The sequence below is a fragment of the Bradyrhizobium sp. SZCCHNR1093 genome (assembly GCF_032381175.1).
Lineage (GTDB): Bacteria > Pseudomonadota > Alphaproteobacteria > Rhizobiales > Xanthobacteraceae > Bradyrhizobium.
Genome location: NZ_JAUHJJ010000013.1, coordinates 1 through 57,064, shown reverse-complemented (window position 1 = coordinate 57,064; position 57,064 = coordinate 1). Strand labels below are relative to the sequence as shown.

Genomic DNA, 57,064 nt, shown 5'->3' with positions numbered 1-57,064 from the left:
CAACGGACCCCTGCGAAGCTCGCCCGATTAAAATCACCCGCCAAATTTCAGGGGCATATTCGCAGCAAAGTCAAGGTGAGCGCGGGACGCCCGCCGTCATCCAAGCTTCATCCAGAGCCGCAGCAGGAAGGCGACGGTGCCGACGGCCGCCACGCCGGCGAGCCACAGCACGACGAACCAGGCGAGGCGCTTCGCGAGCGGAGTAGGCTGCTCGGACGGCATCAATGATAGCCGCTGTCGTGCCCGACCTTGCCGCGAAACACCCAATAGGCCCAGCCGGTGTAGCCGAGAATCAGCGGCACCAGCACGAGCACGCCCGGCAGCATGATCAGTTGGCTGCGCTCCGGCGCCGCCGCCTGCCAGATCGTGATGCTCTGCGGCACGATGTAGGGGTACATGCTGATGCCGAGGCCGGCATAGGACAGCAGGAACAGCGCCAGCGCGAGGAAGAACGGCCAGCTATCGTGCTTCTGGGCGAGGTTCTTCATCATCAGCACGGTGACGCCGACGACGGCGAGCGGCACCGGCGCGGTGAGAATGATCGCCGGCCACCTGAACCAGCGGTCCGAATATTGAATGGTGAGCAGCGGCGTCCACAGGCTGACGGCGGCAATGGCGAGCAGCATCGCGAACAGCAGGACCCAGCTGATGCGATACGCCTTGTCGCGCAGGTCGCCCTCTGTCTTCAGGATCAGCCAGGTCGCGCCGAGCAGCGCGTAGCCGACCACGAGCGAGACGCCGGTGAGGATGCTGAACGGCGTCAGCCAGTCCCACCAGCCGCCGGCATAGTGCCGGCCCTCGACATGCACGCCCTGCAGAATGGCGCCGAGCGCGATGCCCTGCGCCAGCGCCGCGACCCAGGAGCCGCCGGCGAAGGCGAGGTCCCACAGATTGCGCTGCGCGCGGGTGCGCCAGCGGAATTCGAAGGCGACGCCGCGGAAGATCAGCCCAACCAGCATCGCGATCAGCGGCGCATACAGCGCGGGCATCAGGATCGCATAAGCGAGCGGGAAGGCGGCCATCAGGCCGCCGCCGCCGAGCACCAGCCAGGTCTCGTTGCCGTCCCACACCGGCGCCACCGTGTTGGTGATGACGTCGCGGTCCTGCTTGCCCGGGAACAGCGGAAACAGGATGCCGAGCCCGAGATCGAAGCCGTCCATCACGACGTAGATGAAGACGGCGAGCGCGATGATGAAGGCCCAGAGGGTCGCGAGATCGACGGCAACGCTCATGATCCGACGGCTCCCTGCACGACGCCCGCGGCCGGCGTGATGCCGGCCGTGCGGACCGGCTGCTCGCTGCTCGGGCCCGGCTCACCGGGATGCGGCGGCTCGGCCATCAGGCGCAGGATGTACAGCACGCCGGCGGCGAAGATGATGAAATACACGATGATGAAGGCGAGCAGCGAGGCACCCACGGCCGGGGCCGCGAGCGGGGAAACGGAATCGGTGGTGCGCAGCAGCCCGTACACGGTGAACGGCTGCCGGCCGGTCTCGGTGGTGATCCAGCCGGCCATGACGGCAATGAATCCCGCTGGTCCCATCGCAATCGCGAAGCGGTGCAGGCCGCGATTGATGTACAGCCGGTCGCGCCAGCGCTCCCACAGGCTGAACAGGCCGAGCGCCAGTATCAACAGCCCCAGGCCGACCATGATGCGGAACGACCAGAAGGTGATCGCCACCGGCGGCCAGTCCTGCCGCGGCACGGTGTCGAGGCCGGCCATCGGTGCGTCGATCTGGTGCTTGAGGATCAGCGAGCCGAACTTAGGGATCCCGAGCGCCCATGTCAGCTCGCCCTTGGCCTGGTCCGGCCAGCCGAACAGATACAGCGGCGCGCCGTCCTTGTGGCTCTCGAAATGGCCTTCCATGGCCATGATCTTCACCGGCTGGTGCTCGAGCGTGTTGAGGCCATGCTGGTCGCCGACCAGGATTTGCAGCGGCGCCACTAGCGCCGCCATCCACATCGCCATCGAGAACATCACGCGCGGGCCCGGCAGGTGCGGATTGCGCAGCAGATGCCAGGCGCCGACGGCGCCGACCACGAGCGAGGTCGTCAGATACGCCGCCAGCACCATGTGCACGAGGCGATAGGGGAAGGACGGATTGAAGATCACCTTGAGCCAGTCGACCGAGACGAACTGGCCGTCGGCGTTGACGGCGTAGCCGGCGGGCGTCTGCATCCAGGAATTGGCGGAGAGGATCCAGAACGCCGAAATCAGGGTGCCGACCGCGACCATCAGAGTGGCCAGGAAATGCAGCTTCGGGCCGACCCGCCTGAGGCCGAACAGCATGACGCCGAGAAAGCCGGCCTCGAGAAAGAACGCGGTCAGCACCTCATAGGCCATCAGCGGGCCGATCACCGGTCCGACCTTGTCGGAATACACCGACCAGTTGGTGCCGAACTGGTAGGACATCACGATGCCGGAGACGACGCCCATGGCGAAGGTAATGGCGAAGATCTTGAGCCAGTAATTGAAGACGTTGAGATAGACGTCGCGCCCGGTCCACAGCCACAGCGCCTCGAGCACGGCGAGGTAGGACGCGAGCCCGATCGAGAAGGCGGGGAAGATGATGTGGAAGGTGACCGTGAAGGCGAACTGCGCGCGCGCCAGCTCAACCGCATCCAAACCGAACATCAGCACCGTCCGTCATTGCCACGGGGCTTGTCGCATCGCCCCATGACGGAAGATTGCACCGGCAACGCGCGATATCAAATGGTCAAATCGACCAAGGCGGCGCTGCAGGTCCATAAACGACGAAGACCCGGCGGGGGCATCCGCCGGGTCTTCGGAGCAACCTTGGGAGGTGGAGGTTATCCTTGAATTTGCTCGCTCGAAACCGAGATCAGCTGGGGGACTGAGGCTCGGTCGATGGATAACGTTCTAGCGGCCGAAATTTTCCAGGTGATTTCGCCGATTGTTTCAATTGTTTCGTTCGGTGATTTTCGTGCGTCGTCTTTGGAACCCGTCGGGACATCAGCCCCGACGAGAATGAACCTTGGTCAGGCGGCGAGGCTGTGGACGCCGGCACAGCGCAGGAGTTCGGCGAGGTGCTTGCGGGCATAGAACATGCGCGTCTTCACCGTGCTCTGCGGAATGCCGATGATCTGCCCGACCTCCTCCACCGACTTCTCGTGGTAGTAGATCAGGGTGATGATCTCGCGATGGGCCGGCGACAGCTTGGCGACGCAGGCGCGCAGGATGGCGCTGGTGGTGGAGCGCTCGAGCGAGGTCTCCGGCGTGTCGGAGTCGTCGGCGATCTCGCGCACCTCGTCCTGGTCGATGTCCTCGAAGCGGCGCTGGCGCAGCGCGGTCAACGCCTTGAAGCGGGCGATCGACAGCAGCCAGGTCGAGACCTGCGAGCGGCCCTCGAACTGCCTGGCGGTGCGCCAGACGTCCAGGAACACCTGGCTGACGAGGTCCTCGGCGATCGTGGTGTCGCGGACGATGCGCAGGATGAAGCGATAGACCCGCACATTGTGGCGCGCATAAAGCGTGTGCATCGCGGTGCGATCGCCATCGGCAATGCTCTCCAGGAGCATGCCGTCCGTGGTCGCCTGGGCTGCGATGATGCCCTGGCTGGCTGCGGAATTGATGGCAACGACGTTCTGCATGGCACTCTCCCGTTCCGCCGCCCCCTTGCGGCGTTTCGACGGGAGGGATTGTTAAGGAGCGCCCGTTTCGGGACGTCTGCACGAAAACAGGAAAATGGTTTCGTGCGCCTGCGGAAATGTTTCGTCGCGGCGCACATCGCGAAACACTCGTGGCGGAATTGTGCCCTATTCCAAGATACGGAACTGGATGTGGAAGCAGAGGCCGCTTCCACCGCCGCCGACCGGCCGTCCTCAGGCCTTCTCGCCCGCCGGCGAGAACAGGTAGCCGCCGCCGCGGATGGTACGGATCACCGCCGGCTTGGTCGGATCCGGCTCGATCTTGCGGCGGATTCGCATGATTCTCAGGTCCACGGCGCGGTCGAATGCCTCGGCATCGCGGGCATTCGCCAGCTCGAGCAGCCGTTCGCGCGACAGCACCCGCTTCGGGTTGGCGGCGAACACTTTGAGCAGGCCGAATTCGGACGCCGTCAGCGGGTGCTCGTTGCCCTCATCATCCCGCAGCGCCTGGGCATCGAGATCGAGCCATTTGGTGCCGAACCGCACCAATTGCGGGTCCTTCGCCTGGGCGGGAGCGGAGTCCGTAGCGGCCGCCGCAGTCTTGGCCGGCCCGCTGCGGCGCAGCACGGAGCGGATCCGGGCCATCAATTCGCGCAATTCGCACGGTTTGGCGACGTAATCGTCGGCCCCGAGCTCGAGCCCCACCACCCGGTCGATCGGGCTGGCGGTGGCGGTCAGCATGATCACCGGGATATTGGTGCGGCCCTTGAGATCGCGGATGATCGAAAGGCCGTCCTCTTCGGGCATGTTGAGGTCGAGCACGACGAGATCTGCCGGGCCGGTCTCGATGGCGCTGCGCAGGCTCTTGCCGCCGTCGCACAGCGTCACCGCGAAGCCGTGCATCTTGAGGTAATCACCCACCATTTCGCGGGCAGGGGCCTCGTCGTCGACGATGATGATGTGCTGGCTCTGACTCATGACAATTCGGCCGCCGGCAGTGTGATCGTGAAGGTCGATCCGGATCCCGGCCCATCGCTCCTGGCCGTCACCTCGCCACCATGCATGTCGACGATGCGTTTGACAATCGACAGGCCGAGCCCGGTCGAGCTCTCGCCGGCGGTCGGCTTGGCCGACAGCCGCTGGAACCGGCCGAACAGGCGGCCGAGATCCTCCGGCGACAGCCCGGCGCCCTGGTCGGTGACGCCGATGATGGTGTTGTCGCCGTCATCGGCGGCATTCACGGTGATCCTGCCGCCGATCGGGCTGTACTTGATCGCGTTGCTCAGGAGGTTGTCGATCGCCTCGCGGATCCGGTCGATGTCGCACATGGTCGACAGATGCGGCGGCGCCGACACGGCAATGACCTGCTGCTTGTTGAGCGCGAGCGGCTGGTTGGCCTCGACCACCTCGTGGACCAGGGCTGCGATGTCGACCGGCTCACGGCGGATGGTGATGTCGAAGGCGTCGGCCATCGCATCCGAGATCAGATGGTCGACCATCGAGGTCAGCCGCTTGGCGGCATCGCGGATATGTCCGACCTGGCTGGTGATGCCGTCGGCGGAGGCGCCGGTCGCGATCAGCTCGGTCAGCATTTCCGTGCGGCCGAGGATGACGCCGAGCGGATTCTTCAGGTCGTGGGCGACGGTGCCCAAAATCTCGTTCTTGAAGCCGTTGGCGCGCTGCAGCCGCAGCCATTGCGCCGACAGCCGCCGGTTGGCCTGCATCAGCGCGCGGGTGCGCTGGGCGACGCGGTCCTCAAGCTGGGTGTTGGCCTCATGCAGCTGCTGATAGAGGATCACGTTGTCGAAGGCGATCGACAGCCGGCTGGAGAAGATCTCGACCAGCGAGCGATCGGTCTCGGACAGCGGCCGCTCCGCCTGCAGCAGCACCACGACCTCGCGCCCCGAGCCAGTGCGGACATAGAGCACGGTGCGATGGTCGGCAAATTCGTTGCTGCGCTGCCTGAAGGCGGCCTCCACCATGTCGCGCAGATCCGGATCGAGCGAGCGCGAGGTGACGGCGCCGGAGAAGCGGCTGTAGCAGCCGGAGCCGGCCAGCACCGAAAAATCGTCGGTCTGGCTGCCGTCGTCGCGCAGCACCAGGATGCCTGCGCAATCCACGTTCAGCAGCGAAGCGATCTGGGTCAGCACGCCCTCGGCCAGCCGCTGCATCGACTTGAAGTCGTACAGCGTCGAGGCGGCGTCGATGATGATCTCAAGGCCGCGGCGGGTCTGTACCATGCGCTCGAGCTGCTGGTAGCTGCGCAGCGCCGCCGTCAGCGAGGTGAACAGCTTGTCGGCGGTGAGCTCCGTCTTGGCCTTGTAGTCGTTGATGTCGTACTGGACGATGACGCGCCGCTCCGGCGCCTGACCCGGCTGTCCGGTGCGGAGGATGATGCGGACGGTCTCGTTCTTGATCTCGTTGCGGATGTATTCGACGAGCTCGAGCCCGGCGACGTCGGTCTCCATGATGACGTCGAGCAGCACGGCCGCGATGTCGGTGTGCTCCCGCATCAGCGCGCGGCCTTCGGCCGCCGAATAGGCGGACAGGATTTCGAGCCCCTGGCCGTTCAGGCTGTAATCCGACAGCGCAAAGCGGGTGCCCTCGTGCACGGCATGGTCGTCGTCGATGACGGCGATCTTCCATTTCCGAGCCGAACCGTCATCCTCGTCGAAACCGGCATCCTCGATCAGTTGGAGGACATCGTCCTGTTCGGCCATTGCGTCGTTCCGTCGCCCATTGCTGTCTCGGCGCCGCCCTTGGCGACCCGCGGCATGATAATCCGAAAGGTGGTGCCTTGTCCCTCGCGGGATTCCAGCATCATGCGGCCGCCGAGCTGCTGCGTCACCAGATTGTAGACGATATGCAGCCCGAGCCCCGTTCCCCCTTCGTTGCGGCGTGTCGTGAAGAACGGATCGAAGGCCTGACGCTGGACGTCGGGGGTCATGCCGGCCCCGTTATCGGCGAAAATGATCTCGATGTCATCCGCGCCGCGCGGCCGCGCCGTAATCGAGATGGTGCCCGCGCGTCCGTCGACAAAGGCATGATTGACGGCGTTGAGGAACAGGTTGGTGAGGATCTGACCGTAGAACCCGGGATAGCCATCGATGAAAAGTCCCTCGGGGACGTCGACCGCAAGCGTGATCGGCGCGCGCTTGAGCACCGGCTTGAGGCTGGTGATGATCTGATCGGTCGCCTCGCTCAGGACGAAGGTCCGTCGCTCCGCGTGGGAGCGGTCGACCGCGACCTGCTTGAACGATTGGATCAGCTCGCCGGCGCGCTGCAGATTGGCGACCAGCTGCTCGGATGCATCGCGCGAGGAGCGCACGAACTCCTCCAACTGCGACCGGCGCAGGCCGCCTTCGGGCGACCGCAGTGCGGCCTCGAACATCTCGACCCGGCGCGCGAAGCTGGAGGCCACCGTCAGGCTGATGCCGATCGGGTTGTTCACCTCATGTGCGACGCCGGCGACGAGCCCGCCCAGCGCCGCCAGCCGCTCGGCATCGATCAGGTTGCGCTGCGCGGCGTTGAGTTCGAGCAGCGCGCTCTCGGCCTTTTCCTTCGCGGCGCGGAGCTCGTCCTCGGTCTTGCGCTTGGCGATCGCGTTCTCGCGGAAGGTCTCGACGGCGCGGGCCATCGCGCCGACCTCGTCACGCGCCTCGGTGCCCTGGACCTCGCGGTCGTAGTCGCCCAGCATGATCGCGCGCATCGAGGCCATGATCTGCTGCAACGGCAGCCTGATCGACAAGGCGATCAGCACCCCGGCGGACAGGATGACTCCCAGGAAGATCACGGCGATCGAGAGGACGCGACGGGAGATGTCCTTCAACGTCCGATCGAAAGTCGCCTGCGCCTTCTGCTCGTGCTGGCGCATCTTCACCGACAGGCCGTCGATGGCGCCGATGGTTTCGGCCTGGCTCGCATCGATGGTGTTGCGCAGCAGTTCGGTGCGGTTGGTGAGCTGATCGGTGAGCTTGGAGAATCCTGCGCGCAGCGCCGCGGTCCGGGCTGACAGTCGCTGCAGCGCGAGCCGCTGCAGATCATTGTCCGCAAGACTCGACATCACCGGGATGGTCTTCTCGATCGTCTCCGTGTTGCGGCGCGCGTCGTCGGCGGAGGCGGGCGCGAGCGACAGATAGTAGGAATTGGCCGCGACCAGCATCGCGGTGAAGGCCTCGCGCGACTTGCCGAGCGAGGGCCAGATCTGCGCGTCGCGATGGCCGGTCGCGCCTTCGATCACCGAATAGAGCCCGGCGATGTCGCGGGCGGGGCCGAGAACCTCTTCCTCATAGGTCTTGGAGATCGTCGCCTGCAGACTGCGCAACTCGCCGAAGCCGTCCAGGAAACGCACGGTGACGCGCTCCAGCTCCTCGACCGACCCCGACAGCATCGGGTCGGTCGAGGCGCGCGTCGTGAGCGTCCCGAGCACGGCCTCGCGCAGCAGCAGGATCTCGGCGAACAGCTCCGGGCTCGGCTGATTGATGTAGCGATGAATGAGGTTCTGCAGCCGGCTCGTCTCGCTTTCGAGCAGGGCCAGCACCTTGTCGGATTCCCGGACCTGGCGAACGTCGTCCCAGGCTGTGCCCAGCACCGTCGCGCCGTTCCAGATCAGCGCCGCCAGCACGATCACGACAGCCGAGTTGAGCGCGGCGATCGAGAGGATCCGCCAGCGGATCGGAACCGCCCGCAGCGCGCGAACGATCCGTGCCCGCCCCAGGACCGCCAGACTGAGCGGCCGCGCGACGGATTTCCGCTGCTCGGATCGCGCCACGATCGCTACCTCGGGCCGGTCGTGCGGAGCCTGCCTGCGTCCGCTCTGCCGCGCTCTGCCGCGCTTGTATGCTGCGGCGCAGCCAGTCGCGCCGCCGAGCATGACGGGCGTGAAAGGGACGAGCGGTACCGCGCGCCCGCCTCAGCGCGCATCAGCACCGGCGTGACGTCCACTCTCGAGATCGACGAAAGATGGGCGCGGTACACAGGCAACACTCTTCCCCCTGATGATGAGGTCGGCCCGGACATGAAAAGGTTCAATGCACTCCCGAACAGGTGCTATAAGGCCATTCTGACGTCAAAGCGATACGCGTCAATGGTTTGTTGATAGGCTATTGCAGCCTTGGGTTGTTGGGCCCCATTTTCGGTCCGATTGCGATCTCAGCCCGGGCAGATTCATTCATCGAATTGGAGTTGGCTCCCGTTGACGGTCCCCTTACGCTCTGTTTCGTCTGCAATCCTGCTCTGGACGGTTGTTTGCGCAAGCACGGCCCAGGCCGCGACCGAGATCATGTGGTGGCATGCGATGTCGGGTGAGCTCGGCAGGCAGGTCGACAGACTGGCCGCCGACTTCAATGCGTCACAGTCCGACTATCGCATCGTGCCGAGCTACAAGGGCAGCTATACCGAGACCGTGACGGCGGCCATCTTCGCGTTCCGCTCGCGCAGCCAGCCGGCCATCGTGCAGGTCAACGAGATCGCGACCGCGACGATGACGGCGGCGAAGGGCGCGATCTACCCCGTCTACGAGTTGATGCGCGACGAGCAGGAGAGCTTTTCGCCGTCGGCCTATCTGCCCGCGATCGCCGGCACCTATGCCGACGCCGACGGCAACATGCTGTCGTTTCCGTTCAACGCCTCCACACCGATCCTCTACTACAACAAGGATCAGTTTCGCGCCGCCGGGCTGGATCCGGGCGCGGCGCCGAAGACCTGGCCCGAGCTCGGCAAGGCTGCCCGGCGGCTGCGCGACAACGGCGTCGCCTGCGGCTTCACGACGTCATGGCCGGCCTGGATCAACGTGGAGAATTTCTCGGCCTTCCACAATCTGCCGATCGCCACCCGCGCCAACGGCTTTGCCGGACTGGACGCCGTGCTGACGTTCAACAATCCGCAGGTCACGCGGCACATCGCCCAGCTTGCGGAATGGCAGAAGAGCAAGGTCTTCGACTATGGCGGCCGCGGCCAGGCAGCCGAGCCGCGTTTCCAGAAGGGCGAGTGCGGCATCTTCATCGGCTCCTCGGCGACGCGCGCCGACATCAAGGCGAATTCGAAGTTCGAGGTCGGCTACGGCATGATGCCGTACTGGCCTGACGTTGCGGGCGCGCCACAGAATTCGATCATAGGCGGCGCGACGCTGTGGGTGCTGCGTGACCGTCCCGCGGCCGAGTACAAGGGCGTCGCCAGGTTCTTCGCCTATCTGTCGCGGCCCGATGTTCAGGCCGCCTGGCACCAGAATACGGGCTATCTGCCGATTACGCAGGCGGCATTCGATCTGACGCGCGCGCAGGGCTTCTACGACCGTAATCCGGGAGCAGCGATCTCGATCGAGCAGGTGACGCTCAATCCTCCCACGGAGAATTCGCGCGGCCTGCGGCTGGGCTCGTTCGTGCTGATCCGTGATGCCATCGAGGACGAGATGGAGCAGGCCTTCAGCGGCCGCAAGCCGGCGCAGGCGGCGATCGATGCGGCCGTCGACCGCGGCAACCGTCTGCTGCGCCAGTTCGAGCGCGCGAGCCCGGATCGCTGAAAATGGCTTTGCCACCGGTCGCCGATAGCGCGCAGCTCCGGCGCCTCCGTGCCGACGCGACGCGCTGGCTGCCGGCTGCACGCGATATTGCGCGCGACCATGGCTACGACGACGCGCGGCTGGCGCCGTTCGCGGCGGGCACCAATCTGGTTCTCGCGCTGAACGACGGACTGATCCTGAAAGTCTTCCCGCCGTTTCATCGCGGCAAGTTTCAGTTCGAGCGGGCGGCCTTGCGCGTGCTCGCCGGTGGCGTCGGCGACGTCCGTACCCCCGACCTGCGCCATGAGGGGGAGCGCGACGGCTGGTGCTATCTGATCATGACCAGGCTCGGCGGCATGCCTGCTTCGGATGTCTGGCGGCAACTACAGGAGCAGGACAAGCAGCTCTTGCTCAGGCAGGTCGGTCGTCTGATCGCCGCCGTGCAGCGGGTCCCGCCTGGCGAGCTGCTCGCGCTCGGTCCGCGCTGGTCGGATTTTTTGAGGATGCAGATGGCCGGATGTCATGCACGCCATCAGAGGCTCGGCTTGCCGCCGACGCTGCTCGCCGGGCTGGACGATCTCCTGCGCGAGGCCGCAGCACTGCTGCCGAAGGATCCGCCGCCGGTCATCCTGACCGGTGAATACATTCCGGAGAATTTCCTCGTCACGCGCAGCGGTGATGGCTGGCAGCTGAGCGGGCTGTTCGACTTCGGAGACGTCATGACCGGTCTTGGCGAATATGATCTGCTCGGGCCGAGCGCCTTCATGGCAGCGGGTCAGCCCGGGCGCGTGCGTGCCTTGTTCGATGGTTACGGATTTGCCCTGGAGGACATCAACTGGCAGTTGAAGCGACGGCTGCTCGCCTTGATGCTACTGCACCAGGCGAGCGATCCCGTTCGCCACATCTGCATTCCGGATTGGCCGGCCAAGGTCCGCGACTTCGACGAGCTGCAGGCGCTGATCTGGCCGGAGTGATCCCCAACCGGGGCGGCGGTCCAACAGGCGTTGCGTAAATCTGTCGCAGGCTATTTGAGGTGGTTATAAATGCAGCAAATATGCAGCTTTGTATGCAATAGGGGGCATCGAGCTGTGCCACTCGGTGAAGGCGCGTCGATATTTCAATAGCTTAGCTTTCGGCCGGGCTTGGCACGAAGCTTGCGATCACTGTTCCCGACAGTCGTTATTCTCGGGAGCATTTGATGAAGCGTCGCGATTTTCTGAAATCCGTGTCCGGTCTGGCTGCGGGGGCCGCGCTGCCAATGGCGCCGGCCATCATGTCTTCCGCCAAGGCCGATGCGCGGTCCGAGACGCTGCTGATCGTGTCCGAAGGCGGTCCCAACAACCTCGACATCCACGGCGTCGGCACCAACGTACCGGGCTACGAGGTGTCCTGGAACTGCTATGATCGCCTGATCAGCCACGAGATGAAGAGCGGCCCCGGCGGGGTGCCGTACTATGACCGCGACAAGTTCAAGCCCGAGCTCGCCGAGGACATGACCATCGGCGACATGTCGGCGACCTTCAAGCTGCGCAAGAACGCCAAATTCCACGACGGCACGCCGGTCACGGCCAAGGACGTGAAGTGGTCGCTCGATCGCGCCGTCAGCGTCGGTGGCTTCCCGACCTTCCAGATGAGCGCGGGCTCGCTGACCAAGCCGGAGCAGTTCGTCATCGTCGATGACCACACCGTGCGCGTCGACTTCCTGAAGAAGGACCGGCTGACGATCCCCGATCTCGCCGTCATCGTACCCTGCGTGGTCAACTCGGAGCTCGTGAAGAAGAACGCGACCGACAAAGACCCATGGGGGCTCGAATATACCAAGCAGCAGACCGCGGGCTCCGGCGCCTACAAGGTGACGAAGTGGACCGCCGGTACCGAAGTGATCATGGAGCGCAACGATGACTGGGTGTGCGGTCCGCTGCCGAAGATCAAGCGCGTGATCTGGCGCATGGTGCCGCAGGCCGGCAACCGCCGCGCGCTGCTTGAGCGTGGCGACGCCGACATCTCCTATGAGCTGCCGAACAAGGACTTCCAGGAGATGAAGTCGAACGGCAAGCACACCGTGATCTCGCTGCCGATCTCCAACGGCATCCAGTATGTCGGCATGAACGTGACCAAGCCGCCGTTCGACAATCCCAAGGTTCGGCAGGCGCTCGCCTATGCGATGCCCTATCAGAAGATCATCGACGCCGTGATGTTCGGCCTTGCCAATCCGATGTTCGGTGCGCCGTCCGACAAGGCGACCGAGGTGGCGTGGCCGCAGCCGACGAAGTATGTCACCGACATGGAGAAGGCCAAGGCGCTGCTGGCAGAAGCCGGCTACCCCAACGGCTTCGAGACCACGATCTCGTTCGACCTCAATTTCGCGCAGGTCAACGAGCCGCTATGCGTGCTCGTGCAGGAGAGCCTCGCCCGGCTCGGCATCAAGACCACCATCAACAAGGTACCCGGCGCCAACTGGCGCACCGAGCTGAACAAGAAGGAGATGCCGCTCTTCACCAACATCTTCTCCGGTTGGCTCGATTACCCCGAGTACTTTTTCTACTGGTGCTATCACGGCAACAATTCCGTGTTCAACACGATGAGCTACAAGTCGCCCGAGATGGACAAGCTCATCAACGGTGCGCGCGACGCCGCCGCGACCGGGGACAAGGCCACGTACGACGCCGACGTGAAAGGCTTCGTCGATCTCGCCTTCGCCGAGGTGCCGCGCATTCCGCTATATCAGCCGTTCGTCAACGTCGCGATGCAGAAGAACATCTCCGGCTATCAGTACTGGTTCCACCGCCGGCTCGACTATCGGGCTCTGGTGAAGGGGTGAGGACGTGGGTGACCTTGGTGGTGTGAGCCCAGCTCTCTCATTCCCTCCCCCCTTGTGGAGGAGGGGCAGGGAGGGGGGTAGCCGCACCCACTGCCGCCGCGGCTTACCCCCCTCCCCAACCCTCCTCCACAAGGGGGGAGGGAGCAGACTGCGCCGTGCTGTGGGATCTGGGCCAATTCGGGCGGGGGGCTGCCCATGCTGAGCCTTATCGCCAAGCGCCTCGCCTTCGCGATTCCCTCCCTGATCGGCGTCGTGATCGTCACCTTCCTGCTCACGCGTGCGCTGCCCGGCGATCCCGCGGCGTATTTCGCCGGCCCTGCGGCGACCAAAGAGGCCGTCGAGCAGATCCGTAAGAAGCTCGGCTTCGACAAGCCGCTGGTCGAGCAGTTCTTCCGCTACACCGTCGATCTCGCCCATGGCGATCTAGGGAGTTCGCTGACCACAGGGCAGCCGGTCGCCAGCGAGATCCGCAACCGCCTGCCGGCCTCGGCCGAGCTGACCTTGCTCGGTCTGTTGGTTTCGGTCGCGATCGCGCTGCCGCTCGGCGTGCTCGCGGCGACGCGGCCGGGGTCGTGGATCGACCATACCTGCCGCGTCGTCACGACAGCGGGCGTTTCGCTGCCGGTGTTCTTCACCGGGCTGGTGCTGGTGTACGTGTTCTATTTCCGGCTCGGCTGGTCACCGGCGCCGCTCGGCCGGCTCGACGTGTTTTATAGCGCGCCGGACCCCGTGACCGGCTTCTACCTCATCGATACGCTGATCGCGCGTGACGGTGAGGCGTTTCGCTCGGCGCTGAGTCAGCTGATCCTGCCCGCCGCCACGCTCGCGATCTTCTCGCTGGCGCCGATCGCGCGCATGACGCGCGCCTCGATGCTGTCGGTGCTGTCGTCGGAATTCGTGCGCACGGCGCGCGCCTCGGGCCTGTCGCCCGCGACGGTCACCGTGACCTATGCGTTCCGCAACGCCATGCTGCCGGTCATCACGACGCTGTCGATGGTGTTCTCCTTCCTGCTCGGCGCCAATGTGCTGGTGGAGAAGGTGTTTGCCTGGCCCGGCATCGGCTCCTACGCGGTCGAGGCGCTGATTGCCTCCGACTTCGCGCCGGTGCAGGGCTTCGTGCTGACGATGGCTGTGATGTACGTCGTCCTGAACCTCGTCATCGACATTCTCTATGGCGTCATCGATCCCCGTGTGAGGCTGGAAGGATGAGCACCGTCGCGCCGACCATTGAGCCTGCCACCGTTCCCTCGCGAATGTCGGGACTGTCAGCCCTGATCGGGCACACGCGCTATGTGCTGGCCGAGAACAAGGTCACGGGCTTCGCCTTCGGCCTCCTGGTCGTGATCCTGTTCGCCGCGGTCTTCGGTCCGTGGATCGTGCCGTATGATCCGCTCGCCAGCGACACGGCGTCGGCGCTGAAGCCGCCGTCGGCGGCGCACTGGTTCGGCACCGACCAGCTCGGCCGCGACATCTTCAGCCGCGTCGTGGTCGCGACCCGGCTCGACACCTTCATCGCGGTCGCCTCGGTGGCGCTGGTGTTCTTCATGGGCGGACTTGCCGGCGTCGCCGCCGGTTTCTTCGGCGGCTGGACCGACCGCATCGTCGGCCGCATCGCCGACACCATCATGGCGTTCCCGCTGTTCGTGCTGGCGATGGGCATCGTCGCCGCGCTCGGCAACACCGTGCAGAACATCATCATCGCCACGGCCATCGTGAACTTCCCGCTTTACGCGCGGGTCGCGCGCGCCGAGGCCAATGTCCGCCGCAACGCCGGCTTCGTTCAGGCGGCGCGGCTGTCGGGCAACAGCGAGCTGCGCATTCTGCTCGGCCACATCCTGCCCAACATCATGCCGATCATGATCGTGCAGATGTCGCTGACGATGGGCTACGCGATCCTCAATGCCGCAGGCCTGTCGTTCATCGGCCTCGGCGTGCGGCCGCCGACGGCGGAATGGGGCATCATGGTCGCCGAGGGTGCCTCCTTCATGGTGTCGGGCGAATGGTGGATCGCGCTGTTTCCGGGCCTTGCGCTGATGATCGCGGTATTCTGCTTCAACCTGCTCGGCGATGGCCTGCGCGACATCGTCGATCCGCAGCGCAGGACGTGAAGCGATGAGCGCGCCACAAAGAGACTCCGTCATTGCCGGGCTTGACCCGGCAATCCATCCCTTGGAACAGGCCTTCCCTGGCTTGATGGATGCGCGGGTCAAGCCCGCGCATGACGGTCGTAACAAGCGGAGCCATGGATGACCGCCCAGCCGCTGCTCGACGTTCGCGATCTCACCGTCGAATTCTCCACCCGGCGCGGTATCGTCAAGGCCGTGCAGCATGTCGACATCTCCGTCGCCAAGGGCGAGACGCTCGCGATCGTCGGCGAGTCCGGCTCGGGCAAGTCCGTGACGTCCTACGCGGTGATGCGCATCCTCGACCGTGCCGGACGGATCGCCGAGGGCTCGGTGATGTTCTCGGGGATCGACGTCAAGGCGGCCGAGGAAAGCGCGATGCGCGATCTGCGCGGCCGCGAGATCTCGATGATCTTCCAGAACCCCCGCGCGGCCCTCAATCCGATCCGGAAAGTGGGCCAGCAGATCGAGGACGTGCTGAGGCAGCACGCCCAGGCGGCCGCGACTGATCGCGCCGAAAAGGCGATCGCAGCGCTCGAGCAGGTCAAGATCGTCCGCCCGCGCGAGCGCTACCACGCCTATCCGTTCGAATTGTCCGGCGGCATGTGCCAGCGCGTCGTCATCGCGCTGGCGCTGGCCTGCAATCCGCAGCTGCTGATCGCGGACGAGCCGACCACCGGCCTTGACGTCACCACGCAGAAGGCGGTGATGGATCTCGTGGTCGAGCTGACCAGGAGCCGCGGCATGTCGACGATCCTGATCACGCACGATCTGGGTCTCGCCGCTGCCTATTGCGATCGCGTCGTGGTGATGGAGAAGGGCCGGGTGGTCGAGACCGCCAGGGCCGCCGACATCTTCGCCAACCCGCAGCATCCCTACACGCGCAAGCTGATGCGCGCGACGCCGCGGCTCGGCGTGTCCCTGCGCGAATTGCTGCCGGAGGAGGAGGCGTCGCAGCAACCTCACTCCGTCATGGCCGGGCTTGACCCGGCCATCCATCCCGTTGCGCGAGACTCGTCGAAGGTGATGGACCCCCGGGTCAAGCCCGGGGGTGACGAGCGGAGTGGGGAGGACGACCGGAGTGCGAGGAGCATCAAGCCGCTCCTTCTCGTCGACAAGCTGGTCAAGGAGTATCCCCGCCAGGGCGCCTCGGCGACATTGTCAAAGCTGTTCGGCCGCAAGCCGGCGGTCGAGCCGGAGATGTTCCGCGCCGTCGACGGCATCAGCTTCACGGTCGGTCATGGCGAGAGCGTCGGCCTGGTCGGCGAATCCGGCTGTGGCAAGTCGACGACGTCGATGATGGTGATGCGGCTGCTCGACCAGAGCTCGGGCCGCATCAGCTTCGATGGCGAGGAGATCGGCAACATCCTGCCGCAGGCCTTTGCCCGGCTTCCGCTGCGCAGCCGCATCCAGATGGTGTTCCAGGATCCGACCGACAGCCTCAATCCGCGCTTCACCGCGGCGCGTGCCATCGCCGATCCGATCCTGCAGCTCGGCGACATGAAGGGCCGCGACGCGCTTCGTGCGCGCTGCGAGGAGCTCGCCACCATGGTCGGCCTGCCGCTCGATCTGCTCGACCGCTTTCCGCACCAATTGTCGGGCGGCCAGAAGGCGCGCGTCGGCATCGCCCGCGCCATCGCACTGCACCCGAAGCTCGTCATCCTCGACGAGCCCACGGCGGCGCTCGACGTCTCCGTGCAGGCGGTCGTGCTCAATCTGCTGCAGGACCTCAAGCAGCAATTAGGTATGAGCTATCTGTTCGTCTCCCATGATTTGAATGTGGTGCGGCTGTTGTGCGATCGTGTGATCGTGATGCGGTCGGGCCGAATCGTCGAGGAGGGCACCTCCGAACGTGTGCTAGGTCATCCGCAGGATGACTATACGCGGGAGTTGCTGACGGCGATTCCGCACCCGCCATTGCCGGCGCATTGAGCGTGAAAGCTTGAGGAGAAAAGCTGATGGCGGAGCCATTGGACGATTACATCGACGCGGTCGGGCATGCATTGGCTCTGCCGATCGAGGACGCGTGGCGCCCGGCGATTCGCGCCAATCTCGAGGTCTCGCTGAAGATGGCGAAGCTGGTCGACGAATTCTCCCTGCCTGACGAAGCCGAGCCTGCCAGTGTCTTCACCGCTTGATCCTGCCGACATGACCGCGCGCGCGATTGCGGCCGCAGTCGCCACCCGCAAGCTCTCCGCCGTCGAGGCCACCGACGCTGCGCTGGCGCGGATTGCGGCGCGCGATGGTGTGCTGAATTCCTTTACGGACATCACCGCCGAGCGTGCGCGAGCGAGGGCGCGCGCCGTGGATGCGGCCATCGCTGCGGGCAAGCCCGTCGGCCAGCTCGCCGGGGTGCCGTTTGCGGTGAAGAACCTGTTCGACGTCACGGGGCTGCCGACCCGGGCCGGCTCCAGGATCAACCGCGATCGCCCGGCGGCGACGCGGGACTCGACGCTGATCGCGCGGATGGAAGCCGCCGGCGCGGTGTTGGTCGGGGCGCTCAACATGGGCGAATACGCCTACGACTTCACCGGCGAGAACGTGCATGACGGCCCGTCGCGCAATCCGCATGATCCGACGCGGATGAGCGGCGGTTCGTCGGGCGGCTCGGGCAGCGCCGTCGGCGGCGGCCTGGTGCCGATCGCGCTGGGCTCCGACACCAACGGCTCGATCCGCGTGCCGTCCTCGTTCTGCGGCATCTTCGGCCTGAAGCCGACCTATGGTCGGCTGTCGCGCGCGCGCTCGTTTCCGTTCGTCATGAGTCTGGATCATCTCGGTCCGTTCGCGCGCTCAGTCGAGGATCTCGCGCTCGCCTATGACGCCATGCAGGGGCCCGATCCGGACGACGCCGCGTGCACCACGCGGGCACCGGAGCCGGTCTCCGGTCGATTCTCGCAAGGCATCGGCGATCTGCGCATCGCCCTTGCCGGAGGGCACTTCCAGAAGAATCTGTTTCCCGAAGCCGCCGAAGCGGTCGCTCGTGTCGCGGCCGCGCTGAAGGTCACCGAGGTGATCGAGGTGCCCGAAGCGGCGCGCGCCCGCGCCGCGGCTTACGTCATCAGCACCACCGAGGGCGCCTCGCTGCATCTCGACCGGCTGCGCACGCGCCCGGGTGATTTCGATCCGGCGGTGCGCGACCGCCTGATTGCGGGTGCGATGATTCCGGCGCCGATGGTCGACCGCGCGCAGAAGTTTCGCCGCTGGTACCACGCCCGGGTGCTGGAGCTGTTCAAGTCCGTCGACGTGCTGATCGCGCCGGCAACGCCCTGCGTTGCACCCAAGCTCGGGCAGACGACCTTCGTGCTCGACGGCGTCGAGCTGCCGGTGCGCGCCAATATCGGCATTCATACCCAGCCGATCTCGTTCATAGGGCTTCCCGTCGTCGCCGTTCCGATTCCGCTCGAGCCGATGCCCATCGGCGTGCAGATCATCGCGGCGCCGTGGTGCGAACATGTCGCATTGCGTGTGGCCCACGCCTTGCAACAGCTTGGCGTCGCCGCTGCGCCGGCCCCGCGAGGAGTTCTGGAGAATGGAAGTCGATCTGCCTGACGTCGTCGCGGAAGTCACCGCGCAGTTCCAGCGTTATGAACAGGCGCTGATCAGCAACGACGTCGCCGTGCTCGACGAGCTTTTCAAGCAGGACTCCCGCACGCTGCGCTACGGCATCGGCGAGAACCTCTACGGCTACGGCGAGATCGCGGCATTTCGCGCCGCGCGCTCGCCGGCCGGGCTGATGCGGCGGACCGCGCGCACCGTGATCACCGCTTACGGCCGTGACGCGGCGGTCGCCTCGACGCTGTTCTATCGCGACACCGCGCCCGGCAAGGTCGGACGCCAGATGCAGACCTGGATCCGGTTTCCGGAAGGCTGGAGAATCGTCGCTGCCCATGTCAGCATCATCGATGAAGCAAAAGGCGGCTGAGGATGAGCCTGGACGATCTTCCGCCGCGAACGCGGCAGCGGCCCGCCCGCGACTCCGAGATCAAGCGCATCGACCGCGCGCCGCCTGCGGTTGCGAAGATCACCCGCGCCGAGGAGTTGCGCCTGCAACTCGCCGATGAGATCGTGCGCGGCGCGCTGGCGCCGGGGGCGCCGCTGGACGAGACCGAGATCGCCAAGCGCTTCAATGTCTCGCGCACGCCGGTGCGCGAAGCGCTGCGTCAATTGGCGACGTCCGGCCTGATCGAGGCGCGTGCACATCGCGGCGCGGTGGTGGCGCGGCCGTCGGCCGACCGCCTCACCGGCATGTTCGAGGCGATGGCCGAGCTCGAGGGCCTGTGCGCCGGTCTCGCGGCGCAGCGCATGACGCCGGTCGAGCGGCAGCGACTGGAAGCCATCCACGAGGAGCTGCGCAATCTCAGCCACGCCGGCAATCCCGAGCGCTTCCACGAGGTCAACGAGCGCTTCCACAACGCGATCTATGCCGGCGCGCACAATGCCTACATCGCCGAGATCACCTTGGCGACGCGGGTGCGTGTGCAGCCGTTCCGCCGCGCACAGTTCCGCAATCTCGGCCGCCTCGCCAAGTCGCATGCCGAGCACGACCGCGTCGTCGTCGCCATCCTGCGCGGCGACAAGGCCGGCGCGGCGAGTGCCATGAAAGCCCACATCGAGCTGGTGCGCGGCGAATACGAGATCTACGCGGTGTCGGTGTAGCTCTTCGTTCGAGCGGTAGGGTGGGCAAAGCAGCCGCCGTTAGGCGGTAGCGTGCCCACCATCGGGCCACGGACTCCGCGGCGAAACGGTGGGCACGGCGCAACCGCGATCTCGCTCGTTGGGACAGTACGGGCGCGCCTTTGCCTACCCTACGGCAGCGCACGCAATCATGACGCGCGAAATAGATCAGCCCTTCTGCGCCATATACGCTCGCCAGCCGCCGAACTCCGAGATGTCGCGGGCGCCATCGAGCGCGGCCGGCTCGACGAGGAAGCCCTTGGCGGTGCGGCCGTCCGCCAAGCGGATGGTGCCGACCGACAGCGGCGGCGGAATCAGGTTGACGAATTTGCCGAAGCTCGCCGCCGACAGCGCCCAGAGCTCGACCGCCATCGAAGTACCCTGGCCGTCGTCGATCCGCAGCATGCCGGGCTTGGGCGGCGTGGTCGACAGCGCGTAGAGCTTGTAGTCAGGCGCGGTGGTCGTTGCTTCCAGCAGGCGGCCGCCGAGAGCGGTCAGCTCGTGATTGAGCGCCATGCCAGAGAGATGCGCGCCGACGACGACGACGGCGATCTCGTCGCCATGCAGTGCCGGAGACACGGGCGCGAGCGGCGGAAGCGGGACCGGCTTGGCGCCGACCGGCAGCGCCGTGTCGGCATGGAAGGCGCGCCCGAGACTGGCGAGCGCCGCATCGCGGCCGGCTGGCGCAAGCAGGGTGATGCCGAACGGGACGCCGTCGCTGCGCATCGCAGCCGGCACGGCAAGCCCGCAGAGATCGAGCAGGTTGACGAAGTTGGTGTAGGTGCCGAGCCGGCTGTTGAGCTCGATCGGGTTGGCGAGCACGTCCGCGGTGGTGTAGGCGGTCGGCGCCGTCGGCAGCACCAGCGCGTCGACATCGGCGAAGGTGTGCTCGGCCACCTTGCGCAGCGCCTGCAGGCGGTACAGCGCAGCAAAGGTATCAGCGGCGCTGCCGCGCGCGCCGCCGATGGTGATCTCGCGCGTGACCGGATGGATGGCATCGGGATCGGAGGCGAGGAGATCGCGGATCACGAGATAGCGCTCGGCGACCCAGGGGCCTTCATAGAGCAGCCGCGCGGTCTCGTAAAACGGCTCGAGGTCGAACTCGACCAGCTCTGCGCCGAGCTTGACGAAGCGCGCGGCCGCAGCGCCATAGGCGGCGTCCGCTGCCTTGTCGCCGAAGAAGATCAATTGCCCGGGGCGGGGAATGCCGAGCTTCACGCCCTCGGGAAATGCCGTCACGGCCGCAAGCGGCCGGTCGCGCGAGAATGGATCGAGCGGATCCGGCGCTGCCAGCACCGAGAGCGCCGCGACGGCGTCGTCGACCGTCAGCGAGAACACCGAAATGCAGTCGAGCGTGCGGCAGGCCGGCACCAGGCCGGAGGTCGAGATCATGCCGAGGCTCGGCTTCAGGCCGACGATGTTGTTGAGCATCGCCGGCACACGGCCGGAGCCGGCAGTATCCGTCCCGAGCGCGAGCGGCACGAGACCCGCGGAGACGGCGACCGCCGAGCCCGAGCTCGATCCGCCCGGAACGAGATCGGCGCGCACCGGATTTTTCGGAATGCCATAGGGCGAGCGCACGCCGACGAGGCCGGTGGCGAACTGGTCGAGATTGGTCTTGCCGATGATGATCGCGCCGGCGGCGCGCAGCCGCGCCACCGCGGTGGAATCACGAGATGGCGTGTACGCGAAGGCCGGGCAGCCGGCGGTGGTCGGCAGGCCCGCCACGTCGATGTTGTCCTTCACCGCAACGGGCACGCCGTAGAGCGGCAACGATCTGTCCCTGTCGGCGAGGGTTTCGGCCTCCGCGAGCGCGTCCTTCTCGCCGCGCAGGCTGATGAAGATGGCGGGGTCGTTGTGCGCGCGAATCCGGGCGTAGCAGCGCGCGATCGTGTCGCTTGGCGTTGTCAGGCCGGCGCGATGGGCGGCGACGATCTCGGCAATGGTCTCGGTCACGCGGCGCTCCGCGTCTCGTCCGAGCCCAAACTCTGGCCTGCCATTCCCTTGCGCTCCGCTTCGCCAATCCGGCTGCGAACGTAGCAAGCCATGTGCCATTGTGTACATGGCGGGGATGCGGGCCTGATACGGAAAAATCTTGAAAGTCAGTGGGTTGGTGCGCCGTCCGGCAGGCCGTCGGGCGTTCGGACGGGGTTGCCGAAGGCGATTTGCCTATTTGGTGAGCAGGCTGGGCGCCGCCGCCGCCTAGTACCCGCGCCGCTCGGCCTCCCCGCCCGTGATGCGCGCGAGCCGTGCCTCGGTGGCCGAGCCGGCGCCACGGGCTGTTCGGAACGATGCAGACGGCGAGCGACTCATGGTAGCTCCCGACGATGGCGCGTCGTCAGCCCCGCTGGGGAAGAACAGCAGCGCAACGCTCAGGCCGAGATTGACCAGGGCGCCAACCCACGTGCCGTGGTGCGATGATGTCGCCGCGTATTCGGGAAACCGGCCGGCGATCACGTAGTCCAGCACCATGACGGCGATCCAGGCCGGGATCACACAGACCGGGTCCCAGCCGATGTCGCGAAAGCGCATCGCCTGCAGCATCAGGTTCGCCACCAGGCACAGGCCGATCAGCACCACGATCGGCAAGCTCACCGTCAGCTCCGACTTCTGAGGGGCGAGGGCGGCAAGACCGACGGCCACGACCACGATTAGGACCACCGAAACCAGCGCAAGACCGAGCGAGGCGAGAAAATATTGCAGACGGCCGAGACGCGCATTGAAACCGAAAATGAACCCCAACATCCGCCTCTCCCCGCAGGCCGCGCCGCAATCGGGAGCGCGGCCGACACGGCATATCAGGGCGAAATTGCCGCGCGCCTTCGCCGATAGCTAGAATTTGAAGGATCGAGTGCGACGGCGCTTTCGCGCTGCGGGATCTCATGCGGCCGAAAATATATCGTTGCTAAAGCAACTAATATGTGGAACGATCGACCCGATCAGCAATGGAGGCGCGGGATGATCCGCGTCTCGAAGAAGGGACGGGAACGTCATGCGCAGCCTGCTCGCCGCAGGCGCGGCCGCTTGCGCGCGCGCCAACAGATTGCCGCAGCGAACGGGTCAGCCGTTTGGCGGCTCCTGCCTGAGTGGCTCAGCTCGCGCCCGTGACGGCGTCGAGATTGTCGTGGATTCGGCGCAGCAGCGTGATCAGGACTTCCCGCTCATCCTTGTCGAGACAGGCGAGCAGACGCCGCTCGCGTTCCAGCGCGGCGATGATGACCTTGTCGTGCGTCGCGCGGCCCTTGGCGGTCAGCGAGATCGAATGGCTGCGGCCGTCCTCCGGATCGTTGCGGATCGCGATCAGGCCGCGGCCCTTCATCAGCGCCAGCGTACGGCTGACCGGCCCCTTGTCGAAGCCGATCACGCTGCAGATGCGCGAGGCCGGGATGCCCGGCTCGATCGCCAGCAGCGACATGATACGCCATTCGGTGACGTTGACGCCGAAATTGCGCTGATAGAACGCGGTGGCGCTGTTCGACAGCTTGTTGGCGATGAAGGTGATGAAGGCCGGCACATAGCGGTCGAGATCGAGCGTGAGGCCTTGCCCCTCAGCTTCGCGCGGCTGCGCCTTGCGCGGCGTCCCGGATTTCTCGCTCATGATCCCCAACGTCCATGCATCGCCACTCATACGGATACGAAAAGCCGCATGACAAGGCCAAACTTCGGGAGCTCCGCATGAACCCAACAGGTCTTTCCCCTGCTGCCGGCGTGGCGCCGGCCATCCCGCACCTCGCCATCGACCCTTTCTCGTATGAATTCTTCGACGATCCCTATCCCGCGCATCAGGAGATGCGCGAGGCCGGCCCCGTCGTCCATCTGGACGCGTGGAACGTCTACGGCGTCGCCCGCTACGCCGAGGTCTATGCCGTTCTCAACGATCCCCAGACGTTCTGCTCCAGCCGCGGCGTGGGCTTGAGCGACTTCGCCAAGGAGAAGCCGTGGCGGCCGCCGAGCCTGATCCTCGAGGCGGATCCGTCGGCGCATACGCGCACCCGCGCCGTGCTGAGCAAGGTGCTGTCGCCGGCTGTCATGAAGCGGCTGCGCGACGGCTTCATGGCCGCGGCCGAGGCCAAGGTCGACGAGCTCGTAGGCCGTGGCTCGTTCGACGCGATCCCCGATCTCGCCGAGGCCTATCCGCTGTCGGTGTTTCCCGATGCGCTCGGGCTGAAGCCGGAGGGGCGCGAGCATCTCATTCCCTATGCGAGCCTGGTGTTCAACGCGTTCGGTCCGCCGAATGAGCTGCGCCAGCAGGCGATCGAGCGCTCGGCGCCGCACCAGGCCTATGTCACGGAGCAGTGCCAGCGCGACAATCTCGCGCCCGGCGGCTTCGGTTCCTGCATCCATGCCTTCAGCGACAGCGGCGAGATCACGCCGGCTGAGGCGCCGTTGCTGGTGCGCTCGCTGCTGTCGGCCGGCCTCGACACCACCGTCTATGGCATCGGCGCCGCGGTGTATTGCCTGGCGCGCTTCCCCGATCAATGGGCGCGGCTGCGCGCCGATCCGTCGCTGGCGCGCAACGCGTTCGAGGAGGCCGTGCGGTTCGAAAGCCCGGTGCAGACCTTCTTCCGCACCACCACGCGTGACGTCGAACTCGGCGGCGTCACGATTCCCGAAGGCGAGAAGGTGCTGATGTTCTTAGGTAGCGCCAATCGCGACCCGCGCCGCTGGGAGCAGCCCGACGCCTACGACGTCACCCGAAAAGTCTCCGGCCATGTCGGCTTCGGCTCGGGCATCCACATGTGCGTCGGCCAGCTCGTCGCGCGGCTCGAAGGCGAGGCGGTGCTGACGGCGCTCGCACGCAAGGTCGGGAGCATCACGATGAGCGGCGAGCCGAAGCGCCGCTACAACAACACGCTGCGCGGGCTGGAGAGCCTGCCGGTCACCTTTACTCCAGCCTGAGCTGTACCATGACCACGATCACCTTCATCCATCCCGACAACCGCAGCGAAAGCGTGGAGGCCGAGGACGGCGCCAGCGTCATGCTGGCGGCGCTGACCCACGGCATCGACGGCATCGTCGCCGAATGCGGCGGCAACGCCGTCTGCGCCACCTGCCACGTCTATGTCGACGGCGCCTGGACCGGCAAGCTCGATCCCGTGTCCGACGATGAGGATGCGCTGCTGGACGGCACCGCCGCCGAGCGAAGGCCGAACAGCCGGCTGTCCTGCCAGATCAAGGTGCAGCCGGCGCTGGCCGGACTGGTGGTGCGCATTCCGGATCGGCAGAGCTGATTTCGCAACTGGAGACGATCTCCAGTCGCAACGACAACAATCAAACAAGCAACACACGGGGAAGGACATCATGAAGCAGCTGAATTCGTGCGCGCTGGCGCTGGTCGCAATATTCTGCCTTGCAGGCGCGGCGCGGGCCGGCGAGATCTCGGACAATGTCGTACGCGTCGGCGTGCTCAACGATATTTCCGGCATCTTCCAGGACACCAACGGCATGGGCTCGGTCGAGGCCGCGCGCATGGCGGCGGAGGATTTCAACGGTGGCGGTAAAGGCATCAAGGTCGAGATCGTCTATGCCGATCACCAGAACAAGGCCGATGTCGGCTCGGCGATCACGCGCAAATGGCTCGATGTCGACAAGGTCGATGCCGTCGTCGACGTGCCCAACTCGGCCGTGGGCCTCACCGTCAACGAGCTGCTGCGCAAAAGCCGCATGACGTTCCTAGCCTCGTCCACCGCCAGCTCCGATCTGACCGGCAAGGCGTGCTCGCCCAATACGATCCAGTGGGTCAACGACGCCTGGGCGACCGGCAACACCACGGCAGCCGCGATGATGGGCCGCGGTGGCAAGGACTGGTACTTCATCACGGTCAACTACGCGCTCGGCCAGGGCATCGAGGCGGAGGCCACCAACTACATCGAGAAGCACGGCGGCAAGGTGCTCGGCTCGGCCAAGCATCCGCTCGGCACGACGGACTTCGCCTCGTTCCTGCTGCAGGCGCAGGGCTCGAAGGCCAAGGTGATCGGGCTGGCGAATGCCGGCGGCGACACCATCAATGCGGTCAAGCAGGCGTCCGAGTTCGGCATTCAGCAGGGCGGCCAGTCGCTGGTCGCGTTCCTGCTGTTCATCAACGACATCCATGGCATGGGCCTGAAGGCGGCGCAGGGCCTGCAACTGCTCGAGGCCTTCTACTGGGACATGGACGACGACACCCGCGCTTTCGCCAAGCGTTTCGCGGCGCGCCCCGGCATGAACGGCAAGATGCCGAGCGGCAACCAGGCCGGCGTCTACGCCTCGACGCTTGCCTATCTCAATGCGGTTGCGGCCACCGGCAGTGACGATGCCAAGGACGTCGTGCCGCAGATGAAGACGGTGAAGGGCAAGGACAAGCTGTTCGGCGATGTGACGATCCGGGCCGACGGCCGCGTGATCCACCCGATGTATCTGTTCGAGGTCAAGAAGCCGGAGGAGTCGAAATATCCTTACGACTACTATCGTCTGGTCTCGACGATTCCGGCCGAGCAGGCGTTCCGGCCGATTGCGGACGGTGGTTGCGCGCTGGTGAAGTGACGCTCGTTGCGAGTGATACCGAGAGTATCGCAGCCGGCCGTGTCAGGCTGACGCGGCCGGTTCTGCTGTGCTGCGGTATCCTTAACAGGCACTATAGTTCTTGCCTTTGTCCGTTTCCGGGAATTATGGTGCATAGATCGACGGCGCGCAGGATGAGCACCGCGCGACGGATGCTGCGGCGAAACGCCGCCGCTGGTCGTGCTACTGCGTGCCGGCGACGAAACAACGATAAGAACGATTTGCTTGAGGGGAGGGAAGACCATGAAGAGGTTCTGGCTGGCAGGCGCCGCGGCGCTGCTGTTTTCGAGCACGGCCTTCGCCGGCGACACCATCAAGATCGGCTTCGTCTCGACGTTCAGCGGTCCGACCGCCGTGATCGGCAACGACATGCGAAATTCGTTCGAGCTCGCGCTCGACCATCTCGGCCGCAAGATCGACGGCAAACCGGTCGAGGTGATCTACGAGGACGACCAGCAGAAGCCTGACGTCGGCAAGCAGAAGACCGAGAAGCTGGTGCAGTCCGACAAGGTCGACTTCATCGTCGGCTACATCTGGTCGAACGTGCTGCTGGCGTCGCTGAAGACCGCGGTGGATTCCCAGACCTTTCTGATCTCGGCCAATGCCGGCCCGTCGCAGCTCGCCGGTGAATTGTGCTCGCCTTACGTGTTCTCGACCTCCTGGCAGAACGACCAGACGCCCGCCGCGATGGGCCTCTACATGAACCAGAAGGGCGTCAAGTCGGTGTTTCTGATCGGCCCGAACTATGCGGCCGGCAAGGACATGCTGGCGGGCGTGAAGAGCACCTTCAAGGGCCAGGTCGTCGGTGAGGAATACACGGTGTGGCCGAGCCAGCTCGACTTTTCCGCCGAGCTCTCCAAGGCGCGCGCCTCGGGCGCCGAATCCATCTTCGTGTTCTATCCCGGCGCTGCCGGCGTGCAATTCCTCAATCAATATTCGCAGGCCGGCCTCAAGGAGAAGATGCCGCTCTACACCGCCTTCACCGTCGACGAATTGTCGCTGCCGCTGCAGAAGGACAATGCGATCGGCGTGCCCGGCGCCCAGGAATGGGTCAACGACCTGCCGAACGAGCAGAACAAGAAGTTCGTCGCCGACTACCGCAAGAAATACACCGGCCTGCGTCCGACCTATTACGGCGCCCAGGCCTATGATGCGGCGCAGCTGATCAACAGCGCCGTGGTTGCGGTCAAGGGCGACACGTCCAAGAAGGACGCGATGAAGGCCGAGATGGAGAAGGCCAACTTCAAGTCGCTGCGCGGCTCCTTCAAGTTCGGCAACAACCACATCCCGATCCAGAACTTCTACCTGCAGGACGTGGTCAAGGACGCCGACGGCCAGCTGTCGCTGAAGATGGTCGCCACCATCGTCGAGAACGACCAGGACCGCTTCCACGACAAGTGCCCGATGAAGTGAGCGGAAAGAATTCCGAGCCAGGGACGAAACAGGCCTGGAATTTGCTTGAAGCTTAAAACATCTCCGGCCTAAGATCGGGACGGACATGGCGGCAGCGCCTGGAACGGGTTCTGCCGCCGTCTTTTTGAGCGTGAAGTGAGGGGCATGCTTCTCGTCGTCGAACAATTCCTGAACGGGCTGCAGTTCGGACTGCTGCTGTTCCTGCTGGCCGCCGGCCTGACGCTGGTGTTCGGCATCATGGACCTCGTCAACCTCGCCCACGGCTCGCTCTACATGATGGGCGCCTATTTCGCGGCGACCTTCGTGGCCTGGACCGGCAGCTTCGTGCTCGGCGCGGTCATGGCGCTCGGTGCCACGCTTCTGCTCGGCATCGTGCTCGAATTCACGGCACTACGCCATCTCTATGGGCGCGACCATCTCGACCACGTGCTCGCGACGTTCGGCCTGATCCTGTTCTTCAACGAGGCCGTCCGGCTGATCTGGGGCCCGGCGGGACTGGCGCTGCCGCTGCCGTCCTGGCTCGCCTTCCCGGTCACGATCCTGCCCGGCATCCAATATCCGGCCTATCGGCTTGCGATCATCGTCGTGGCGTTGCTGGTGGCGCTTCTGCTCTATCTCGGCGTGATGAGGACGCGGATCGGCATGCTGATCCGCGCAGGCGCCTCCAACCGCGAGATGATCGGCGCGCTCGGCATCAACATCAAGCTGCTCTACACGTTGGTGTTCGGCCTCGGCGCCGCGCTCGCCGGCCTCGCCGGGCTCATGCAGGCGCCGATCCTCACGGTGCAGATCGGCATGGGCGAGAACATCCTGATTCTCGCCTTCGTGGTGATCGTGATCGGCGGCATCGGCTCGATCCGCGGCGCCTTCATCGCGGCGATCATGATCGGCCTGATCGATACCATGGGCCGCGCCTTTCTGCCCAATCTGCTGCGCCAGGTCCTGAACTCGGCCGCGGCCTCCACTGCGGCGCCGGCGATGTCGTCGATGCTGATCTACCTCCTGATGGCGATCGTGCTGGTGGCGCGGCCTGAAGGTCTGTTTCCGGCCAACCGCAGATGAAATCCTCGCTCAACGTTTCGACCATCGTGGCCGTCATCGTCGTGGCCGGCCTGGTGCTGCTGCCGGTCTATTCGAACCTCTCCGGCAACATCTTCATCCTCACGCTGTTCACCCGCATCGTGATCCTGGCGCTGGCGGCCGTCAGCCTCAACCTGATCATGGGCTATGGCGGCATGATGAGCTTCGGCCATGCCGCCTATCTCGGCATCGGCGGCTACGCCGTCGGCATCCTGGCGCAGGAGGGCATCGGCTCCGGCTATGCCCAGTTCGCGGTCGCCATCGCGGTTTCTGCGCTCTATGCGCTGGTCATCGGTGCGCTCTCCTTGCGTACCCGCGGCGTGTATTTCATCATGATCACGCTGGCCTTTGCGCAGATGGCCTACTACGTCGCGTCCGGCCTCGCCCGTTACGGCGGGGATGACGGGCTCACCGTCTACAAGCGCAGCGATTTCGGTGGCCTCATCAATCTCGGCAACCGCGTGCAGTTCTATTATCTCTGCCTGTTCTGCCTGCTCGCCGTCGTCGTGCTGGTCTGGCGCATCGTCAATTCGCGCTTTGGTCTCGTGCTGCAGGGCCTGCGTTCCAACGAGCAGCGCATGCAGGCGATCGGCTTCCCGTCGAAGCGCTACAAGCTGGCCTGCTTCGTCATCGCCGGCATGCTGTGCGGGCTGTCCGGCGCGCTGCTCGCCAACAACACCGATTTCGTCAGCCCTGCCGTGATGTACTGGACCCGCTCCGGCGACCTCATGGTGATGGTCATCCTCGGCGGCATGGGCACCCTGATGGGGCCAGTCGTCGGCTCGGTGGTGTTCCTGGTGCTGGAAGAGGTGCTGTCGCAGATCACCGAATATTGGGCGCTGATCATGGGGCCGCTGCTGCTCCTGATCGTGCTGTTCGGCCGCGGCGGCATCATGGGCATGCTCGGGAGGTTGAACCGTGGCTGAACCTCTGCTTCGCGTCGACAATCTCGTGCGCCGGTTCGGCGGCATCGTCGCGACTGATCACGTCTGTCTCGACGTTGCCAAGGGCGAGATCCACGCCATCATCGGGCCGAACGGCGCCGGCAAGACCACGCTGATCAGCCAGCTCACCGGCCACCTGGCGCCGCATGCGGGTCGCATTTTCTTAGGGGGCCGCGACATCTCGCATTTCCCCGCCTATAAGCGCAGCGCGCTGGGGCTGGCGCGTTCGTTCCAGATCACCTCGCTGCTGACGGACTTCACCGCAGCCGACAATGTCGCGCTTGCGGCGCAAGCCCATGACGGCAAGCACTCGTTCCGTTTCTTCGCCGCCGCGCGCAAGGACAAGCCGCTGCGTGCCGCCGCGCACGCCGCGCTGGAGCGCGTCGGTCTCGGCCATCGCGCCGATGTGCTGGTGTCGAAGCTAAGCCATGGCGAGCAGCGCGAGCTGGAGCTCGCGGTCGCGCTCGCGACCAAGCCGCAGCTCCTGCTGCTCGACGAGCCGATGGCCGGCCTGGGGGTGACCGAGTCGCAGCGCATGGTGAAGCTGCTGAACGAGCTGCGCAAGGAAGTGTCGATCGTGCTGGTCGAGCATGACATGGAGGCGGTGTTCGCGCTCGCCGACCGCATCTCGGTCCTCGTCTATGGTCGCATCATCGCCTCGGGCAAGCCGGACGAGATCCGGCAGAACGAGGAGGTCAAGCGCGCCTATCTCGGCGATCAGCACGTGGTGGTCGGCCATGGTTGATCTGGGGACAAGCGCCATGCTGCTCGAGGTCGACGGCATCGAGACCTGTTACGGCCTGAGCCAGGTCCTGTTCGGCCTGTCGTTGGCGATCCGTCCCGGCGAGATGGTCTCGCTGATGGGCCGCAACGGCATGGGCAAGACCACCACGATCCGCTCGATCATGGGTCTCACCCAGGCGCGCGCCGGCCTGATCCGCTTCAGCGGTCAGGAGACACGAAAGCTGCCGTCCTACAGGATCGCTCAGCTCGGCATCGGCCTGGTGCCGGAGGGACGGCAGATCTTTCCGAATCTGACCGTCACCGAGAATCTCGTGGCGGCCTCGACCAACCGGCTCGGCGCGTCCGATCCCTGGACGCTCGACAAGATCCACGCGCTGTTTCCGCGGCTCGCCGAACGCGGCAGCAACATGGGCAACCAGCTCTCCGGCGGCGAGCAGCAGATGCTGGCGATCGGCCGCGCCCTGATGACCAACCCGAAACTCCTCATTCTCGACGAGGCGACCGAGGGTCTGGCGCCGTTGATCCGAGAGGAGATCTGGAACTGCCTGTCGCTGCTGAAATCGCGCGGGCAGTCGATCCTGGTGATCGACAAGAATGTCGGACATCTGACCCGCATCTGCGACCGCCACTACATCATCGAGCGTGGCCGCACCGTGTGGCACGGCACGTCGGAGCAACTGATGGCCGAGCCGGAGCTGCAGCACCGCTATCTGGGTATTTGAGGGCGGCGCGCTGCCGGCTATTCCGACGTGGATGCGGATTGACTCAAATCAAGATCGCGTCGGGCGTTGGGCGTAGATTTTGATTGCTGCCCCGACATGCGCTGATTTTTCGCCTTGAGGCGCGGCTTGGACGGGATTATTTTTCCAGGGTAGTAGTTTGTTTTTCCTTTTATCAGAGGTTGAACAAATGCGTGCACCTCGTATTCGAATCGAATCACCACAGAAGGCCGTGGCCGGCCTGCGCGGCTTCTGGTCTGTTCATTCTGACCTTGAGACGGGGCTGTGTCTCGCCTTCATGCTGATCGTCGGAATCATCGTGAAAATGACGCCGCCACTCTAGACCTCAGCGATGGAACGGGATGTACTTCTGGTACTCCTTCGGCACCCGGCTGCGATAGCGTGACGGCACCGTGCCGCTGCGCAGGGAGTCCTCGACTTCCTTGCGCGTGCTGGTCCTCGTCCGCGTCTTCTTCGGCGCGGTCGCCTCGCTGGCCGGCTTGGCGTCGCCGGGTTTCTCGGCCGAGGCGGCTGGTGCGGGAGTGGCTGTCGGCGTGGGGCTTGCGGCGGGAGCAGGTTGCGCCGGCGCATCGGGAGCGGGCGCGCTCTGCGCGAAGGCTGCATCGGCGGCGAGGCTGAGAGCCAGAATGGTTGCCAATGCGATCCCGGAAGACCTGATCATATCAACGAGACTCCAAGTCACTGCGACTGACGTGCCTGCCTGATGATGTCGCCCCCGTGCACCGGACGGTTCATGCTGTCGTTGCATGACCGGCGTCGGCTGACGCGCCACATCGCCCAAGAAGAATTCTGAGTGCCTGATTTTTGAGCACAGCGTGCCGCCGGTTCCGTTGAATCGCAAGCATTTTTCCTGGCATGCGGATTGCTCCCCTTGTTGATCAGAGTTGGCAGCTAGGGTTCCGGTTCTCCATCGAGAATGCTGGTCCGAGAGCAGCCGCCAGGGGAGAGCCCTGGTGCACGGCGGGATAAAAACCCGGGAGACCTCAGTGGCCGCGCTTGGCAGGCACGAGGTTCTTCATGCCAGTCCGCGGTCAGAAAACCGATGAGGGACTGGACATGGGAAAAGCGCGAAATCTGTTTGTTGCACTGCTCGCTGCATCGACGCTGGCGACCGCATCGCTGTCGCCCGCGTCAGCTGAGAAGAAGAAGGAATTCAATATCGCCTGGACGATCTATGTCGGCTGGATGCCGTGGCCGTATGCGGCCGAGTCCGGCATCGTCAAGAAATGGGCCGACAAATACGGCATCTCGATCAAGGTCACCCAGATCAACGACTACGTCGAGTCGATCAACCAGTACACCGCCGGCAAGTTCGACGGCGTCACCGTCACCAACATGGATGCGCTGACCATCCCCGCTGCCGGCGGCGTCGACACGTCGGCCATCATCATGGGCGACTATTCCAACGGCAATGACGGCGTCGTGCTGAAGAAAGGCAAGACGCTGGCCGACATCAAGGGCCAGAAGGTCAACCTCGTCGAGCTCTCGGTGTCGCACTATCTGCTGGCGCGCGGCCTCGAGACCGTGAAGCTGTCCGAGAAGAACATCAAGACCGTCAACACCTCCGACGCCGACATCGTCGCCGCTGCGAAGTCGCCCGACACCACCGCGGTCGTGACCTGGAATCCGCAACTCCTGGAGGTGAAGGCCGAGCCGGGTGCAACGCTGGTGTTCGACTCCAGCAAGATCCCCGGCGAGATCGAGGATCTCCTGGTCGTGAACAGTGCGACGCTCAAGGACAATCCCGAGCTCGGCAAGGCGCTGACCGGCATCTGGTACGAGACCATCGCGCTGATGAAGGACCAGAGCGAGAAGGGCAAGGCCGCGCGCGAGGCGATGGCCAAGCTGTCGGGCACCGATCTCGCCGGTTTCGAGGCCCAGCTCAAGACCACGTTCATGTACTATGAGCCGAAGGACGCGCTCGCCTTCATGACCGGACCGGAGCTGCCGAAGATCATGGATCTCGTGCGCACCTTCTGCTTCGATCACAATCTGCTTGGCGAGAAGGTGAAGTCGAAGGACGCGGTCGGCATCTCCACGCCAACGAAGGCGCTGGGCTCGGCCAGCAACGTGAAGCTGCGCTTCGATCCGACCTTCATGAAGATGGCGGCCGAAGGAAAGCTCTGACCGTGTTCCCGCCGGGCAACCAGTGTCTCCCCTCATCCTGAGGAGCTTGCGCGAGCGCAAGCGTCTCGAAGAATGACGCCCGGATCGGGGCCTCATGGTTCGAGACGGCGCTGGCGCGCCTCCTTTCAATGAGGAATGACGGAGTCTGTCGATGCCGCGTGCCATGAACGTCGTTCCGAACCGGGGCAGCCGGCTGTTGCTGGCCCTGTTGCCGTTCCTGCTGATCGCGCTGATCTACGTGGTCGGGTCGGCGCAGCGGCGCGCGGACAATCCCGACGACAAGCTGCTGCCGCCGGTCTCCGAGATGGTCGCGACCTCCAAGCGGCTCGCGACCGAGCCTGATCGCCGCTCCGGCGACTACGTGCTGTGGTCCGACACGGCGGCGAGCCTGCAGCGCCTCGCGCTCGGGCTCGGCATCGCGGCGGTGATCGGGCTCGTGCTCGGACTCGCCATCGGATTGCTGCCGGTGGCCGGCGCCGGCTTCGGCACGCTGGTCGCGGTGCTGTCGATGATCCCGCCGATGGCGGTGCTGCCGGTTCTGTTCATCGTGTTCGGTCTCGGCGAATTGTCCAAGGTGGTGCTGATCGTCATCGGCGTCACGCCGACGCTGGTGCGCGATCTCTCACTCGAGGTGCAGGCCATGCCGCGCGAGCAGCTGATCAAGGCGCAAACGCTCGGCGGCTCGACCTGGCAGGTCGCGATCCGTGTCGTGCTGCCGCAGATCATGCCGCGCCTGATCAAGTGCCTGCGGCTGATGATCGGCCCGGCGTTCCTGTTCCTGATCTCGGCGGAGGCCATCGCCTCCGACGTCGGGCTCGGCTACCGCATCTTCCTGGTCAGGCGCTATCTGTCGATGGACGTGATCTTGCCCTATGTCGTCTGGATCACGCTGCTCGCCTATCTGTTCGACCTGGCCTTGGTGTGGATCGGCCGGCGCGCGTTCCCCTGGGCATATGACGGCGGAGCGCGCTGATGAGCACGCTGTCGTTCCGGAATGTCTGGGTCGAATACGGCAACCAGGTGGTGCTCGAACGCATCAATCTCGAGATCGCCTCCGGTACGTTCCTGTCGATCGTCGGTCCTTCCGGCGCGGGCAAGAGCACCTTTCTGCGTCTGATCCTCGGCCAGGAGAAGCCGACGCAAGGCGCCGTGCTGCTCGACGGCCAGCCTTTCCCGGCCGAGCCGGGGCCGGACCGCGGCATCGTGTTCCAGCGCTACTCGGTGTTTCCGCATCTGACCGTGCTCGGCAACGTGCTGCTCGGCTATGAGCTCGCCGCCTGCCCGTTCACGGCGCGGCTGTTCGGGTCGGCGCGCAAGGAGGCGATGGAGAAGAGCCTCGCGCTGATCGAGGCCGTCGGCCTGGCCGAGCATCGCGACAAATATCCAAGCGCATTGTCCGGCGGCATGCAGCAGCGCCTGGCGATTGCGCAGGCACTGGCGAAGCAGCCGCGCGTGCTGCTGCTCGATGAGCCCTTCGGCGCGCTCGATCCCGGCACCCGCGCCCAGATGCATTCGCTGATCAAGCCGCTGTGGCGCGAGCACAACATGACCATCGTGATGGTCACCCACGACATCAAGGAGGCGTTCGGCCTCGCCACGCGGCTGATCGCACTCGACCGGCCGCGCAAGGATCCGCAGGCGCCGGAGCGGTTCGGCGCGCGCATCACCTACGACCTCGATCTCACCCGCGACAGCGCCGTGCCCGTGCTCGGTTTCATCCGCGCCAGCGTGCAGGCGGCGCAATAGTCAGTTCAAGAAACGTCGAAAGAAACGAAGGAGAGTTTTCATGTCATTCCCATCGATGCGCCGGTCACGCCGTGCCGGCTTGCAGCCGCAGCGCCAGAGCATGCGCCGCCACCATCCGGACTTCGACAAGATGGCCACCCAAGGCTGGCAGGCGCTGGAGGCCGAAGGCAAGCTGCCCAGCAATGGTTGGCGCAAGGAGCGGCAATGGGCGCTCGACATGGGCCTGCCCGGCGCCGACAGCCTGACCGATCGCGAGATCCCGACCTTTGCGCGCGGTGAGCTGCCGCATTTCGCCGGGATCAACACCTTCATGAAGGCGCCCTATGTCGAGAACGTCCGTGACGTCGCCAAATACGACGCTGCCGTGATCGGCATTCCCTTCGATTCCGGCACCACCTATCGCCCCGGCACCCGCTTCGGGCCGCAGGGCATCCGCCGCATCTCCGCGCTCTACACGCCCTACAACTACGAGCTCGGGGTCGACCTGCGCGAGCAGATGACCCTGTGCGATGCCGGCGACGTCTTCACCATTCCCGCCAACCTCGAAAAGAGCTTCGACCAGATCAGCCGCGGCGTCGCGCATGTGTTCTCGTCCGGAGCGCTGCCGATCATGCTCGGCGGCGACCATTCGATCGGCTTCCCCTGCGTGCGCGGCATCGCTGAGTGTACCGACAAGCGCATCGGCATCATTCATTTCGACCGCCACATCGACATCCAGGAGAAGGATCTCGACGAGCGCATGCACACCACGCCCTGGTACTGGGCGACCAATTTGCCGAACGTGTCGCCGACCAACCTGGTGCAGCTCGGCATCGGCGGCTGGCAGGTGCCGCGCGAGGGTGTCGAGGTCGCGCGCAAGCGCAACACCAACGTCCTCACCATCGCGGACATCGAGAAGATCGGCCTGGAGAAGACGGCGGAGATCGCGCTCGAGCTGGCCTGGAAGGATGCCGACGCGGTCTACATCTCGTTCGACGTCGACTCCATCGATTGCGGCTTCGTGCCCGGCACCGGTTGGCCCGAGCCCGGCGGCTTCCTGCCGCGCGAGGCGCTCAAGCTGCTCGGCCTCGTCGCCGCCGAGGGGCTGTGCGGGCTCGAAGTGGTCGAAGTCTCGCCGCCCTACGACACCTCTGATATCACCGCGCTGATCGGCGTCCGCGTCGTCGTCGAGGCGCTGGGCTCGATGGTCGCCCATGGCAAGCTCGGCAGCCACAAGCACATCATCAACAAGCCGGTCAGCTATTGAGGCCTGCGATGCGACATCACCACCACCACCACGGCGATCACCACCATGATCATGGCCATCCGCATGATCACGACCATCATCATGACCATCCGCCGCACGGCCCCGGGCACAACCATCCGCACGGGCGCACACCGGTGCAGTGGCAGACGCCGCACCAGCCCGAGGGCGCCAAGCCGGCCGCCATCGTCGAGCCCGACCTCGACAAGGTCGAGGCCGCCTTCGTCGACGGTTTCATCGCCGCCCCCGATCCGACCAGCTTCCTGCGGCTGGCGCGCGTCCCGTTCGAGATCCTGCGCGACGGCGCCAGCCTCAAGCTGCTGCGGGTGGAGATCGATGCGCTGACCGATGTCGGCAGCCTGACGCCGCATCTCGGCGGCGGCACCTTCCGCTACGATCCGCTGCCGTCGAACTTCATCTCACGCCGCCGCCGGCTGCGCTTTGTCTATTTCGACGGCACCGGCCTGTTGCCGCTGACCTATGCGGAGCTGCGGGAGATCGAGTGACCAGCTCAGAACTCAAGGCAGCGGCGTTCGCTTGAGCGCCGCTGCAAGCGCCTCGAAGCGACCGGTGACTTCCGGCAGCACGAATGCGCGCACGGTCGAGGCCGCGGCGACGCCGATCACCAGCACGATGACATATTGAGCGGCGAGCAGCAGCGTGACGCGCCGGAGCCAGTGCGATCGCGGGCGCTCGGCGGTGCGCGCCGCGACCGGCGGCGGCGCATCGGGGGCGATCAGCCAGTCGTCGTGCTCTTGCGAGGATTCGGACATTTGCTCAGTGCCCCGAGAGCAATTGCTCGAGGCGCGATTTGAGCTGCCTGTTGGCGCGCTCCTGCAGGCGCAAGGCGCGCGCCGTTTCGAGATCGATCACCTCGCCATCGTCGTGATGGAAGGCGAGGCCGGCGCCCGCGCCGTCGCGCCACACCATCTGCGCCGGTCGTGACCATCCGCGCCGTTCGATGCCGATCTCGACGCGGTCCGGCAGCAGCACGCTGCCCTCGAGCTCGACCTTGACGCCGCGGTGGTTGAAATTGCGCACGACGCAGGCCAGCGTCGAGCAGCCTGAATTGAAGGTCAGCACGCCGCCATAGTAGACGCGCTGGCGAGCCTCACGACGACGATTTTGCATCCCACGTCCTCCAATGACTTAACGATTGATTAATCAATCGGAGGGTGTGTGGCGAGTCTCGCCGGTATTGAAATGTGGGTGGTGGTTAATGCGTACCGGGCGCTTGCGGCGCGATCGAAGTCGCACGACGTCTCACGCCCGCGCGAACATCCGGGCGTCGCCCGTCAGCACCGGCTGCACGGCATCGCTCAGCCGCACAGCGGCTGCCTCGACCGACAGCCCCGCCGTATCGACCACCGCATTGGCCCTTGCGTACAGCGGCTCGCGGCTCGCCAGGATGTTGCGCAGCTCGGCCATCGCCGAGCGGTCGTCGGCCATCGGGCGCAGGTCACCTTGTTTGCGCACACGCCCCATGTGCTCCTCCGGCTCGGCCTTGAGCCAGATGGTGTAGAACGAGGTCAGGATCAGGTCGAAGGTGACCGGCTCGGAGACGATGCCGCCGCCGGTCGCCAGCACCATCGGCTCCTTGCGCGCGAGCAGTTGCACCAGGGCGGCCTGCTCCATCCGGCGAAAGCCTTCCTGGCCGTAGAGCGCGATGATCTCGGCAACCGAAAGCCCGTTCTGCCGCTCGATCTCCTTGTTCAGCTCGACGAAGCTCCAGCCGATCCGCTCCGCCAGCATCTTGCCCAGCGTCGACTTGCCGGCGCCGCGCAGGCCGATCAGCGCAATGCCTGAGAACGCACGCCGCAATGGCGCCGATGCGCTGCCGGCAAGCAGCTCCTTGACCTCCGCGATCTGGCTCGGGGTCGCCTTCTTCAGGAGATCGCGAATAACCGGCCAGTCCGGCGATGGCTCGCCGCCGGGGATGATGTCGTCGAGCGGCGCGTTGATCGCATTGGCGATCCGGCGCAGCAGCACGATCGAGACATTGCCCTTGCCGCTCTCGAGCTGGGCGATGTAGCGCTCGGAAATCCCGGAGACCTCGGCCAGCACCTTGCGAGACATGCCGGCGAGGCCGCGCATCCGCCGCACCCGCTGGCCCAGCTGGTCGAGGAAATCGGTCTCGGCCGCGGACTGGCCGTCGTCGCGCGGGGCATCGCTGTGTGGCGTCATATCCCTGAGGTACTCTTTTGACCAGGAAACATAATGCCGAGGAGGATTGACAGCAAGCGACGTTGATGGCCTTGTATGAATTATAATTCAAAAATCCGGGGAGAATGCCGTGAAGTCGTACAATGCGGTATCGTGGTTGCTTGACCGCAATGTCGAGGCGGGCCGCGGCGACAAGCTCGCCTATACGGACACGGTCTCGGAGCTGACCTATCGCGGTCTGCAACAGCAGACCTGCCGCGTCGCCAACATGCTGCGCCGCCTTGGCGTCCGCCGCGAGGAGCGCGTGGCGATGATCATGCTCGACACGGTGGATTTCCCCGCGGTGTTTCTCGGCGCGATGCGCGCGGGCGTCGTCCCGGTGCCGCTCAACACGCTGCTGACCTCGGAACAATACGCCTATGTGCTCGCCGACTGCCGCGCCCGCGTGCTGTTCGTGTCCGAGGCGCTGTATCCGGTGGTGAAGGACATTGTCGGCCGGATGCCGGATCTCGATTGCGTCGTCGTGTCCGGCGCCAATGCCTTCGGCCACAAGCTGCTCACCGAGGAGCTCGCGCGCGAGAGCGATCAGTTCGACACGGTGGCGACCCACGAGGATGAGCCTGCGTTCTGGCTGTATTCATCCGGTTCGACCGGCATGCCCAAGGGCGTGCGCCATCTGCACGGCAATCTCGCCGCGACGGCAGAGACCTATGCCAGCCAAGTGCTCGGCATCCGCGAGAGCGACGTCTGTCTGTCAGCCGCAAAGCTGTTCTTCGCCTATGGCCTTGGCAATGCGCTGACCTTCCCGCTGTCGGTCGGCGCAACCACGATCCTCAACTCCGAGCGCCCGACGCCGGCGCTGATGTTCAAGCTCCTCAACCGCTACAATCCGACCATCTTCTACGGCGTGCCGACCTTGTTCGCCGCGATGCTGCACGATGAGTCGCTGCGCCATGAGAAGGCCGGTAGCGCTCTGCGCATCTGCACCTCGGCCGGCGAGGCGCTGCCGGAATCGGTCGGCAATGCCTGGAAGGCGCGGTTCGACGTCGACATTCTCGATGGCGTCGGCTCGACCGAGCTCCTGCATATCTTCCTGTCCAACGCGCCCGGGGACATCAAATACGGCTCATCGGGGCGCCCTGTGCCGGGCTATCAGGTTCGTCTTGTCAATGAGGCCGGCCAGGACGTGCCGGACGGCGAGGTCGGCGAGATGCTGGTGCATGCACCGTCCGCCGGTGAGGGCTACTGGAATCAGCGCCACAAGACCCGCTCGACCTTCGAGGGCTATTGGACGCGCACCGGCGACAAATATGTCCGCGACGCCGATGGGCGCTACACCTTCTGCGGCCGCTCCGACGACATGTTCAAGGTCTCCGGCATCTGGGTGTCGCCGTTCGAGGTCGAGAGCGCCCTGATCACGCATCCCTCCGTGCTCGAAGCGGCCGTGGTGCCGGAAGCCGATCCGGAAGAACTGTTGAAGCCCAAGGCCTATGTCGTGCTGCGCCCGAGCGTCGATCGCTCGACCCTGCACGAGGCACTGAAGGAACACGTCAAGCAGAAGATCGGCCCGTGGAAATATCCGCGCTGGATCGAGGTGGTGGACAGCCTGCCGAAAACCGCGACCGGCAAGATCCAGCGCTTCAAGCTGCGCGAGGGGGCACATTAGCTGTCATTGGCTGTCATTCCCGCGCGCGCCGCAGTCGCGAATCCGGAAGCTCGACGTGGGTGAGATCAAGCGACAGACAATCTCGAGATTCCGGATCGGCCCAGCTTCGCTGCGCCGTCCGGAATGTCGGGGCCGGGATATGTGCATGGTGACGCAACTCATCGCCGCGAACTCCGCTCGGCTCTCTCCCCCCTTGTGGGGGAGAGGTGGAGAGGGGGGTACCACGCGCGCCGGTGCGTGTGGCTTACCCCCCTCCCTAGCCCTCCCCCACAAGGGGGGAGGGAACGAGGGAGCGAGCTGCGGGAGCATTTTACATCACGTGCAGACGGAGCGGTCGCGATGGCGCTAGCTGCATCAGGCTTCCTCACCATCGACACCGCTCAACTCGAACATCGCTTGATCGGTCCGCAGCCATCCGACGCGCCATGCATCGTGCTGCTGCATGAGGGCCTCGGCTCGGTCGGCCTGTGGGGCGATTTTCCCGACAAGCTCCAAGCCGCGACCGGCGCCTCCGTGTTCGCCTATTCGCGCGCCGGCTACGGCGCCTCAAGCCCGGTGACGCTGCCGCGGCCGCTCGACTACATGCAACGCGAGGCCCGCGATGTGCTGCCGAAGCTACTTGATGCGATCGGCTTCCAGCGCGGTCTCCTCGTCGGCCATTCCGATGGCGCCTCGATCGCGGCGATCTACGCCGGCGGCCGCGCCGATCATCGCCTCGACGGTGTCGTGCTGATCGCCCCGCACGTGATCGTCGAGGACGTCTCGGTCGCGTCGATCGCCGCTATCAAGACCACTTACGAAACCACGGAGCTGCGCACCAAGCTCGGCCGCTGGCACAAGGACGTCGACAACGCGTTTTACGGCTGGAACGGCGCCTGGCTCGATCCGGCATTTCGGGCCTGGGACATCACCGGCGACCTCGCCTACGTCCGCGTCCCCGTCGCGGTGATCCAGGGCATCGACGACCAGTACGGCACCATCCGCCAGGTCGAGATCATCCAGGAGGAGTGCTATTGCCCGGTCGAGGTGACGATGCTTCCCAAGACCGGCCATTCCCCGCATCGCGAGGCGCCGGACGCCACCTTGCAGGTCATTGCCGAGTTCGCGGCCGCGACCTTGCCGGCCCCGGCATCACGAACATGAAACAAAGTGCATGTTTCGGCTTTTTGTCGTAGACGTCAGTCAAAACATGAATTATTGTGCATCTCAACGATAAGCACTCCAACGAAGGGTGACTCATGGCCGGGGAAGACCGCGTGCTCGCGGGAGGCAAGACGTTCATCGATTTTCAAACCGATCCCTCCCGCTACAAGCATTGGAAGCTCTCGATCGACGGTGACGTTGCGACGCTCGCCATGGACGTCGACGAGAATGGCGGCCTGTTCGAGGGCTACCAGCTCAAGCTCAATTCCTATGATCTCGGCGTCGACATCGAGCTCGCCGACGCCGTGCAGCGGCTGCGCTTCGAGCACCCCGAGGTGAAGGTGGTGGTGCTGCGCTCGGCCAAGCCGCGCGTATTCTGCGCCGGCGCCAACATTCGCATGCTCGCGGGCGCCACTCACGCCCACAAGGTGAACTTCTGCAAGTTCACCAATGAGACCCGCAACGGCTTCGAGGATTCGTCCGAGAATTCCGGCCAGCGCTTCATCACGGTGGTGAACGGCACCGCCGCGGGCGGCGGCTATGAGCTCGCGCTCGCCACCGACCACATCATCCTCGCCGATGACGGCTCGTCGTCGGTGTCGCTGCCCGAAGTGCCGTTGCTCGCGGTGCTGCCGGGCACCGGCGGCCTGACGCGCGTCGTCGACAAGCGCAAGGTGCGCCGCGACCGTGCCGATGCGTTCTGCACGACGGAAGAGGGCGTCAAGGGCAAGCGCGCCGTGCAGTGGCGACTGGTCGATGAGATCGCGCCGAACTCCAAGGTCGATGCCAAGGTCGCCGAGCGCGCCAAGGAGTTCGCGGCCGCCTCCAAGCGCAACGGCAGCGGCAAGGGCGTTGCGCTCACGCCGCTCAAGCGCGTGATCGATGCGTCGAGCGTGCGCTACGGCTTCGTCAACGTCGACATCGATCGCGCCGCCCGCATCGCCACGATCACGATCTCGGCCCCCGAAGCCGCGCCGCCCGCCGACATCGACGGCATGATCGCGCAGGGCGCATCGTTCTGGCCGCTGCAGGTTGCGCGCGAGCTGGATGATGCCATCCTGCATCTGCGCATCAACGAGCTCGGCATCGCCATGCTGGTGTTCAAGTCGCATGGCGAGCGCGCCCAGGTGCTCGCCCATGACGCCTTCCTGGAGGCCAACAAGGCGCATTGGCTGGTCAACGAGATCCGTCACTATTGGAAGCGCGTGCTGAAGCGCATCGATGTCACGTCGCGGACGCTGGTGACCCTGGTCGAGCCCGGCTCCTGCTTTGCCGGCACACTCGCCGAGCTCGTGTTCGCCTCCGACCGCTCCTACATGCTGATCGGCACCATCCAGGGCGACAACCGTCCGGCGCCGGCGATCGAATTGTCGGCGATGAATTTCGGCCCCTATCCGATGAGTCACGGCCTGACGCGGCTGGAGTCGCGCTTCCTCGCGGATCCCAGCGATCTCGAGCGTGTCCGCGCGCAGACTGGCAAGCCGCTCGAGGCCGATGAGGCCGAGGAGCTGGGCCTCGTCACCTTCGCGCTCGACGACATCGACTGGGAGGACGAGATCCGCGTCTTCCTCGAGGAGCGCGCCAGCTTCTCGCCGGACAGCCTCACGGGTCTCGAAGCCAATCTGCGCTTCGCCGGTCCCGAGACGATGGAGTCGAAGATCTTCGCCCGCCTCACCGCCTGGCAGAACTGGATCTTCCAGCGCCCCAACGCGGTCGGCGAGGAGGGTGCGCTCCGGCGCTACGGTACCGGCGAGCGGCCGCAATACGACATGACGAGAGTGTAAGGGAGCGAATGGCGAGTGGCGAATAGCGAATAGGGAAGGATGTCGAGAATCCCTACTCGCTACTCGCCACTCGCTACTCGCCTCCAACAACCAATGCCACCCGGGAGGTCTCCATGAACATGAACATCATGAACGTCGACTACTCGACCAAGATTCCGAACAACGTGAATCTCGCCGAGGACCGCCAGGTCCTCAAGGCGCTGGAGGGCTGGCATCCCGGCTACGTCGACTGGTGGAACGACATGGGTCCCGACGGCTTCCAGCAGTCGCTCGTCTACCTGCGCACGGCCTATTCGGTCGATCCGCGCGGCTGGGCCAAGTTCGACTACGTCAAGATGCCGGATTACCGCTGGGGCATTCTGCTGGCTCCGCAGGAGGAAGATCGCAAGATTCCGTTCGGCGAGCATTATGGCGAGCCGGCCTGGCAGGAGGTCCCCGGCGAATACCGCGCGCTGATGCGCCGCCTGATCGTGATCCAGGGCGACACCGAGCCGGCCTCGGTCGAGCAGCAGCGCCATCTCGGCAAGACCGCGCCGTCGCTCTACGACATGCGCAACCTGTTCCAGGTCAACGTCGAGGAGGGTCGCCACCTCTGGGCGATGGTCTATCTGCTGCAGAAATATTTCGGCCGTGACGGCCGTGAGGAGGCCGACGAGCTGCTGCGCCGCCGGTCGGGCGACGCGGATTCCCCACGCATGCTCGGCGCCTTCAACGAGAAGACGCCGGACTGGCTGTCGTTCTTCATGTTCACCTACTTCACCGACCGCGACGGCAAGATGCAGCTGCACTCGCTCGCGCAGTCCGGCTTCGACCCGCTGTCGCGCACCTGCCGCTTCATGCTGACCGAAGAGGCGCACCACATGTTCGTCGGCGAGACCGGCGTCGGCCGCGTCATCCAGCGCACCGTCGAGGCGATGCGGGCCGCCAGGATAGATGATCCCACCGACATCGCCAAGGTCCGCGCGCTCGGCGTCATCGATCTGCCGACGATCCAGAAGAAGCTGAACCTGCACTACACGCTGTCGCTCGACCTGTTCGGCTCGGAGGTCTCGACCAACGCTGCGAACGCCTTCAATGCCGGCATCAAGGGCCGCTATCACGAGACCCAGATCCAGGACGATCACCAGCTCAAGAACGCGACCTATCCGGTGCTCAAGCTGGTCGACGGCGAGATCAAGCGGGTCGACGAGCCGGCGCTGACCGCGCTCAACATGCGCCTGCGCGACGACTACTCGCAGGACTGCGTCAAGGGCCTCTTGCGCTGGAACAAGATCATCAGCACGGCGGGCTACGACTTCCAGCTCAAGCTGCCGCATACCGCCTTCCACCGCGCCATCGGCGAGTTCAAGGACGTCCATGCGACGCCCGACGGCATCCTGATCGACGAGGGGACCTGGGCCAAGCGCAAGAGCGACTGGCTGCCCTCGACCGATGACGGCGCCTACATCTCCTCATTGATGAAGCCGGTCACCGAGATCGGTGAGTACGCGTCGTGGATCGCGCCCCCGAAGGTCGGCATCGACAACAAGCCGGGTGACTTCGAGTACGTGAAGATCGAGACTTGATGAGAGGCGAATAGCGAGTTGCGAGTAGCGAATAGGGGAAGTAGTCTATTCGCTATTCGCTATTCGCTATTCGCTATTCGCTATTCGCCCTTCTCAGCTATCCCAGCCCGCGCCCGGAATCCCTGGGTTTGCGTAGACGATACCGCCATCGACCGCGATCGTATTCCCCACCACGTAGTCGCCCGCGCGCGAGGCGAGGAAGATCGCTGTGCCCGCCATGTCCTCGTCGGTGCCGATGCGCCCGGCGGGCACGCGCGAGGCGACCTCGTCGGCGTTGTCGCGCGCGGCCTTGTTCATGTCGGACTTGAACGGTCCGGGCGCGATCGCGGTCACCACGATGTGGTCCTTGATCAGCTTGGCCGCCATGCGCCGCGTCAGATGGATCAGGCCGGACTTGCTCGCCGCATAGGAATAGGTCTCGAGCGGGTTGACGAAGATGCCGTCGATCGAGGCGATGTTGATGACCTTTGCCGGCCGTTCGGCGCTGGCCGCCGCACGCAAGGGAGCTGCGAGCGCCTTGGTCAGGAAGAACGGCGTCTTGAGGTTGAGGTTCATCACCTTGTCCCAGCCGCTCTCCGGGAATTCGTCGAAGTCGGCGCCCCACGCCGCGCCGGCATTGTTGACGAGGATGTCGAGCTTGGGCTCGCGCTTCTTGATCTCGCCCGCGAGCGTCTCGATGCCGGCCATCGTCGAAATGTCGATCGGCAGCGCGACACATTCGCCGCCATATTCCGTCGTCAGTGCCTTGGCGGTCGTCTCGCAGGGCCCGGCCTTGCGCGCGGTGATGTAGACCCTCGCCGCGCCATGCGCGAGCAGGCCGGATGCGATCATCTTGCCGATGCCGCGCGAGCCGCCGGTGACGAGCGCGATGCGTCCTTCGAGTGAGAACAAGTTCCTGAGCATGAAGCCTCCCTTTTCTTATGTCATGCGCGCTTGTGAGCGGGACGCGCCAGCACGTCAAGGGAGACGCAGTCGCACGAATTCGCCGCAATTCAATCGGGGGAACGTTATGGCGGGGCCTATGCCGCGTCGATGCGGCGGAAGCCGTTCCACATCGCGGTGGCCGCGCCCGAGGTCAGCACCGGCAGCACGCGGGCGTCCTGGTAGTGGCCGTTCAGCGAGACACGCGACAGGGCCGTGAGATGATCGGCGCTCTCGGCGAAGATCATGCCGGGGCGGGTGGTGACAGCGGTCTTGTAGCCGGTCGCGGCCGCCAGCACGAACTCGCGCTGGGAGGCGGCGGCGCGGTCGCCGTAGGGATAGGCCATGTGTAGCACCGGCCGCTGCAACTCGTTCTCGATCCGGGCACGGCTGTCGGCGATCTCGATGCGCGCCGTCTCCTCGGTCTGCTTGGCGAGATTGCAGTGACTGATCGAATGCGCGCCGATCGAGATCAATGGCTCAGTCGACAGCGCCCGGAGCTCGTCCCAGGACAGGCAGAGCTCACGGCAGATCGAGGCCTCGTCGACGTCGTAGCGCGCGCACAACGCGCTGATCTCACGCCGGATGTCGTGCTCGCCCGGCAGTGCGCGCAGCCAATCGTGCAGGCGCTGGAACGTCACGCATTTGGCTGCCGGCGTCGATGCATCGAGCTGCAGCGACAGCCCGCCGATCTCGATGTCGATCGTTTGCGCCTTCGCGACCAGCCGCTCCAGCGTCACCCACCAGAGCCGGCCCAGTCCCGATGCGAAATCGCTCGTCACATAGATGGTGAACGGCGCATCGAACTCGCGCATGACAGGCAGCGCGAAGTCGCGGTTGTCGCGATAGCCATCGTCGAAGGTGAAGCAGGCGAAGCGGCGCGAGAAGTCCTTCGCCACCAGCCGGCTGTGCAACTCGTCGAGGGTGATGATCTCGATGTCGTGGTCGCGCAGGTGCGACAACATTTCGCGCAGGAAATCCGGCGTGACCTCGAGGTGACGATTGGGCTGGAAATCGGCGTCGTGGTGCGGCCGCACATGATGCAGCGTATAGATCGCTCCCACGCCCGAGAAGATCGGGCGCAGCCAGACATGCGCGCCGCTCAGATACAGCGCTTCCAGGCCGGCACGGATAAAGGTTTTGCGAAATCGCCTCATCTGAAATATGCGGCCCGGTGAGTGTCGGGACAAGGTTACCGACGAATGATTGAAGAAAGCCTTAGCCTGCGGTCGCAACGTACCGTGCGGCGCGCCTCATTTCCGGTTTGACAGGCATGCAAGGGTTTGTTTTCTCTCTGCTTCCTCGATGCGACGGATGACGAATGCGTGGACTTTTCAGGTGGAGCGGGAAATGGTGGCCTGGCGTCCTCCCGCTGATCGTGCTTTGGGGCCTCGCGGCCTGGACCAGCACCGTTCCCCTGGAGAATGATCTCGCAGGCCGCAGCTCGGCCGTCCTAAAGGGGGCCGTGCTCGACAGGACAAGCATCACGGTGGATGGCCGCGATGTCTCGCTGCGCGCCAATGCATTTTCCGAGGCTGGACGCCGCGATGCGGTCGCTGCGGTGGACGGCGTGGCCGGCGTGCGGCTCGTCAACGACGAGACGCGGCTGGTCGCCGAGGCCAAGCCCTTCGTCTGGTCGGCCGAACGCGACGTCGTCCGGGTGACGCTGGGCGGCAATGCGCCGTTGCCCGCCTTGAAGGGCAGGCTGATGGACGCGACGCGGGCGGCGCTGCCGGGCGTGGAGGTCGCTGACCAGATGGGCCTGGCGCGCGGCGCGCCAACGCGCTTCGAGGATGCGGCGCTGCTGCTGATCGGCCAGATCGGCAGGCTGAAGGACGGCAAGTTCACGATCTCCGATGGCGAGGTCGCATTGTCCGGCATGGCACGCGAGCTCGGCGGCCGCGAGGCGATCGCAGCCGCGCTCGGCAAGCTGCCGGACGGCTTCAAGGTCGCCAGCAACGAGGTCAAGGCGCCACCCTACATCTTCCAGGCCTACAAGGACCCGGTCGCGGTCACCGTGACGCTCGCCGGCAACGTTCCCGACGAGAACATCCACGCCGTCGTCGTCGGCTCTTCATCGCGGAAATTCTTCAGCGAGAAGGTCGTGGACAATCTCAAGAACAGCATCGGTGCGCCCACCAACTTCGTGAATGCGGTGGTGCCGGCGCTGGGCGCCTTGTCGCGGCTGTCGACCGGCACGCTGGTGGTGTCCGACCGCGACATCAAGATCTCCGGCGACGCGCTCTATGACGCCGCCGCCGCCCAGATCCGGACCGGGCTCGCCAAGGATGTCCCGCAGGGCTGGCAGGTGAAGGCCGACATCACGGTGAAGCCGGCAGCTGCCCCGGTCGATCCCACGGTGTGCCAGCAGCTGTTCTCCGACCTGCTCGGCAAGGCGAAGATCCGATTCGAGACCAGCCGCAGCGACCTCGACAGGGATTCCACCGGTCTGCTCGACCGCCTCGTCGAGATCGCGTTCCGCTGCCCCTCCGCCAATGTCGAGATCATCGGCCACACCGATGCCGATGGCGACCCCGCGGCCAATCAGGTGCTGTCGCAGAAGCGCGCCCAGGCCGTGGTCGATTATCTGGTCAAGGCCGGATTGCCGGCCGACCGCTTCACCCCGATCGGCTATGGCAGCACCCAGCCGGTCGTCTCCAACGACACCGCCGACGGCCGGGCACAGAACCGCCGCATCGAATTCGTGGTGAGGTAACGTCATGGCCTATCTCGTTGCCTTTCACTGGGGCTGGCTGGCCGGCGCCTTCGCCATCGGGCTGGCGATGGGCTGGGTCGCCGTGGTGCATCGCGCCCCGCGCGTGTCGGGCTGGCTGACCTGGCTGCTGGCGGTGCTGGCCGCCGGCCTGGTTGCGGCGGCCGTGGCCTGCCTGATCCCCGGCCGGGCCGGCTACTGGCTCGAGCTGCTGCTGATCATGTTCGTGCCCTACCTCGTCGGCTGCGCCATCGGCACGTGGCTGCGGGCGCTGGTGGTGATCCGCAGCATGCGGACGAAATCGGCGGCCTGAAGCGGCCACCCGCCGGTCTGCGTCCGATGCCACCTGCCAAGACTGCTGCCAAGACTGTGGCGGCGCGCCCCGCCGTCCGCGTGCCCGGGTCATCGCAACTGCGAGACACGAAGGTTTGACGAGGTGCGACCCTGTCAAACGCGCAGCCGGCGCTTATCGTTGAACGATGACGACCCGCCCAGCCGTGGGGCCCCCCGGAAAGCCCGGAGATGCGCGTTCCTCACCGAAGTTTAACCTGGGCTTTGCAGGCTGGCCGGGAGCGTGCGCCGACGCTCGGTCCTGCATATGATGGCTTGCCTGATGTCTTTGCCTGATGTCTTGCCTCATGTGCGGCAAAACGGTGCATCGCATTTCCGTAAAGCCTGCTAAGTATATCCATGTGTACGCTTTTGTTCGCACGCTCCGTGTTCCCCAATGCGTCGAAACGCGCTACGAGGGCGTTGTATGCGCACATGACGCGGCGGCCTCCGGGGCGCGGCGTCCCCGGCCGTCGTGATCGGATCACGGTGAGAGGTGTAGATGCTTGAAGCCATACGCAGAGCGGCCACGTTCCTGCGCGAGAAGCAAGTCCTGCACAAGCTCGGCGTGCTGATCAGCATCGCTGTGATCGCGGTCGCCTGCTACGTCCTCTACCACATGCTGCGCGGCATCGACACCTACGAGGTGCTCGAGGCGATCAAGAGCACGGAGCCGCATCAGATCGCGCTCGCCGCGCTGTTCGTTGCCGCCGGCTATTTCACGCTGACCTTCTACGACCTGTTCGCGGTGCGCGCGATCGGCCACGACCACGTGCCCTACCGCGTCAATGCGCTGGCCGCCTTCACCAGCTATTCGATCGGCCACAATGTCGGCGCCAGCGTCTTCACCGGCGGTGCCGTGCGCTACCGCGTCTATTCGGCCCATGGGCTGAACGCCATCGACGTCGCCAAGATCTGCTTCCTCGCCGGCCTGACGTTCTGGCTCGGCAATGCCGCCGTGCTCGGGCTCGGCATCAGCTATCATCCGGAGGCGGCGGCCTCGATCGACCAGCTGCCGCCCTGGGCCAACCGCATGGCGGCGATCGCGATCCTGGTCGGTCTGTTGGGGTATGTCGCCTGGGTATGGACCAAGCCGCGCGTGGTCGGCCGCGGGCCGTGGACCGTTGTGTTGCCGAGCGGCCCGCTGACCCTGCTGCAGATCGCGATCGGCATCATCGATCTCGGCTTCTGCGCACTCGCGATGTATGTGCTGGTGCCGGACGAGCCCAATCTCGGCTTCGTCGTCGTGGCCGTGATCTTCGTCTCGGCGACCTTGCTCGGCTTCGCCAGCCATTCCCCCGGCGGGCTCGGCGTGTTCGACGCCGCGATGCTGGTCGGGCTGTGGCAGATGGACCGCGAGGAGCTGCTGGCCGGAATGCTCTTGTTCCGGATGCTGTATTATTTGGCGCCGTTCCTCATTTCTGTAATCTTGCTGACGTTTCGCGAGGTTATCATCAGCACGCGGTCGAAACGGCTGCGGCAGGCCGCGCTCAGCCTCGATCCGGGCCCCCCGCCCGAAGCCGCTTTTGTGAGGAAGCGCAGCGATTCCGGTGCCTGACGCCAGCTCAAGGGAACAGTAGGACGAGATGGCTCTCGACGCTCCCTCCGACACGGCGCTCTCGATCTTCACCCCCTGGCCGGACCGGCTGCGCCATTCCGCGATCATTCTGCTGGCTGCGGCGCTCGCGCTTGCCGGGCTCGTGCTGCTGGACGAGCTGCTGCCGCTGCGCGCCCTGGCGGTATTCCTATGTATCGCCGCCGCCGCCCTGGTGCCGTGGCGGCTGCATGGCGCGGTCGCCAAGCGGGAGGAGGAGCGCCACGCCAACCCGGTCGAGGCGCCGGCCGTGAGCGCGGTGGTCGAAGGCATCCCCGATCCCGCCGTGCTGCTCGACCGCGCCGGCCGCGTCATCCACCTCAACGCCGCCGCCGCGCAGCTAGCGCCTGCCTTGCGCAAGGGCGAACTCGCCCAATTCGCGCTGCGCACGCCGGAGATCATCACCGCGCTGCGCGAGGCGATCGCCACCACCGAGATCCGCCGCGCCACCTATCACGATCACGTTCCGGTCGATCGCTGGATGGAGCTGATCATCACGCCGGTGCCGGTGCCGACGGCGTTCGGCGGCACCGACAAATGCATGCTGATGACGTTCCACGATCTGACCCCGCTGCGCCGGGTCGAGGAGATGCGCGCCGATTTCGTCGCCAATGCCAGCCACGAGCTGCGCACGCCGCTGGCGGCGCTCTCGGGCTTCATCGACACGCTGCAGGGGCCGGCCAAGGACGATCCGAAGGCGCGCGAGCGCTTCCTCGGCATCATGCACATCCAGGCGACGCGCATGGCGCGGCTGATCGACGATCTCCTGTCGCTGTCGCGGGTCGAGCTGTCGGCGCATGTCCAGCCCCACGCCATGGTCGACGTCGTCCCCATCATCCGCCAGGTCACCGACGGGCTGGAGTCGCTGGCGCGCGAGCGCCAGGTGGTGATCGAGACCAGCCTGCCGGAGGCGCCGGTGACGATCGCCGGCGACCGCGAGGAGCTGCTGCGCGTGTTCGAGAACCTGATCGAGAACGCGCTGAAATACGGCGCCTCGGGCGGCCGCGTGATCGTCTCGCTGGAGCAGGCCGTCTCCGCCGAGAACGCGCCGGAGATCCGGGTCAAGGTGCGCGATTTCGGCCCCGGCATCGCGCCCGAGCATCTGCCGCGGCTGACCGAGCGCTTCTATCGCGTCGATGTCGGCGACAGCCGCGCGCAGGGCGGCACCGGGCTCGGCCTCTCTCTGGTGAAGCACATCCTCAACCGCCATCGCGGCCGGCTTCTGATCGAGAGCGTGCCGCGCAACGGCGCCGCTTTCACGGCCTGCTTTCCGCAGTCCAGGCCCGCAGCACGCGCCTGACGGGCGGGCGCATCTTGCGGCCCGGCGCAGGCCGGGCGCATATCATCGATCGTCGTGAACAGAGGCCGGACATCGCGAGGCGATGCCGAGCACCTCATCGCCCGCCGTGGTCGCCGGCCGCTCAGCGCGTGGTCGACTTCGCCGGCTGGCGGCGGCGGTCGGCCGCGGGCTGATAGGCGACGCGCGAATGCTGCGCGCAATAGGGCAGGCCGGAAAGCGCCTTGCCGCCGCAGAAGAAGAAATCCGCGCTCGAGGGATCGCCGACCGGCCAGTGGCAGGTCGCCTCGTTGAGCTCCAGCAGCGACAGCCGCTGGTTCATCGGCACGACGTTGTCGAATGCAACCGGATCGGGATCTGCCTCAACCTCGAAAACCTGCGCGAGCGCTGTATTGCCGCGCGCCACCGGGCGCGCCACCCGCATCATCGGCTGTGCCGGACGGGCCGCCTTGCGCTGGCGCGGTGCCGCGGTGGCCGGGCTCTTGGCGCGGCCGGACAGGCCCAGCCGGTGCACCTTGCCAATCACGGCGTTGCGCGTCACGTTTCCGAGTTCCGCGGCGATCTGGCTGGCCGACAGTCCGGCTTCCCAGAGTTTTTTCAGTTGCTCGACGCGATCGTCGGACCAGGTCAATACGGTCATCGAACCTTTCCCTTCGCGTTGCGCCGGCCAATTCCGGGACGGCGCTGCGATGCTGTCTCAAGAAAATCCCTGGCGGCAGAATCCCTTGTCCCTCGCCGGGCGCGCGCAAGGCACCCGGACGTTACGCAAACTCAGAGAACTTCGAGAGGGATCAGAACTGCCGCACGAGATGTCGTACTCGACGTTGAAAACGCTACAATATGGCGTGACTCCCGCGCAAGAGTCGGTGGCCGCAGTCCACACATTCCGTGGTTCCCTGTGGCGTGTCTCGAGGCGTGTCAGGCGTCCGGAATCTCACGGGCCGGCCCCCCATGCATCAGCTGACGCGTAGTTGACTCCCACCGCTGCCCGCATACAATAGATGCACGTGCCGCCTTGAAAAGGCGGCACATTTTGTTTTCCAGGGTGGGGTCCCTGATGCGCGATGGCGCCGCGTGGCGCGTGTCTCGGCCGGCCCGTCAGCTCATGTGATCCGCCATGACCAGTGTTGCCGCTACGCATCTCCTCCCCGTATTCGCCCGGGTCGATCTTTCGTTCGAGCGCGGCGAAGGCGCGTGGCTGATCGCGACCAATGGCGACCGTTATCTCGATTTTACCTCGGGCGTCGCAGTCAATTCGCTCGGCCATGCGCATCCGCATCTGGTCAAGGCGCTGCAGGAGCAGGCGGCCAAGCTCTGGCACATGTCGAACCTGTTCAAGAGCCCGGATGGCGAGCGCCTTGCCGCGCGGCTGTGCGAGCAGAGCTTCGCCGACTACGTGTTCTTCGCCAATTCGGGCGCGGAAGCGATGGAAGGCGCGATCAAGATCACGCGCAAATATCACGCCGCCAAGGGTCATCCAGAACGGTATCGCATCATTACGTTCGAAGGCGCGTTCCACGGCCGCACGCTCGCCACGCTCGCCGCGACAGGTTCGGCCAAATATCTCGACGGCTTCGGTCCGCCGATGGACGGCTTCGATCAGGTTCCGTTCGGCGACATCGAAGCAGTGAAGAAGGCGATCGGTCCGCATACCGCCGGCATCCTCGTCGAGCCGGTGCAGGGCGAGGGCGGCGTGCGTACCGCGCCGCTGCCGTTCTACAAGGCGCTGCGCCAGCTCTGCGACGACAACGGTTTGTTGCTGGTCATCGACGAGGTCCAGACCGGCATGGGCCGCACCGGCGATCTGTTCGCGCATCGCTGGCTCGGCGTCACGCCGGACGTGATGTCGCTGGCGAAGGCGCTCGGCGGCGGCTTTCCGATCGGCGCCGTGCTCGCCACGGCCGAGGCCGCGTCGGGCATGACGCCGGGCTCGCATGGCTCGACCTTCGGCGGCAATCCGCTGGCGGTCGCCGCGGCCAACGCCGTGCTCGACGTGATGCTGGCGCCCGGCTTCTTCGATCACGTCCGCAAGATGTCGCTGCTGTTGAAGCAGAAGCTCGGTGCCGTTCTCGATCGTCATCCCGATGTCATCTCCGAGATCCGAGGCGAGGGCCTGCTGATCGGCGTCAAGGCGGTGGTGCCGTCGGGCGATCTGGTCGCGGCGCTGCGCGATCAGAAGCTGCTCACGGTGGGGGCCGGCGACAACGTCGTACGCTTCCTGCCGCCGCTGATCGTCAACGAATCCGAAATCGAACAATCGGTCGAGATGCTCGATCGCGCCTGCGCGGCGCTGTCGGGCGGGCCTGCCAAGCAGGCGGCCGCATCATGAGCAAGACCATGGGCAACACGCCGCGTCATTTCCTCGATCTCACCGAGATGCCGGTGGAGGAGTTGCGCAACGTGCTGGCGCTGTCCAGCGCGATGAAGAAGACCTTGAAGGCGCGCGAGCCGGCGAAGAAGCCGCTCGAGGGCAAGGTGCTGGCGATGATCTTCGACAAGCCGTCGACGCGCACCCGCGTGTCGTTCGACGTCGGCATGCGCCAGCTCGGCGGCGAGGCGATCATGCTGACCGGCACCGAGATGCAGCTCGGCCGCGGCGAGACCATCGCCGACACCGCGCGCGTGCTGTCGCGCTATGTCGACGCCATCATGATCCGCATCCTCAGCCACGAGGCGCTGCTCGAGCTCGCCGCGCACGCCACCGTGCCCGTGATCAACGGCCTGACCCGGCGCTCGCATCCCTGCCAGGTGATGGCCGACGTGATGACCTTCGAGGAGCATCGTGGCTCCATCGAGGGCCGCACCGTGGCCTGGACCGGCGACGACAACAACGTGCTGGCCTCCTGGGCGCATGCCGCCGAGCGCTTCAAGTTCCGGCTCAACGTCGCCACCCCGCCGCAGTTGTCGCCGGGCAAGCCGATGAAGGATTTCATCCGCGCCACCCGGGCCGACATCCATCTCGGCCACGATCCGGAGGTCGCTGTCGCCGGTGCCGACTGCGTCGTCACCGACACCTGGGTCTCGATGGGTGACAAGGACGGCGAGCATCGCCACAATTTGCTCAAGCCCTATCAGGTCAACTCCAAGCTGATGTCGCTGGCCAATCCCGAGGCGCTGTTCATGCACTGCCTGCCGGCGCATCGCGGCGAGGAGGTCACCGACGAGGTGATCGACGGCCCGCAGTCGGTCGTGTTCGACGAAGCCGAGAACCGCCTGCACGCGCAGAAGGGCATCCTGGCCTGGTGCTTCGGCGAGCGGGCTTAGGGACTTGATAACGAGAAAGTTTGAGCTACGTATTCGGCGCACCCTCTCCCCTTGTGGGAGAGGGTGGTTTCCATGCGGAGCATGGAAACCGGGTGAGGGGTTGCCCCGGGCTCAGGCTTGAGTGTGTGGCACCAACCCCTCACCCAAGTGAGTTCGCTGCTTCCGTCGGTGTAGCCCTCTCCCACAAGGGGAGAGGGCGCATTCATCAATCCCGTGAGGGGCTGATCTTTCGATCGCGTTCGCCGGTTGATTAGTTCAAGGTTTGTTTGAATCCGCGCGGCAAGCTCGGTGCACCTTCTCCCTTGTGGTGGCATGATCGACCGGCGGCGCGGTCATACTGGGTGAAGGGTCTCTCTCGGTTCGCTCAGCTTTACGAGAATGTCCTCGAGAACGGCCGAGCGTTGAAGGAGCACCTCGTTGTTCCAGTACCTCGCAACTCTAAACCCCTCTCTTGCAAGCACTTCCTCTCTCGTCCGATCACGCACCGCGTCGGCATGCTGACTGCCATCGATCTCGATGACCAGGCGCTGCTCGAAGCAGACGAAATCGAGGATGTAGTCCCGGAACGGCACTTGTCGTCGAAACTTGAACTGCGACAGGCGGCGGTCGCGCAGCAGCCGCCACATAGCAGCTTCGGCATCAGTTGGCTCCCGACGCATTGCTTTCGCGAAGCCGCGGATGCGCTGGCCGTTGGTCGATGATGCGGTGCTTGCGTCACCACCCCCACCCTGCGATGCGACCTAATCCTCTCCCACGAGAAGGTATACGGAGCCCGCGGTATACGCTAGTTCCATCCCCCTTCACTTTCCCCGCTTCATCCCCAAATACGCCCCATGACAACCAATTCCCCCGACAACGACATCCATCTCGACACCAGCCGCGCCCCCTCGGCGGTGCCGGTCGACGACGCCGTGCTGCCGTTCGAGGTCGCGGCGCTCGATCTGCGCGGTCGCCTCACCCGCATGGGTCCCGCGCTCGACGATATCCTCACCAAGCACGCCTATCCCGCGCCCGTGGGCAAGCTGCTCGGCGAGGCCATCGTGCTGACGACCTTGCTCGGCTCCTCGCTGAAATTCGACGGCCGCTTCATCCTGCAGACCCAGACCGACGGGCCGGTGTCATTCCTGGTGGTCGACTTCCAGGCGCCCGACCGGCTGCGCGCTTACGCACGCTATGACGAGGCGCGACTGCAAGAGCTGAAGGATTCGGCCAAGGACTCCGGCGGCCTGCTCGGCAAGGGCCATCTGGCAATGACCATCGATCAGGGCGCCGACATGAGCCGCTACCAGGGCCTCGTCGCGCTTACCGGCGGCAGTCTGGAGGAGGCCGCGCATGAATACTTCCTGCGCTCCGAGCAGATCCCGACCCGTGTGCGCCTCGCCGTCGGCGAGGAGTGGAGCGGCGGCAAGCACCGCTGGCGCGCCGGCGGCCTGCTGACGCAGTTCCTGCCCCAGGCGCCCGAGCGCCTGCGCCAGGCCGATCTGCATCCCGGCGATGCGCCCGAGGGCACCGAGCTGCATGCGGTCGAGGAAGACGAGGCCTGGATCGAGGGCCAATCGCTTGTCGCGACGGTCGAGGATATCGAGCTGATCGACCCGGCGCTGTCCGGCGAGCGGCTGCTGTATCGTCTGTTTCACGAGCGCGGCGTCCGCGTGTTCGACACCGTGCCGCTGCAGGCGCGCTGCTCCTGCTCGCGCGATGCGGTCGCCAACATGCTGAAGAGCTTCTCGCCCCAGGACCGCGCCGACATGGTGCAGGACGACAAGGTCGTCGTCACCTGCGAGTTCTGCTCCTCGGTCTATCATTTCACTCCGCACGAAGCCGGCGTGACGGAGAATTGACTCTGTTGCGCTCGCTCCGCGCGTCGTAGCGATCGTGGTCGAGCGACAGCCCTCCGTACGTCATCGCGAGCGCGTCGTCGCTTCGCTCCTCGCGATGACGCTCGATAGGCGGCGGCTGCGTCGCGCGGCGTCGGAGAGAATGTCGGGAGTTCGTGTGCGCCGGCGATTTCGATTAGTTCGTTGTTGAAAATCGGTTTTCTCGCTGATCGACGCCACATCCTTGCCCGTCGCGTTGATTGGTCGCAGCAACAAACAGCTTGTGCCGTCGGGCAAATCACTGGCACATTTCCGCGCATCCTGTTGCCGCATGAGGGGCGTTTCGCGACCGTCACGGACCGTTGGCAGTGGGATGCGATGGGCGTGTGTCGTTGCAGCGCGATATTTGCGCGGACGAACGGCGATGCACGCACGGTCAAGTCGCGCGGTCCTGATATCCCGATGCTGATATCAACTCACGTTGAGGCTTCGCTTCGCGTGGGG

Annotated in this window: 51 protein-coding genes, 2 pseudogenes and 1 riboswitch; of the genes and pseudogenes, 35 read left to right on the top strand and 18 right to left on the bottom strand. The window is 65.5% G+C overall.

Annotation, left to right across the window (positions count from 1 at the left end; translation table 11 throughout):
- Positions 1-96: 96 nt before the first annotated feature.
- The 7 genes from QX070_RS28930 to QX070_RS28900 all read right to left on the bottom strand — a co-directional run bounded on the left by QX070_RS28930 (position 97) and on the right by QX070_RS28900 (position 8,284).
- A complete protein-coding gene (locus tag QX070_RS28930; RefSeq protein WP_315740556.1) occupies positions 97-222 on the bottom strand; it encodes a DUF2474 family protein in 126 nt (41 codons plus the stop codon).
- Positions 222-1,232: a cytochrome d ubiquinol oxidase subunit II gene (gene cydB / locus QX070_RS28925; protein WP_315740555.1), complete on the bottom strand. Its 1,011-nt coding sequence runs from the start codon at positions 1,230-1,232 to the stop codon at positions 222-224. The genes QX070_RS28930 and cydB overlap by 1 nt, the downstream gene beginning before the upstream one ends.
- Positions 1,229-2,635 (bottom strand): cytochrome ubiquinol oxidase subunit I, encoded by a 1,407-nt coding sequence (locus tag QX070_RS28920; RefSeq protein WP_315740554.1) that lies wholly within the window; start codon positions 2,633-2,635, stop codon positions 1,229-1,231. Before QX070_RS28920 ends, cydB begins: the two co-directional genes overlap by 4 nt.
- A 365-nt stretch (positions 2,636-3,000) precedes the next feature.
- Positions 3,001-3,612 (bottom strand): sigma-70 family RNA polymerase sigma factor, encoded by a 612-nt coding sequence (locus tag QX070_RS28915; RefSeq protein WP_315740553.1) that lies wholly within the window; start codon positions 3,610-3,612, stop codon positions 3,001-3,003.
- A gap of 231 nt (positions 3,613-3,843) precedes the next feature.
- The gene (locus QX070_RS28910) at positions 3,844-4,587 is read right to left on the bottom strand and encodes a response regulator (protein WP_315740552.1); all 744 of its coding nucleotides are present in this window, start codon (positions 4,585-4,587) and stop codon (positions 3,844-3,846) included.
- Positions 4,584-6,329 carry a DUF3369 domain-containing protein gene (locus QX070_RS28905; protein WP_315740551.1) on the bottom strand — a complete coding sequence of 582 codons (1,746 nt, stop codon included), beginning with the start codon at positions 6,327-6,329 and terminating at the stop codon, positions 4,584-4,586. Before QX070_RS28905 ends, QX070_RS28910 begins: the two co-directional genes overlap by 4 nt.
- Positions 6,299-8,284 (bottom strand): ATP-binding protein, encoded by a 1,986-nt coding sequence (locus tag QX070_RS28900; RefSeq protein ID WP_409998914.1) that lies wholly within the window; start codon positions 8,282-8,284, stop codon positions 6,299-6,301. The genes QX070_RS28905 and QX070_RS28900 overlap by 31 nt, the downstream gene beginning before the upstream one ends.
- A gap of 519 nt (positions 8,285-8,803) precedes the next feature.
- Between QX070_RS28900 and ugpB the strand changes: the two genes are divergently transcribed.
- The 10 genes from ugpB to QX070_RS28850 all read left to right on the top strand — a co-directional run bounded on the left by ugpB (position 8,804) and on the right by QX070_RS28850 (position 19,708).
- On the top strand, positions 8,804-10,129 hold the full coding sequence (gene ugpB, locus QX070_RS28895) for a sn-glycerol-3-phosphate ABC transporter substrate-binding protein UgpB (protein ID WP_315740550.1): 1,326 nt from the start codon (positions 8,804-8,806) through the stop codon (positions 10,127-10,129).
- Positions 10,130-10,131: 2 nt separating this feature from the next.
- Positions 10,132-11,082, top strand: a complete 951-nt coding sequence (locus QX070_RS28890) for an aminoglycoside 3'-phosphotransferase/choline kinase family protein (protein ID WP_315740549.1) — start codon at positions 10,132-10,134, stop codon at positions 11,080-11,082.
- A gap of 224 nt (positions 11,083-11,306) precedes the next feature.
- A complete protein-coding gene (locus QX070_RS28885) occupies positions 11,307-12,929 on the top strand; it encodes an ABC transporter substrate-binding protein (protein WP_315740548.1) in 1,623 nt (540 codons plus the stop codon).
- Positions 12,930-13,124: 195 nt separating this feature from the next.
- Entirely contained in the window at positions 13,125-14,138 is a 1,014-nt protein-coding gene (locus tag QX070_RS28880; protein ID WP_315740547.1) for an ABC transporter permease, read from the top strand.
- Complete coding sequence (locus tag QX070_RS28875) at positions 14,135-15,037, top strand: ABC transporter permease (RefSeq protein ID WP_315740546.1); 903 nt, start codon at positions 14,135-14,137, stop codon at positions 15,035-15,037. The genes QX070_RS28880 and QX070_RS28875 overlap by 4 nt, the downstream gene beginning before the upstream one ends.
- Positions 15,038-15,175: 138 nt before the next feature.
- On the top strand, positions 15,176-16,984 hold the full coding sequence (locus QX070_RS28870) for an ABC transporter ATP-binding protein (RefSeq protein WP_315740545.1): 1,809 nt from the start codon (positions 15,176-15,178) through the stop codon (positions 16,982-16,984).
- A 26-nt stretch (positions 16,985-17,010) separates the two neighbouring features.
- Positions 17,011-17,190: a DUF4089 domain-containing protein gene (locus QX070_RS28865; protein WP_315740544.1), complete on the top strand. Its 180-nt coding sequence runs from the start codon at positions 17,011-17,013 to the stop codon at positions 17,188-17,190.
- A gap of 10 nt (positions 17,191-17,200) precedes the next feature.
- On the top strand, positions 17,201-18,601 hold the full coding sequence (locus tag QX070_RS28860; RefSeq protein WP_315740628.1) for an AtzE family amidohydrolase: 1,401 nt from the start codon (positions 17,201-17,203) through the stop codon (positions 18,599-18,601).
- On the top strand, positions 18,582-18,974 hold the full coding sequence (hpxZ, locus tag QX070_RS28855; RefSeq protein ID WP_315740543.1) for an oxalurate catabolism protein HpxZ: 393 nt from the start codon (positions 18,582-18,584) through the stop codon (positions 18,972-18,974). Before QX070_RS28860 ends, hpxZ begins: the two co-directional genes overlap by 20 nt.
- A 2-nt stretch (positions 18,975-18,976) precedes the next feature.
- The gene (locus QX070_RS28850; protein WP_315740542.1) at positions 18,977-19,708 is read left to right on the top strand and encodes a GntR family transcriptional regulator; all 732 of its coding nucleotides are present in this window, start codon (positions 18,977-18,979) and stop codon (positions 19,706-19,708) included.
- Between the two features lie 186 nt (positions 19,709-19,894).
- On the opposite strand, the gene atzF is transcribed toward QX070_RS28850, so the two are convergent.
- The 3 genes from atzF to QX070_RS28835 form a co-directional block, all read right to left on the bottom strand.
- Positions 19,895-21,682 (bottom strand): allophanate hydrolase, encoded by a 1,788-nt coding sequence (gene atzF, locus QX070_RS28845; RefSeq protein ID WP_315740541.1) that lies wholly within the window; start codon positions 21,680-21,682, stop codon positions 19,895-19,897.
- Positions 21,683-21,928: 246 nt separating this feature from the next.
- Positions 21,929-22,468 (bottom strand): DUF805 domain-containing protein, encoded by a 540-nt coding sequence (locus QX070_RS28840; protein WP_409999185.1) that lies wholly within the window; start codon positions 22,466-22,468, stop codon positions 21,929-21,931.
- A gap of 349 nt (positions 22,469-22,817) precedes the next feature.
- Positions 22,818-23,324 carry a MarR family winged helix-turn-helix transcriptional regulator gene (locus QX070_RS28835; protein WP_315740539.1) on the bottom strand — a complete coding sequence of 169 codons (507 nt, stop codon included), beginning with the start codon at positions 23,322-23,324 and terminating at the stop codon, positions 22,818-22,820.
- Between the two features lie 77 nt (positions 23,325-23,401).
- Between QX070_RS28835 and QX070_RS28830 the strand changes: the two genes are divergently transcribed.
- The 8 genes from QX070_RS28830 (at position 23,402) to QX070_RS28795 (ending at position 31,169) form a co-directional block, all read left to right on the top strand.
- A complete protein-coding gene (locus tag QX070_RS28830; RefSeq protein WP_315740538.1) occupies positions 23,402-24,625 on the top strand; it encodes a cytochrome P450 in 1,224 nt (407 codons plus the stop codon).
- 8 nt (positions 24,626-24,633) lie between these two features.
- Positions 24,634-24,957: a 2Fe-2S iron-sulfur cluster-binding protein gene (locus tag QX070_RS28825; protein ID WP_315740537.1), complete on the top strand. Its 324-nt coding sequence runs from the start codon at positions 24,634-24,636 to the stop codon at positions 24,955-24,957.
- 70 nt (positions 24,958-25,027) lie between these two features.
- Positions 25,028-26,248 (top strand): ABC transporter substrate-binding protein, encoded by a 1,221-nt coding sequence (locus QX070_RS28820; RefSeq protein ID WP_315740536.1) that lies wholly within the window; start codon positions 25,028-25,030, stop codon positions 26,246-26,248.
- Positions 26,249-26,509: 261 nt separating this feature from the next.
- Positions 26,510-27,679: an ABC transporter substrate-binding protein gene (locus tag QX070_RS28815; protein ID WP_315740535.1), complete on the top strand. Its 1,170-nt coding sequence runs from the start codon at positions 26,510-26,512 to the stop codon at positions 27,677-27,679.
- A 144-nt stretch (positions 27,680-27,823) separates the two neighbouring features.
- Positions 27,824-28,741, top strand: a complete 918-nt coding sequence (locus QX070_RS28810; protein ID WP_315740534.1) for a branched-chain amino acid ABC transporter permease — start codon at positions 27,824-27,826, stop codon at positions 28,739-28,741.
- Entirely contained in the window at positions 28,738-29,685 is a 948-nt protein-coding gene (locus QX070_RS28805; protein ID WP_315740533.1) for a branched-chain amino acid ABC transporter permease, read from the top strand. Before QX070_RS28810 ends, QX070_RS28805 begins: the two co-directional genes overlap by 4 nt.
- Entirely contained in the window at positions 29,678-30,448 is a 771-nt protein-coding gene (locus QX070_RS28800) for an ABC transporter ATP-binding protein (RefSeq protein WP_315740532.1), read from the top strand. Before QX070_RS28805 ends, QX070_RS28800 begins: the two co-directional genes overlap by 8 nt.
- 16 nt (positions 30,449-30,464) lie before the next feature.
- Entirely contained in the window at positions 30,465-31,169 is a 705-nt protein-coding gene (locus tag QX070_RS28795) for an ABC transporter ATP-binding protein (protein ID WP_315740627.1), read from the top strand.
- A 343-nt stretch (positions 31,170-31,512) separates the two neighbouring features.
- On the opposite strand, the gene QX070_RS28790 is transcribed toward QX070_RS28795, so the two are convergent.
- The gene (locus tag QX070_RS28790) at positions 31,513-31,848 is read right to left on the bottom strand and encodes a hypothetical protein (RefSeq protein WP_315740531.1); all 336 of its coding nucleotides are present in this window, start codon (positions 31,846-31,848) and stop codon (positions 31,513-31,515) included.
- Positions 31,849-32,067: 219 nt separating this feature from the next.
- Positions 32,068-32,169: riboswitch (guanidine-I (ykkC/yxkD leader) on the top strand.
- Positions 32,170-32,243: 74 nt separating this feature from the next.
- Here QX070_RS28790 and QX070_RS28785 point away from each other — a divergent pair.
- The 5 genes from QX070_RS28785 (at position 32,244) to QX070_RS28765 (ending at position 36,809) form a co-directional block, all read left to right on the top strand.
- A complete protein-coding gene (locus QX070_RS28785; RefSeq protein WP_315740530.1) occupies positions 32,244-33,314 on the top strand; it encodes a putative urea ABC transporter substrate-binding protein in 1,071 nt (356 codons plus the stop codon).
- Between the two features lie 151 nt (positions 33,315-33,465).
- A complete protein-coding gene (locus QX070_RS28780; RefSeq protein WP_315740529.1) occupies positions 33,466-34,287 on the top strand; it encodes an ABC transporter permease in 822 nt (273 codons plus the stop codon).
- Complete coding sequence (locus QX070_RS28775; RefSeq protein WP_315740528.1) at positions 34,287-35,060, top strand: ABC transporter ATP-binding protein; 774 nt, start codon at positions 34,287-34,289, stop codon at positions 35,058-35,060. The genes QX070_RS28780 and QX070_RS28775 overlap by 1 nt, the downstream gene beginning before the upstream one ends.
- A gap of 40 nt (positions 35,061-35,100) precedes the next feature.
- Positions 35,101-36,306 carry an agmatinase family protein gene (locus QX070_RS28770; RefSeq protein WP_315740527.1) on the top strand — a complete coding sequence of 402 codons (1,206 nt, stop codon included), beginning with the start codon at positions 35,101-35,103 and terminating at the stop codon, positions 36,304-36,306.
- A gap of 134 nt (positions 36,307-36,440) precedes the next feature.
- Positions 36,441-36,809: a hypothetical protein gene (locus tag QX070_RS28765; RefSeq protein WP_315740626.1), complete on the top strand. Its 369-nt coding sequence runs from the start codon at positions 36,441-36,443 to the stop codon at positions 36,807-36,809.
- 12 nt (positions 36,810-36,821) lie between these two features.
- Here the strand turns inward: QX070_RS28765 and QX070_RS28760 are convergent, their stop codons facing one another.
- The 3 genes from QX070_RS28760 to QX070_RS28750 form a co-directional block, all read right to left on the bottom strand.
- On the bottom strand, positions 36,822-37,076 hold the full coding sequence (locus QX070_RS28760; RefSeq protein WP_315740526.1) for a hypothetical protein: 255 nt from the start codon (positions 37,074-37,076) through the stop codon (positions 36,822-36,824).
- Between the two features lie 4 nt (positions 37,077-37,080).
- Entirely contained in the window at positions 37,081-37,434 is a 354-nt protein-coding gene (locus tag QX070_RS28755) for a PilZ domain-containing protein (RefSeq protein WP_315740525.1), read from the bottom strand.
- Positions 37,435-37,566: 132 nt separating this feature from the next.
- Positions 37,567-38,487, bottom strand: a complete 921-nt coding sequence (locus QX070_RS28750; RefSeq protein ID WP_315740524.1) for a helix-turn-helix transcriptional regulator — start codon at positions 38,485-38,487, stop codon at positions 37,567-37,569.
- A 109-nt stretch (positions 38,488-38,596) separates the two neighbouring features.
- On the opposite strand from QX070_RS28750, the gene QX070_RS28745 reads away from it, so the two are divergent.
- From QX070_RS28745 to boxB, 4 genes are all read left to right on the top strand, one after another.
- Positions 38,597-40,132 carry a benzoate-CoA ligase family protein gene (locus tag QX070_RS28745; protein ID WP_315740523.1) on the top strand — a complete coding sequence of 512 codons (1,536 nt, stop codon included), beginning with the start codon at positions 38,597-38,599 and terminating at the stop codon, positions 40,130-40,132.
- 339 nt (positions 40,133-40,471) lie between these two features.
- Positions 40,472-41,275 carry an alpha/beta hydrolase gene (locus QX070_RS28740; protein WP_315740522.1) on the top strand — a complete coding sequence of 268 codons (804 nt, stop codon included), beginning with the start codon at positions 40,472-40,474 and terminating at the stop codon, positions 41,273-41,275.
- 95 nt (positions 41,276-41,370) lie between these two features.
- A complete protein-coding gene (boxC, locus tag QX070_RS28735; RefSeq protein ID WP_315740521.1) occupies positions 41,371-43,059 on the top strand; it encodes a 2,3-epoxybenzoyl-CoA dihydrolase in 1,689 nt (562 codons plus the stop codon).
- A gap of 113 nt (positions 43,060-43,172) precedes the next feature.
- On the top strand, positions 43,173-44,624 hold the full coding sequence (boxB, locus tag QX070_RS28730) for a benzoyl-CoA 2,3-epoxidase subunit BoxB (protein WP_315740520.1): 1,452 nt from the start codon (positions 43,173-43,175) through the stop codon (positions 44,622-44,624).
- A 93-nt stretch (positions 44,625-44,717) separates the two neighbouring features.
- Here boxB and QX070_RS28725 read toward each other — a convergent pair whose 3' ends face one another.
- Positions 44,718-45,527 carry an SDR family oxidoreductase gene (locus QX070_RS28725; protein ID WP_315740519.1) on the bottom strand — a complete coding sequence of 270 codons (810 nt, stop codon included), beginning with the start codon at positions 45,525-45,527 and terminating at the stop codon, positions 44,718-44,720.
- A 116-nt stretch (positions 45,528-45,643) separates the two neighbouring features.
- Entirely contained in the window at positions 45,644-46,702 is a 1,059-nt protein-coding gene (locus tag QX070_RS28720) for a polysaccharide deacetylase family protein (RefSeq protein ID WP_315740518.1), read from the bottom strand.
- A gap of 164 nt (positions 46,703-46,866) precedes the next feature.
- Here QX070_RS28720 and QX070_RS28715 point away from each other — a divergent pair, with 164 nt between their 5' ends.
- The 4 genes from QX070_RS28715 to QX070_RS28700 all read left to right on the top strand — a co-directional run bounded on the left by QX070_RS28715 (position 46,867) and on the right by QX070_RS28700 (position 51,482).
- Positions 46,867-48,261 carry an OmpA family protein gene (locus tag QX070_RS28715; protein ID WP_315740517.1) on the top strand — a complete coding sequence of 465 codons (1,395 nt, stop codon included), beginning with the start codon at positions 46,867-46,869 and terminating at the stop codon, positions 48,259-48,261.
- Between the two features lie 4 nt (positions 48,262-48,265).
- Positions 48,266-48,571 (top strand): hypothetical protein, encoded by a 306-nt coding sequence (locus QX070_RS28710; protein ID WP_315740516.1) that lies wholly within the window; start codon positions 48,266-48,268, stop codon positions 48,569-48,571.
- 519 nt (positions 48,572-49,090) lie between these two features.
- A complete protein-coding gene (locus tag QX070_RS28705) occupies positions 49,091-50,146 on the top strand; it encodes a lysylphosphatidylglycerol synthase domain-containing protein (RefSeq protein WP_315740515.1) in 1,056 nt (351 codons plus the stop codon).
- A 28-nt stretch (positions 50,147-50,174) separates the two neighbouring features.
- On the top strand, positions 50,175-51,482 hold the full coding sequence (locus tag QX070_RS28700; protein WP_315740514.1) for an ATP-binding protein: 1,308 nt from the start codon (positions 50,175-50,177) through the stop codon (positions 51,480-51,482).
- Between the two features lie 121 nt (positions 51,483-51,603).
- On the opposite strand, the gene QX070_RS28695 is transcribed toward QX070_RS28700, so the two are convergent.
- Complete coding sequence (locus QX070_RS28695; protein ID WP_315740513.1) at positions 51,604-52,119, bottom strand: GcrA family cell cycle regulator; 516 nt, start codon at positions 52,117-52,119, stop codon at positions 51,604-51,606.
- A 477-nt stretch (positions 52,120-52,596) separates the two neighbouring features.
- Here QX070_RS28695 and QX070_RS28690 point away from each other — a divergent pair, with 477 nt between their 5' ends.
- Entirely contained in the window at positions 52,597-53,808 is a 1,212-nt protein-coding gene (locus QX070_RS28690) for an aspartate aminotransferase family protein (protein ID WP_315740512.1), read from the top strand.
- Positions 53,809-53,816: 8 nt separating this feature from the next.
- Entirely contained in the window at positions 53,817-54,743 is a 927-nt protein-coding gene (argF, locus tag QX070_RS28685) for an ornithine carbamoyltransferase (protein ID WP_315740625.1), read from the top strand.
- A 332-nt stretch (positions 54,744-55,075) separates the two neighbouring features.
- Here argF and QX070_RS28680 read toward each other — a convergent pair.
- Positions 55,076-55,461, bottom strand: a pseudogene (locus QX070_RS28680) (endonuclease domain-containing protein).
- Positions 55,462-55,576: 115 nt separating this feature from the next.
- Between QX070_RS28680 and QX070_RS28675 the strand changes: the two are divergent.
- Positions 55,577-56,584, top strand: a complete 1,008-nt coding sequence (locus QX070_RS28675; protein WP_315740511.1) for an Hsp33 family molecular chaperone — start codon at positions 55,577-55,579, stop codon at positions 56,582-56,584.
- Positions 56,585-56,764: 180 nt separating this feature from the next.
- Positions 56,765-57,064, top strand: a pseudogene (locus QX070_RS28670) (hypothetical protein); the annotation flags it as partial.

Excerpts from the sequence above, each read along its gene's own strand:
- QX070_RS28795 (WP_315740627.1), top strand. The coding sequence starts at position 30,465 with ATGCTGCTCGAGGTCGACGGCATCGAGACCTGTTACGGCCTGAGCCAG.
- QX070_RS28770 (WP_315740527.1), top strand. The coding sequence starts at position 35,101 with ATGTCATTCCCATCGATGCGCCGGTCACGCCGTGCCGGCTTGCAGCCG.
- QX070_RS28890 (WP_315740549.1), top strand. The coding sequence starts at position 10,132 with ATGGCTTTGCCACCGGTCGCCGATAGCGCGCAGCTCCGGCGCCTCCGT.
- QX070_RS28705 (WP_315740515.1), top strand. The coding sequence starts at position 49,091 with ATGCTTGAAGCCATACGCAGAGCGGCCACGTTCCTGCGCGAGAAGCAA.
- QX070_RS28865 (WP_315740544.1), top strand. The coding sequence starts at position 17,011 with ATGGCGGAGCCATTGGACGATTACATCGACGCGGTCGGGCATGCATTG.
- argF (WP_315740625.1), top strand. The coding sequence starts at position 53,817 with ATGGGCAACACGCCGCGTCATTTCCTCGATCTCACCGAGATGCCGGTG.
- QX070_RS28750 (WP_315740524.1), bottom strand. The coding sequence starts at position 38,487 with ATGACGCCACACAGCGATGCCCCGCGCGACGACGGCCAGTCCGCGGCC.
- QX070_RS28710 (WP_315740516.1), top strand. The coding sequence starts at position 48,266 with ATGGCCTATCTCGTTGCCTTTCACTGGGGCTGGCTGGCCGGCGCCTTC.
- QX070_RS28850 (WP_315740542.1), top strand. The coding sequence starts at position 18,977 with ATGAGCCTGGACGATCTTCCGCCGCGAACGCGGCAGCGGCCCGCCCGC.
- QX070_RS28715 (WP_315740517.1), top strand. The coding sequence starts at position 46,867 with ATGCGTGGACTTTTCAGGTGGAGCGGGAAATGGTGGCCTGGCGTCCTC.
- QX070_RS28785 (WP_315740530.1), top strand. The coding sequence starts at position 32,244 with ATGGGAAAAGCGCGAAATCTGTTTGTTGCACTGCTCGCTGCATCGACG.
- QX070_RS28755 (WP_315740525.1), bottom strand. The coding sequence starts at position 37,434 with ATGCAAAATCGTCGTCGTGAGGCTCGCCAGCGCGTCTACTATGGCGGC.
- QX070_RS28860 (WP_315740628.1), top strand. The coding sequence starts at position 17,201 with ATGACCGCGCGCGCGATTGCGGCCGCAGTCGCCACCCGCAAGCTCTCC.
- boxC (WP_315740521.1), top strand. The coding sequence starts at position 41,371 with ATGGCCGGGGAAGACCGCGTGCTCGCGGGAGGCAAGACGTTCATCGAT.
- QX070_RS28775 (WP_315740528.1), top strand. The coding sequence starts at position 34,287 with ATGAGCACGCTGTCGTTCCGGAATGTCTGGGTCGAATACGGCAACCAG.
- QX070_RS28675 (WP_315740511.1), top strand. The coding sequence starts at position 55,577 with ATGACAACCAATTCCCCCGACAACGACATCCATCTCGACACCAGCCGC.
- QX070_RS28830 (WP_315740538.1), top strand. The coding sequence starts at position 23,402 with ATGAACCCAACAGGTCTTTCCCCTGCTGCCGGCGTGGCGCCGGCCATC.
- QX070_RS28790 (WP_315740531.1), bottom strand. The coding sequence starts at position 31,848 with ATGATCAGGTCTTCCGGGATCGCATTGGCAACCATTCTGGCTCTCAGC.
- QX070_RS28700 (WP_315740514.1), top strand. The coding sequence starts at position 50,175 with ATGGCTCTCGACGCTCCCTCCGACACGGCGCTCTCGATCTTCACCCCC.
- QX070_RS28760 (WP_315740526.1), bottom strand. The coding sequence starts at position 37,076 with ATGTCCGAATCCTCGCAAGAGCACGACGACTGGCTGATCGCCCCCGAT.
- QX070_RS28875 (WP_315740546.1), top strand. The coding sequence starts at position 14,135 with ATGAGCACCGTCGCGCCGACCATTGAGCCTGCCACCGTTCCCTCGCGA.
- QX070_RS28690 (WP_315740512.1), top strand. The coding sequence starts at position 52,597 with ATGACCAGTGTTGCCGCTACGCATCTCCTCCCCGTATTCGCCCGGGTC.
- hpxZ (WP_315740543.1), top strand. The coding sequence starts at position 18,582 with ATGGAAGTCGATCTGCCTGACGTCGTCGCGGAAGTCACCGCGCAGTTC.
- QX070_RS28820 (WP_315740536.1), top strand. The coding sequence starts at position 25,028 with ATGAAGCAGCTGAATTCGTGCGCGCTGGCGCTGGTCGCAATATTCTGC.
- QX070_RS28915 (WP_315740553.1), bottom strand. The coding sequence starts at position 3,612 with ATGCAGAACGTCGTTGCCATCAATTCCGCAGCCAGCCAGGGCATCATC.
- QX070_RS28835 (WP_315740539.1), bottom strand. The coding sequence starts at position 23,324 with ATGAGCGAGAAATCCGGGACGCCGCGCAAGGCGCAGCCGCGCGAAGCT.
- QX070_RS28780 (WP_315740529.1), top strand. The coding sequence starts at position 33,466 with ATGCCGCGTGCCATGAACGTCGTTCCGAACCGGGGCAGCCGGCTGTTG.
- QX070_RS28825 (WP_315740537.1), top strand. The coding sequence starts at position 24,634 with ATGACCACGATCACCTTCATCCATCCCGACAACCGCAGCGAAAGCGTG.
- QX070_RS28740 (WP_315740522.1), top strand. The coding sequence starts at position 40,472 with ATGGCGCTAGCTGCATCAGGCTTCCTCACCATCGACACCGCTCAACTC.
- QX070_RS28870 (WP_315740545.1), top strand. The coding sequence starts at position 15,176 with ATGACCGCCCAGCCGCTGCTCGACGTTCGCGATCTCACCGTCGAATTC.
- QX070_RS28695 (WP_315740513.1), bottom strand. The coding sequence starts at position 52,119 with ATGACCGTATTGACCTGGTCCGACGATCGCGTCGAGCAACTGAAAAAA.
- cydB (WP_315740555.1), bottom strand. The coding sequence starts at position 1,232 with ATGAGCGTTGCCGTCGATCTCGCGACCCTCTGGGCCTTCATCATCGCG.
- QX070_RS28920 (WP_315740554.1), bottom strand. The coding sequence starts at position 2,635 with ATGTTCGGTTTGGATGCGGTTGAGCTGGCGCGCGCGCAGTTCGCCTTC.
- boxB (WP_315740520.1), top strand. The coding sequence starts at position 43,173 with ATGAACATGAACATCATGAACGTCGACTACTCGACCAAGATTCCGAAC.
- QX070_RS28805 (WP_315740533.1), top strand. The coding sequence starts at position 28,738 with ATGAAATCCTCGCTCAACGTTTCGACCATCGTGGCCGTCATCGTCGTG.
- QX070_RS28905 (WP_315740551.1), bottom strand. The coding sequence starts at position 6,329 with ATGGCCGAACAGGACGATGTCCTCCAACTGATCGAGGATGCCGGTTTC.
- QX070_RS28880 (WP_315740547.1), top strand. The coding sequence starts at position 13,125 with ATGCTGAGCCTTATCGCCAAGCGCCTCGCCTTCGCGATTCCCTCCCTG.
- QX070_RS28810 (WP_315740534.1), top strand. The coding sequence starts at position 27,824 with ATGCTTCTCGTCGTCGAACAATTCCTGAACGGGCTGCAGTTCGGACTG.
- QX070_RS28720 (WP_315740518.1), bottom strand. The coding sequence starts at position 46,702 with ATGAGGCGATTTCGCAAAACCTTTATCCGTGCCGGCCTGGAAGCGCTG.
- QX070_RS28930 (WP_315740556.1), bottom strand. The coding sequence starts at position 222 with ATGCCGTCCGAGCAGCCTACTCCGCTCGCGAAGCGCCTCGCCTGGTTC.
- QX070_RS28885 (WP_315740548.1), top strand. The coding sequence starts at position 11,307 with ATGAAGCGTCGCGATTTTCTGAAATCCGTGTCCGGTCTGGCTGCGGGG.
- QX070_RS28725 (WP_315740519.1), bottom strand. The coding sequence starts at position 45,527 with ATGCTCAGGAACTTGTTCTCACTCGAAGGACGCATCGCGCTCGTCACC.
- QX070_RS28815 (WP_315740535.1), top strand. The coding sequence starts at position 26,510 with ATGAAGAGGTTCTGGCTGGCAGGCGCCGCGGCGCTGCTGTTTTCGAGC.
- QX070_RS28910 (WP_315740552.1), bottom strand. The coding sequence starts at position 4,587 with ATGAGTCAGAGCCAGCACATCATCATCGTCGACGACGAGGCCCCTGCC.